Origin of the sequence: Campylobacter sp. CFSAN093226 (assembly GCF_012897595.1) — a bacterium.
Lineage (GTDB): Bacteria > Campylobacterota > Campylobacteria > Campylobacterales > Campylobacteraceae > Campylobacter_D > Campylobacter_D jejuni.
Genome location: NZ_CP040608.1, coordinates 516,075 through 573,745, shown reverse-complemented (window position 1 = coordinate 573,745; position 57,671 = coordinate 516,075). Strand labels below are relative to the sequence as shown.

The following is a 57,671-nucleotide window of genomic DNA, read 5'->3' as shown; positions in this document are numbered from 1 at the left end:
CAAGCTCTCTACTATAGGGGTTTTTGTATTTTTAATCGAAGCATATTCTTCAGCTACAAAAGAAGTAAAAGGATACACAGTCGATGAACCTGCGATTTTTAAATCTGCTGCATTTAAAGCACCACAAAGTGCAAGACTTGCCACACTTAAAGATAGAATTTTTTTCATTTTTTCTCCTTAACTTTAAAAAAGCAATGGAAGTTTAAAAAAACTTGGAAACATTTTGGAAACATTTTTTATTTTGTATTTTTCTTAAATATAATTTTTAACTATCAAAAAATTTAGCTTGTTTTTTAAAAAAATAATATATCATTATAAAACATTTTAAATTTTAATAAGGAGATAAGAATGCTTTCTAAAGAAGTTGTAAAATTACTCAATGAACAAATAAACAAAGAAATGTATGCGGCAAACTTATATCTTAGTATGAGTTCTTGGTGCTATGAAAACAGTCTTGATGGAGCTGGAGCCTTCTTGTTTGCACATGCAAGCGAAGAAAGCGATCATGCTAAAAAGCTTATCACTTATCTTAATGAAACAGATTCTCATGTAGAGCTTCAAGAAGTAAAACAGCCTGAACAAAATTTCAAATCTTTACTTGATGTTTTTGAAAAAACCTATGAACATGAGCAATTTATCACAAAATCAATCAATACTTTAGTTGAACACATGCTAACACATAAAGACTATTCTACTTTTAATTTCTTACAGTGGTATGTAAGCGAACAACACGAAGAAGAAGCACTTTTCCGCGGTATAGTTGACAAGATTAAGTTAATTGGAGAACACGGAAATGGACTTTATTTAGCTGATCAATACATCAAAAATATTGCATTAAGCAGAAAAAAATAATCTTTGCCCTACTATGGGCAAATCTCGCTTTGGATTGAAGGTATGACTTATTTTTCTCTAGAATTTAGTATTTTAATGATAGCTTTTTTTGCTATTTATTGGACTTTTAAAAATGATTACAAAATACAAAATATTTTAATTTTAATTTTCTCTTATATTATTTATATTTTAATCAATCCTTATTTCGCCTTAGTTTTATTTATATATACCTTTTTTATACACTATTTTGCCTTGCTAATTTTTGTGCGTCGCAAGCGTTATATTTTCGCTACTTGCATGGCTTTTATTATTTTAAATTTATGTTTTTTTAAATACTTTCCTAGCATCAAAGGAAGTGTTGATGAGATATTAAATTTTTTCGGTTTAGAATTTTTAAATATTGATTTAGTATTACCAATAGGAATTAGTTTTTATACCTTTACTTCTATTACTTATCTTGTAGAAGTTTATCAAAAACGCCGTTTAGAAAGTTTTTTAAATTTAGCAACCTTCTTATCATTTTTTCCAACACTACTTTCAGGGCCTATTATGCGAAGTTCTTTTTTCTTTGAACAGGCCTATCAAAAACGCGAATTTAAACATGCAAATTTAATCATCATCTTGCTTGTTTTTGGTATAGTTAAAAAAGTTTTAATAGCCAATTACCTTGGAATTTATGCTAAAAGTATTTTAGACTTTCCACAATCTTATAATTTCATACAACTTTTAAGCGCAATTTACGCCTATGCAATTCAAATATACTGCGATTTTAGCGGATATGTTGATTTAGTTTGTGCTTTTGCTTTAATGTTAGGTTTTACCCTTCCGTCTAACTTTAACATGCCTTATCTTGCAAAAAACCTAAAAGATTTTTGGGCTAGATGGCATATCAGTCTTTCAACCTTTATAAGAGATTATATCTATATACCTTTAGGGGGCAATAGAAAAGGAATGCCACGCACTATAGTTAACATACTCATCGCTTTTATACTTTCAGGTATGTGGCATGGCAATACACTTGCTTTTATTGTTTGGGGTTTATTGCATGGTATTGGCATAGTTTTTATACATTTGCTAGCTTTAAGCAAATTTAGTTTACAAAAAATTCCAGCTTTAGGAAGATTTTTAACCTTTCAATTTGTATGTTTTACTTGGATTTTCTTTTACTATAGCAAAAATCTAGAAGATGCAATAGAATATTTTAAAGCTTGTTATTATAATTTCTTCCAAATTCCATCTTATAACGATATCTATATGTTGGTTGCTTTTGGGGTTCTTTTTATGATCTATCCTTTATTTATTAATTTTAAAGAATATTGCATTAAGATTTTAAATCTTACTCCATTTTTGCTAAAACCTTTTATTATAGCTTTTATTTTACTTTTGGTTTTTGCTTTTATGCCAGATGGAATTCCTGATTTTATTTATTCGAGTTTTTAGATGAGTGTAGTTAGATTTTTCTTCATTTTGATTATAGTGCTTGGCTTGGTTGTTGTAGTTATGAATCAGAGCATTAGCTCTTATATAGAACAAAAATATCATTTTGCATTCTATCCTCATAATGATCTTTTAAAAGAAGCCAATGGCTTCAAAATTAAATTAGAACAAATTCGTGCAATTTTAAGCAACGAACCCTTGCCTCAAACCAATGAAGAAACTACAAATCAAGAAAGTAAATCAACAGATGAAAACTTAAGTAAAATAGATAAAGTTCTAAACACTTTAGAAAATGATGAAAACACTTCTCATAAAGAAACAAATCTAACCTTAATCCAAGATGCAAATATTAGTTTTATCGACAATACCAAATTAGAGCTACAAAATGGAGATGAGTTTTTATTTATCGGAGATTCTTTAATGCAAGGTGTTGCAATAGCCTTAAATAGAGATTTAAGAAATTTAAATCTTAAGGTAACCGATCTTAGTAAACAAAATACAGGCCTTTCTTATAAATCCTATTTTGACTGGTCAAAAGCCACTAATGAAGCTTTTATTAAAAACTCAAATATTAAATATCTTGTTGTTCTTCTTGGCGCTAATGATCCTTGGGATATTAAAAAAGGAGGAAATTACCATCGTTTTGGCTCCCTTTCTTGGATAGATATTTACACAAGTCGTGTAGATGAAATCATTAAAATCGCTAAAAAACATAAAGCCAAAGTTTTTTGGTTTGAAATCCCTCCTGTAAAAAAAGAAGATTTGAACAAAAAAATACAAGTGCTCAATAAAATTTACAGCGATGAAATTCTTAAAAATAAAGAAATTTTTATCAACACTAAGCTATTTTTTAGTGTCAATGATGAATACTCAGCTTATATAAAAGATGAAAACAATAGAAGTATAAAAGTAAGAACAGATGATGGGGTTCATTTTACTCCAAGTGGCGCAAGAGAAATGTCTAAACTTTTATTAGAACACATAAAACTTAAGGAAGAAAATGCTAGTAAATAAATTTAAAATTATCTTATTGTTTTTTATTATTTTTACTAGCTCTTATGCACAAAATTTAAATACAAATGACACAATAGATTCCATACTCAATCAAAACAAAAATCACTCTGCTTTAACAAGTTATGTATTAAAAAAAGATCTTAAAAATCTAGAAAAAAAATTAGAAAAAAATCAAAACATAGGAATTAGAATTTATGGAGATTCTCATATGGCGGCTGATTTCTTTCCGCGTGTCATAAGAGGATATTTAATCCGCTCTAACTCTATAGGTTTTGCCTATCCTTTACAGCCCAAATATCAACAAAATCTTAATCTTGTTTATTCTTATAAAAACTTTGAAATTTTAAACTCAAGAAATCCTGCTAATGCTGGACATAATTTTCCATTAGGTGGGATAATAGCCAAAGCAAAAATCAAAGGCGCAAAAATCAACCTTGATACAACCTTAGATAAAAAAAAATTCAAGATAGGATTTTTATTTAAAGCCAAACAAAATACCAATGCTTTTAGCATCAAAGATGCAAAAAACCAAAGCTATGAGTTAAGAACTACACAAATTAACAAATGGTCTTATAAAGAACTAGAACTTGATCTTCCTTTGCAAATTTCAGCCTTACAAAAAGATGCTGAGCTAGGAGGATATTTCATCACAAATAAAGATAATAATGTTTTCTTAGATACCATTGCAATCAATGGTGCCAAAAGTGATTTATGGCTCTCTTGGAATCAAACAGTTGTAAAAAAAGAACTAGGACTTTTACACAATGATTTAATTATTCTTGCCTATGGTTCTAATGATGCACTCTTTAAAGGGTTTGAAAAACAAAAATTTAAAAACAATTTAAAAAAATGGATTAGTATTTTAAAAACTTACAATAAAAACGCTGTTATCATGCTAATCTCTCCACCAACCGTAGTTCAAAAACAAGGTAAAAACTACAAGCTTGCTCCTGATTTTTTTACCATACGCAAAGCATTATATGAAGTTGCTAAAGAAGAAAAAACTCTTATCTTTGATATGCATCAGTTTATGCAAGATAGTGGGGGAAAAAACAAATGGATAGAACAAAAGCTTTCGCTCAATGATGTACATCTTACTATAAAAGGCTATGAGCTAATGGCTAAAAAGTTACTCGAGGATTTAAAAAATATCATCGATTATTAAATTTAATACTTAGGAAATTCTAAGTTTTTATCATTAAAACTTAAAGCTGTGATTTGATAGTAAGAATTAATGGTTTTTAAAAGATTAAATCTAGCTCTTAAAAATTCTTGCTGGGTAGAATTTAAAGTATTGTTTGCATCCAAATAATCTTTTAATTCGCTTTTTCCTAAAATATATTTTTCATAATACGCCTTAGTGATAAGCTCTTGTTTAATGTTAATATTTTGCAAATTTTGCAAGAGCAAGGTATCGCTTTGATAATCTTTATAATTCAATGCAAATTCATTCATCGCGCTTTGCAAGACTTGCTCATAAGAAATTAAAAGTTGCTCATAAGCAAATTGTGAAATTTTGATATTTTGCTTTACCCTACCATAATCTAAGAAAGGTAAAGAAATCTTAACATTACCACTTAAAATTTCAAATTTAAAACTATCATCAATTTTTTTATCACTCCCACTTAATGCTCCACCTAAAGAAATACTAGGCAAAATAGATTTTTGCATAGAAGAATAATCCTTAAAGGCTGATTTTAAGCTATTGAGTTTAGATCTCACATCTGCACGGTACGCTAAAGCTTTTAAAGGTATATTAAAATCAGGACTTAAGGTTTTAAAATCATTTAAAGATAAAGTTTTAAAATACTCTATATAAGCAAAACCTTCTTGCCTTGCCAATAAATCTTGTAAATTTTTTATGAGTAAATTACGATTTTGATCATTGCTTAATAAATTTTGTTTAGCTCTTAATAAGCTTTGTTCTATGTTTAAAAGATCTAATTCTTCTATTTTTCCAAGCTTGTATTTATAGTTATAAAGCTCTTTCATTTGTTCTAAATTTGAAAGATAAGCTCGAAGCAATTTATCTACATCGTTAAAATAAGCCAGCTCAAACACATCATTTAAAGCTGTATTGATCATACTTATTTTTAAATTTTCAAGATCATAAGCACTTGCTTTTGCACTAAATTCACTCGCACTTGCACTATCTCTTAATTTACCATAAATATCAAGCTCATAGCTTAAATTTAAAGAATTATTGAAATTTTTACTTTGTTTGCCTGAATTTAAATCTTTATCCGCACCAAAACCCAAATTTCCACTTAAAGTCGGATATAAATCATAATCAATCAAATCAGCTCTAGCCAAAGCCGAAAGCAAAGTTTTTCTAGCAATATTAATATCACTATTATTCAATAAAACAAAATTTAGAAATTCATTTAATTTTGCATTATCATAAGATCTATACCAATCATAAGTAAGATTTAAATCTTTCATTTGTTCTTGAGTTAAATCAACTTCTTTAGGCAAGCTAAGTTTTACACCACAAGCGCTCAAGAAAAATGCTAAAAAAATGCTAAGTATTATTTTCATTTTATTCCTTTGATAATGCACTAATAGGATTTAAATTTGCTGCATTTCTTGCAGGGAAAAAACCAAAAACCACACCGATAAACATAGAACTTAAAAGTCCCAAAAGCACAGAATAGGCATTTAAAATCATAGGAAAATCCGTACTTAAAGTATTAAAAGCAAAAATAACAAAAATCGATAAAATCACACCTAAAATCGCCCCTATAGTACAAATCATAACCGCTTCGATTAAAAACTGCATCATAATATCTTCTCTTCTAGCCCCTATAGCCATGCGTATGCCTATTTCTCTTGTTCTTTCACTTACAGAAACAAGCATGATATTCATCACTCCTATACCCCCAACAATCAAAGCAATCACAGCCACACAAGCGGTAAGTATGGTTGTAGTGCGTTTATTTGCTGTAATAGCTTGCTTAAAAGTGTCAGAATTAAAAGTAAAAAAATCCTTTTGTCCGCGTTTAATTTCTAAAATTCTTATAATAGCATTTTCAGCCAAAGTTGAACTCACATCATCTTTAACCTTAACTATGATTTCACGCAAATTTCTATCTCCTGTAAGCTTATTCATCAGTGTTGTATAGGGTATATAAAAACGTACTACATTATCTTCTATAGGCTTGTCTGTATCTTTTTGCAAAACTCCTATAATCTTAAAAGGTTGAGAATTAAAAAGCACCACACGACCTAAAATATTTTCACTTTTTTCATCAGGAAAAAGATTTTTTTTAGCATTAAAATCCAATACAGCAACATTGGTACTATTTTTTACATCATCATTATTTAAAATTCTTCCCGCATCTATCCTTAAACCTTCTATAGCAAAATTATTTACCCCTACTCCTTCAGCTCTTGCGCTTAAAGAAATATTGGTATAAGTTGCCACTCCTGAAGTATTTGAATGAGCATCAACTGCTTCTAAATATTCTAAAGATCTTAATGTTTCTAAATCACTAAAATTAAGCCTTGTTTTACCCGAACGCAAATCCCCAAATCCTTTTCCAGGGCGAATTTCAATAGTATTTGTCCCAAGTCTTGCAATAGACTCAAGCACTTTAGCTTGAGAGCCTAATCCTAAAGCTACAACACAAACTACAGAAGCAATACCTATGATGATTCCAAGCATAGTTAAAATAGAACGAAGTTTGTGTGCAAGTATGGAAGAATAAGCTATCTTAAAACATTCAAAGGCTTGATTTTTAAGCAAAGTAAGTGTTTTTTTCTCTTTGGGCATTGTTTTTAAAATAAGTTTTTCTTGAGCTTTTTCCTTTTTAGTATCGCTTAAAATTTCTCCATCTTTAATCTCTATAACCCTTTTAGCTTGTGCTGCAATTTTTGGATCGTGAGTTACTAAGACTATAGTATGACCTTGCTCGTTAAGTTTTTGTAAAATTTCAAGCACCATAATACCGCTTTTACTATCCAAAGCTCCCGTTGGCTCATCAGCCAAAATAAGCTCTCCGCCATTGATTAAAGCTCTTGCTATAGAAACGCGTTGTTGCTGCCCTCCGCTTAATTCGTTTGGCTTAGAATCTAACTTGTGAGCTAATTCTAAATCATTTAAGAGTTTTTTAGCATTTTGACTTCTTTCTTGTAAATTTTTTCCCGCATAAACTGCAGGTAAAGAAACATTTTCTTTAGCACTCAGCAAGCTTAAAAGATTGTATCTTTGAAATATAAAGCCTATTTTTTCACGCCTTAATCTTGCTTTTTCATCATTATTAAGTTTAGTGACTTCATACTCATCAAAAACATAAGTTCCACTACTTGGTGTATCTAATGTTCCTATGATATTCAAAAGTGAAGTTTTACCACTTCCACTTTGTCCTATAATAGCAACAAATTCACCTTTTTCTATACTTAAACTTACATTTTTTAAAATGGCATTTTCGCCTATATTTTTGCAAATATTTTTAAGAAAAATCATTAAAATCTCAACTTCATTTTAGGAGCTAAACCATCAGCACTTGAGCTTACTATCAATTCTTCATCTTCATTTACACCTTCTAAAATTTGAGTATTGATAGAATCTTTAATGCCAAGTTTGACATATTTTTTAACAGCTTTTTGATTTTCCAAAATTTCAACATAATAGCCTTTTGGATCGCTTTTAATTGCATAAGTTGGCACTGCTAAAACAGCCTTTGCACTTGCTACGACAATTTCATTTTGTATACTCATACCAATACGCAAAAAATCATCTTTATTGGCTACATAAAATTTTGCGTAATAATAAATAGCATTTGATGAGCTTGAGCTTGAAGAACTCGAACTTGATGAGCTTGAGCTTGTACTAGAATCACTCACTTCAGTATCAGCTGGATCTATACTTGCAATCTTAGCATGATAAGTTTTTTGAGGATCATTAAGCAAAGAAAAATCAAGCTCTGTTCCTACTTTTATCTTACTCACATCAGCCTCTGCTATTTCCATTCTTACTTCCATTTCGTCTAAATTAGCTATACGGACTATAGTAGGAGTGTTTTGATTAGCATTAACTGTTTGTCCTTCATCTACAGCTACATTAATCACAACACCATCCATAGGAGCAGTAATGGTTGTATAACCTAAATCTTTTTGTGCATTTTTAAGAGTGATTTCAAGCTGAACTACTTGAGCATTAAGCTCTGCAACATTGGCTTTTAAAGTATAATAATTATTTTTTTGAGTTTCTAAATTTTCAAGAGAACTTGCTTTAGCTGCATAAAGTTTTTGCTCTCTTTGATATTGCTTATTCGCAATCTCAAGGGCAACTTTTTTACTCTCTAAATTAGCCTTAGCACTTTCAAGCTGAGCTTTTGTAATATCTAAATCGTTTTGTTGTTTATCTTTATCAATTTGAGCGATCAAATCACCTTGCTTTACATGAGTTCCCACATCAACATAAAGTTTTATAATTTGTCCACTAACTTGAGCACCCACATCGACTTGATCTTTGGCATATACCTTTCCTACTGCCTCTATGGTTTGAGATATATCTTTTTTTTGTATTTTTTGAGTTAAATAGCTGATTTTTTCATCATTATTAAAAAAAATAAAATAAGCCCCAACACTTCCAAGTATTGCAATTAAAATGATTAAAACAATCTTCTTTTTCATAATAACAAATCCTAAAGAAAAATCAAGATTAAATTTTACTCATTTTTTGTGAATTTTTTGTGAATTTTTAATTCTATTTTATAAATTTAAAAATTCTAAAGCCATCATCACATCACCCTGCATTAAAACTTTTAAATTTTCATCATCCCAACAAAAAGTAGAACTATGATGCAAAGCTGGATGATTTAAATCCTTTGAAATTCCAACAAATACATAAGCCCCCATTCTTTCTCGTGTTAAAAAAGCAAAATCTTCAGCCCCCATGTCAGGTTTAGAAGAAACAATGATATTTTCTTCTCCTAAGACCTTTGCAAAAGCTTTTCTTGCTATTAAAACAGCTTTTTCATCATTAATCAATGGAGGAAATTCTTTAGTATATTTAAGCTTATAATCTCCGCCATTGGATTTTGCTGTAGCAGCAGCCACTTCTTCTAAAGAACTTTTTAAAATATCTTGCGTTTTATCATTTAAAAAGCGCACAGTTCCTTTTAAATAAGCATTTGTAGGAATAACATTATAAGTAGTTCCTGCACAAATTTGACCTACGGTAATCACCCCTGCTTCATAAGGGGCTAAACGTCTAGAAATAACACTTTGTATATTATTTACAAATTGCGTTGTCATAATTATAGGATCTATACAAGTGTGCGGATGAGCTCCATGCCCTCCTCTGCCAATAAATTCCAAATCAAAAATATCCGTTCCAGCCATCATTTCACCACTTACAATTTGAGCAGTATTTTCAAGCAAAGGCCCCCATAAATGACAACCAAAAACTGCATCAACATAAGGATTTTCCAATACACCTGATTCTATCATAGGTTTAGCTCCACCGCTTCCCTCTTCTGCGGGCTGAAACATAAATTTAATCGTGCCACAAAATTCATCTTTAAGCTCATTTAATATCAAAGCAGCTCCCAAAAGCCCTGCTGTATGTCCATCATGTCCACATGCATGCATCTTACCATCAATTTTTGAAGCATAGCTTAAATTAGTTTTTTCTTGCACAGGCAAAGCATCCATATCCGCTCTTAAAAGAACACATTTTGGTTTTTTCTGACTCTTCTTTTTTCCTTCTATAATAGCTAAAATTCCTGTTTTTGCAATATTTTTTTGATATTTAATGCCAAACTCATCTAAAATTTTACACACTAAATGGGCTGTATTTTCTTCTTCAAATTCAAGCTCAGGATGCATATGAATTTGATGTCTTAAATCAACTACTTTATCATAGTACTTTAGTGCTAAATTTTCAACCAGCTTTTGCATTCTTTTCCTTAATCTAAATCTTTTATTTTCTCATCTGCTTTTTTACTGTCAAGTTTTTCCAAATTCGCCTCCATTTTTCGTATTTCTTCTTCTCCACTACGCACTAATTTTGCATCAATTTTGGAAAAATCTCCAGTTTTTTTATTTGGATATTCTACCTTAGAAAGTATAAAACGCAATAAATTTAATCTTGCTTTTTTCTTATCATCAGAAGAAATAATAGTCCAAGGACAAGTTGGAGTATTAGATGCTAAAAGCATAGAGTATTTAGCTAAAGTATATTTATCCCATAATTCTTGCGATTTTTGATCCACAGGAGATAATTTATATTGTTTAAGTGGATCGCTTCGGCGTTTTTCAAAACGTTTTTTTGCTCGTCTTTTGATACTGAAAAATAAAATTTAAAAAAAATAATATCACTATTTGAAATCATATTTTCAAACAAAGGCACTTCTCTTAAAAAATCTTTATGTTGTTGCGGTGTACAAAAACCCATAACCGGTTCTACTCCTGCACGATTATACCAAGATCTGTCAAAAATCACAATCTCACCGGCTGAGGGCAAATGTGCTATATAACGCTGAAAATACCACTGTGTTTTTTCCACATCACTAGGTTTTTCAAGAGCCACAACGCGGCAACCACGCGGATTTAAATGCTCAATCAAACGTTTAATCGCCCCACCTTTTCCAGCCGCATCACGCCCTTCTATAAGTATAAGAACCTTTAAACCCTTGGCTTTAACATGATTTTGAAATTTCAAAAGCTCAATTTGCAAATTCTTTAAATCTTTTTCATATTCTATTGTACTTTTCTTTCTTTTAACAGAAACATAAATTTCATTCTTTTTAACAACCGCTTGCGCTTTTGGAGAATTATTTTCTTGTATTTTCAAACCTTTATAAAGTATTTAAAGTAAATTTACCATAATAAATTATAATTGAAGTTAAAAATAAAGGAAAAAATAAGTTTTTAGGAAATTTATGCGTATTTTTGGTATTATTTTATTAAGTTTTTGTTTATGTTTTGCTTCTATATTATCTTTAAATGAAGCTTTTAATGTAAAATCAAACTCTTATAATAACTCTATCTCAATTGATATTGAACTTGGAAAAGATATTTATCTTTATTCTAATAAACTTAAATTATATATAAACGAAAAAGATATAAGTTCTTTGATTAATCTACCTCAAAGTTCTACAAGAGGTAATGAAAATGTTTATTATCAAAAATTAAATTTAGCTTTGCCAAATTTATTACTAGAGCGCTTTGCAAAAAATACCACAAATTTAATCAAACTCGAATTTCAAGGCTGTTCTGAACAAGGCTTGTGTTATAATCCTCAAACTTGGTACTTTGATCTCATTTCTAAAAAAGATGCTTTTGAAATTTCAAAACCTTACAAAGCTCAAAAAACAGATAAAAAAACTAAAATTGAATCTGAAGAAAGCTCTATAGCAAATTTTTTAGCAACAGATAACTTTTTTTGGATTTTGCTAAGTTTTTTTGGCTATGGACTTTTACTCTCCTTAACACCTTGTATTTTACCTATGATTCCGATTTTATCTTCTCTTATCGTAGCAAAAAGTAATGCTAAATTTTCAAAAAAATATAGTTTTTTTCTCTCTTTTATCTATGTTTTTTTCATGTCTTTAGCCTATGCTATTGCTGGAGTTATAGCAAGTTTTCTAGGAGCAAGTATTCAAGGAATTTTACAAAAACCTATTATTTTAATTCTTTTTGCTCTAATTTTCATAGCTTTTGCTTTTGCTATGTTTGGAGCTTTTCGTTTTGAATTGCCATTAAGATTTCAAACCTTTATACATAAAAAAAGCGAAAAAGGGAAGGGAGTTGTAGGTATAGCCATCATGGGATTTTTATCTGCTTTAATAGTAGGTCCTTGCGTAGCAGCTCCTTTAGCAGGTGCTTTAATTTATATAGCCAATACAGGCAATGCTTTATTAGGTGGTAGTGCACTTTTTATCATGAGTTTTGGCATGGGTATACCTTTGCTTTTCATAGGCTTAGGATTAGGTTTTATTAAACCTGGTTTTTGGATGGAAAAAGTAAAAATTTTCTTTGGTTTTGTTATGTTGGCTATGGCTATTTGGATACTTTCTAGAATTATTGAAGAAAATTACATTTTAATTGCCTATGGAATTTTAGGTGTATTTTTTAGTGTTTTTATGGGAATTTTTGAAAAAAGTTTTACAATAATTTCTAAAATTAAAAAAAGTATTTTAATTCTTATTTTAGCTTATTCTCTAAGTATTTTCCTAGGAGGACTTTTTGGGGCTAAAAATTTCTTAAATCCTTTAAATTTCAATACTATATCTGCCTCAAAACATGCTTTAAGCTATGATTATATCAACAATTTTGAACAATTAAAGCAAGAAATACAAACAAATACAAAGCCTATAATGCTTGATTTTACTGCATCTTGGTGTGAAAATTGCAAACTTTTAGATGAATTAACCTTTAGCGATGAAAGAATCATACAAAAAATGCAAAATTACAAACTTATCAAAGTTGATGTAAGCGAAAATAATAATGAACAAATTAAAACCATGAAAGAATTTAATGTTTTTGGCCCACCTGTTTTAATTTTCTTTGAAAATGGAAAAGAAAAATTAAAAATCACGGGTTTTATCAGTGCTGATGATTTATTAAAAAAAATAGAACCATGAAAATTCAAAGTTTGCAAATAGGGAAAATTAAAAACTATAAAAATTTCCAAAGCGCATTTATTAAAGATACTTACCTAGAAGAAACACAAATTGATTTTCTAGGTGTTTTAGATGATCAAATAGCTGATAAAATTCATCATGGAGGCTACCATAAGGCTATTTTTACCAACTCTTGTCAAAACTATCCTATATGGGAAAGATTTCTTAATAAAAAGCTAAATTTTGGCTCAATGGGTGAAAATTTGAGCATCGATGGGCTTTGTGAACAAAATGTTTGCATAGGTGATATACATCAATTTTCAAATGCAATACTGCAAGTAAGCGAACCTAGAAAACCTTGTGTAAAAATTTCTAAAATTCACAATAATCCAAATTTTACACATGAAATTTTTAAAACGGGCTTGAGTGGATGGTATTATAAAGTTTTACAAGTTGGACAAATACGAAAGCATGAAAACATTAAAATTTTAGAAAAAAATTCTACTTCACTTAGTGTATTTGAACTCAATCAACTTTTTTACTCCCCGCATCAAATTCTTAAGCAAAATCCGAATTTATTAGATAAATTAGAAAAATTAAACTCTCTCATATCTCAAAATTGGCACGAAACGATACACAAACGCTTAAAAAATACTTACGATATAAGCTATATGGATAGCTTATAAGTTTTTAAAGTTATTTTTAGGTAAAATAATTCTTTTTCGAAAGGATAATCATGCAAAGACAAACATGGAGTAGCACACTAACTTATATTCTAACAGTTGCTGGAGCAACCATAGGATTTGGAGCAACTTGGCGTTTTCCCTATCTTGTAGGAGAAAATGGTGGCGGTGCTTATGTATTAGTTTTTTGTATAGCCATGATTATCATAGGCATTCCTGTTATTTTAGTTGAAAATGTCATAGGCAGAAAAGCGATGACAAATAGCGTAGATGCTTTCAAACAAAAATGGCAAAGTATTGGATATATGGGACTTTTAGGAAGCTTTGGCATAATGGCTTACTACATGGTACTTGGAGGATGGGTTTTAGTTTATATTTGGGAATTAACCCTAGGGAATTTTAGTCTTGCCAATGTAGTAAGCAAAGAATTTACTCATCAGTTTTTTAACGACAAAATAGCCTTCAATCCTTTAGGAGTTGGTATTTTTACCACTGTTTTTGTAATTATTAATTATATTATTTTAAAAAGAGGCATTATAGATGGTATAGAAAAATCCGTAAAATTTTTAATGCCTTTATTATTTATCTGTCTTATTATTGTTGTAGGACGCAATTTAACCCTTGATGGAGCTATGGCTGGAGTTAAATTTTATCTTGAACCTGATTTTAGTAAAATTTTATCACCAAAACTTTTAATCGATGTTTTAGGACAAGTCTTTTTTGCTTTATCCCTAGGTTTTGGGGTAATGATAACACTTTCATCTCATCTTAATAAAAATGAAAATATGGCAAAAACCGCTATTTATACAGGGGTTTTAAATACTATCATAGCTGTTTTGGCTGGTTTTATGATTTTTCCAGCACTTTTCTCAGCGGGACTTGCTCCAGATAGCGGGCCTTCTTTGGTTTTTGAAACTTTACCTATAGCATTTTCTCATATCCATTTTGGCACTATTGTGTGTATTTTATTTTTTGTCTTACTCTTGATTGCAGCTTTAACCACAAGCTTGCCAATTTATCAAGTTATTATTAGCGTATTAGAAGAAAAATTTAAATATTCTAAAAATCTTTCTATTAACCTAACTCTAGGGTTTATCTTCATACTTGGCAATCTTCCTTGTATTCTAACTTATGGGCCTTGGCGTGATATTGTTATCATCAAAGGAAAAAACATTTTTGATAGTTTTGATTTCATTAGTGGAAATATTTTGTTTGTTTTAACTGCATTTTTTTGCTGTATTTATGTAGGTTGGATTTTAGGCAAACAAGAAAGTCTAAAAGAACTTAGCAATAACAATACACTTAAAAGTTCATGGTTTGGAATTTGGTTTTATTATGTAAAATATATAGTACCTTTGATTATTTTAATCATTTTTATCTATGGAATTTTAAACTGATTTTTTAAATTTATATCTCTCTAACATAGTGGAATTTCCTAAAATTCCACCTTGATGTATATAAAGCAATGGTTTTTTCCACTCTTGTTTTAATGCTATACTTAATCCTAAAATATCATACAACAAGTCAAATTCTATATTGCACTTTAACTTTAAATCCATATAAAGCTCATAAAATTCTTTATACGGCTTAGCAAAGTGATATTTTTTATCACTTGTTAAAAATTCTAAATTTGAAAAATCATAGCTTGGATCTAATGTTAAAATTTGTTTTTTAAGATATTTAATATCACCTACACAAGCGCAAGTAAATACTTTAAATTTAGAATACTTTGCCAAAAAAGCTGCCGAAGTGCCTGTACCCGAAGGTAAAAAAATATCAAAATCAAGCTTTAAACTTTGACTTTGCATTTGAATTTCTTGAGCAAGTTCCATATAGCCATATTGAGCTTCTAAATTAGCTATACCTTGTTCTATAAAAACATCATCTTTTTTACACAAAGACAAAGCAAATTGCTTTAAGGATAAAGAATGGATATTTTCTACAAAATCAACACCATTTTCTAAAGCTAAAGCATAGTTTCCACAAGGATTATTCTTAAGAAAAGTAGAAATTTTTTCACAAGCAAAAACAAGCTTATATGATCTTTGTTTAGCAAAAATACTTAATGCCGCCAAAGCATTACTTTGGCTTCCTCCATAACTTACAAAAGATTGATTTTTAGGATATCTTTGATGGATATAAAAAGCAAGTTTCCTAGCTTTATTTCCATTAATTTCCCCTAATAAATCATCTCTTTTAATATAAAATTCAAATCCGTTAAAATTGATTTTTTGTATAGGACTAATTGTTTTAATGAAATTCAAAGAATTTTTCTACATCCTTTAAAGCATTATCATTTTTAATGCTAAATTTTATTTCTATGCGACGACTCTTATCCTTATCTTCAACTCCGTTGACAAACACAGGATCTGAAAAAGAACGTCCACTTGCCATTAAAAGCTTTTGAAGCTTATCACTCTTATAAAAAGTATAGATAAAATTCATCACCTCATAAGCTCTTTTTTGCGACAAATCTAAATTATAAATATAAGATCCATCACTATCAGTATGTCCTTCAATAATGATATTTTCAATGTTAGAAAAAATTTTTGGATCTTCAAGAATAGCATCAAAATATTCGCTTAAGATTTTTCTCAAACTTGCCTTTGCCTCATTTTTTAACACATAAGAATCTTTATCAAAAAGTACTTCAGCAGGCAAAGAAATAGATCCTATCTTTTCATCTATAGTGATATTATTATCAAGCTTACTTTGTAATTCCTTGCTTAAATTTTCACGAATCAAACCAAGATTTTGCACCTTTTCTTTAGCTTTTTGAAAATCTTCTTGTAAATTTTTAAGCTCTTCATCTTTTTTCTCTAGTTGACCTAGTAAAATCAAAATTTGCTTATCTTTATTATCTAAAGTTGAGTTTAAATCTTTACTTAACTGCTTGTAATTTGTAATATTAGCCTCTAATTCTGCTTTTTGAGAATTAGCAAGATTTAAAGCACTAGAAGCATTGTTTAAATCAGAACTTAGTTTAAACACTATGGCTTCTTTATTTCTAAGCTCTTCTTTACTCTCCTCTAAGCGTGCCTCTTGTTTATTGAGATTATCTTTGATTTCTTTTAAATCACTTTGAGTTAAAACATATTTTACAACAATAGCACCTATTAGCAAAATAAAAACAAACAGCAATCCTGCCATTAAATCAGCATAAGCTATCCAAAAATTGCTATCTTCTTTTGACTCATTTTTCATTTATTTTCTTTATCTTCATTTTTTAGCTCATCATTGCTTTCTTGCTTAGATATTTCTGCTTGAATTTCATCTTGATTTTCTTCAGTCTTAGACTCTGAAAAATCTTCTATTTGTTTGGTTTCATTTTCTTTATTCTGATTTTCATCCCCAGAAAGCTTGCTCATCATTTGACTTGTTTCTTCATCAAGTGCTTTCATTTCTTTTTTAAGCTCATCCATCATTTTGATTTTAGCATCAATACTTTTTTCTTCTTCATATACTTCTTTAAATTTATGCATACCTTCAAACAAGCTTGCTTTAAATCCCTCAAAAACCTTTTCTTGACTTTCCAACATTGCTTTTTCATAAAGTTCAAAATTTTTACCAAAACGCTCTATTTTTTCATCGAATGCACTTAGTGTCTTATCAAGATGATGAATTTTATCACTACTGATATCAAGCAAGCGATTATATTGTTCTGACATTCTTGTATTGATTTCTTTTAAATTTTGATTGAGCAAACCTATACCATTTAACATTTCACTATAAAGCTTTCCAAGATCGCGTTGATCTCTTTGTGCTTTACTAAGCTCACCCATGGTTTGTTTGATATGTTCACTACTTAATCTAATAGCCTTTTCTTCTACATTTAGCATATCTTGGAAAATACCAAACTTTCTATCAATAGCATGATCAAGCTCTGCAAAAAAATCATCATTACTAACTTGTTTAAAAATTGCTCCAATTTTTTCAAAATGTTGCAAACTTTCAGTTAAATATCTTTGATCAAGCTCTTCTTTTGTCCAAAAAAATCCACTTGTAGCGTTTTTTTGACGATTTAGCAAACGATCTATTTTGCTTTTACCATATTTTTCAAAAAACATCCACCATAATGCAAGAAAAATTCCATAAATTGAAACATAAAAAGCAGTTCCCACTCCACTTAACAAATCTGCAATTTCTTGTTCTAAAGCGGCTGTATCACTAGAACTAAAATTTGGCATTGAAAAAGCTATACTGATAAAAGTTCCTAAAATTCCCATCATTGGAAAAATTGCCGAACCTATACTAGCAAAATTCTCATTTCTTGCACCCTTAATATATGTATAAGCAAAGTCATCAAAATTGGCATTTGATTTCGTGTCTTTCCCTATGGCAAGAAAATGCCTCATAATATGTCTTTTTAAAGCCTGTTTAAATTCATCTTTTTGTTGTTCAAAAATACTATACGCATACTCAGCACTATGTCTAGCAAAAATCAATGCTGTAAAAAAAATCACACCTGTCATAATAACCGTATGTAATTCGACCTTAAAGTCAATTACATTAAAATAACCCAATAAAATCAAAATATAAAGAAAAGCTGGAATAAAAATAATTTTAAAATAAACCAAAGAACCTCTTGCATCTTTGCCTTCAGGCAAAACAAGTTCTGAAATTTCATCTGATTTAATATCCATGAAACCAATACCTCATTAAAAATTTTATTTTAAAGATTGCTACTTAATTTGATAAAAATTTTTAAAACAAAATAAAACTAAGCTTTTAAAATGCTTAGTTTTTGTTTATACAGTTTAAATCTTCAAAAGCGATTTCAAGACGTTTTATCATGCTTTCTTCACCGCTTCTTAACCAAACACGCGGATCATAGTATTTTTTATTTGGCTTGTCATCACCTTCTGGATTTCCAATTTGTCCTTGCAAATAAGCCCTATTTTTAAGTTCATATTCACGCACCCCATCCCAAAAAGCCCATTGAGTATCTGTGTCAATATTCATCTTAATTACGCCATAGCTTACTGCATTTTTAATATCTTTTAGCTCACTACCGCTACCGCCATGAAATACAAAATTTATAGGCTTATCGCTATTTAAAGCAAATTTATCTTTTACAAATTTTTGCGAATTTTTTAAAATTTCAGGTTGCAAGCTAACATTTCCTGGCTTGTAAACTCCATGTACATTTCCAAAGCTTGCTGCGATTGAAAATTTATCACTAATTTTTCCAAGTCTTTCATATGCAAGAGCTACATCTTCTGGTTGGGTATAAAGCTTGGAATTATCAATACCTGTATTATCCACTCCATCTTCTTCGCCACCTGTACAACCTAATTCTATTTCAAGCGCGACACCTAAAGCATCAAGTTTTTGAAGATAAACTTCACAAGTGCTAAGATTTTCTTCTAAACTTTCTTCGCTAAGATCAAGCATATGAGAACTAAATAAAGCTTGTCCATGGGTTTTTTTATATTGTGCATTTGCCTCAATAAGCCCATCAATCCAAGGCAAAAGTTTTCTTGCAGCATGATCAGTGTGTAAAATCACAGGCACACCATAAGCTTTAGCAAGTAAATGTACATGTTTAGCCCCACTAATTGCACCCAAAACTTCTCCATTAGGACAATTTTTCCCTGCATAAAATTTTGCCCCACCATTTGAAAACTGGATAATAACTGGAGAATTAACTTTTTTTGCAGCTTCTAAAACTGCATTAATAGAATCAGTTCCTACAACATTAACAGCAGGGATAGCAAAACCCTCTGCTTTAGCATAGTCATAAATTTTATTAAGCTCATCTCCGCTAATCACCCCTGCTTTTACAATGTCTAAAACACCCATTATTTATATTCCACTTTAGCACTATTTAAGAGATCTTGGCCTTTTTGATTGATAACTTTTTTAAATTCTTCAAATTTAAGTCCGTTTTCAATACCTTGTTTTACTTCATCAAATTTGATTTGACCTTTAGCTTGCGAATTTTCTTTTAAGATTACATGATAACCAAAATTCGTTTTTACCGGAGTTGTAGTAATAGTACCATTTTTAAGCGCGAAAGCAGCATCTGTAAAAGGCTTTACCATAGTTGATTGATCAAACCAACCAAGCTCACCACCTTGGTTTTTTGAACCTGGATCAATTGATTTCTCTTTAGCAAGCTCGCTAAATTTAGCATCTAGTTCTTTACCTTTTAAACCTTTAAGTTCGTTAATAATATCCTTAGCTTCTTTTTCTGTCGCTACTAAGATATGTTTTGCTTGCACTCTTGCAGGTTTTACATATTTGTCTTTATTTTGATCATAAAAAGCTTTAACTTTAGCCGCATCAATTTTAATAGTATTTAAAATTTTCTCTTGATAAACATTAACAAGTATTGCATCTTTTGCACGATCAAGTTCTTTTGTGTATAAAGGGTCTTTTTCTAAATTTTGTTTTTTAGCATCTTGCAAAATTAAATCTTGCATAATATATTGCTGAATAAGAGCTTTTTTTTGATTATCTGGCAAAGTTTTAAAATCCTGTCCTCTAAGCATAGGGGCAAAAAATTCACTTACTTCTGTATCGCTAATGCTCTTGCCATTAACAGTAGCTACTGTAGCTGCATTTACATTTAAAACTACACCTGCAATCAAAGTTGCTGCGACTAAAGAAAATTTTTTCATTAGGTTTCCTTTTTAATAAAATGTATATAAAATCAATTATATCTAAACTTGGTTTAAAGCTAATTAACTAAAATTAAAAAATGAAAAGAAATTTAGAAATCAAAGAACTTTTTTTAAAACATTTTGACAAGCCTGTAACAGAGCTTAAATTTTCAAATTTATATGAGCTTTTAGTCTGCGTAATGCTTTCAGCCCAATGCACTGATAAAAGAGTTAATCTCATCACTCCTGATCTTTTTAAAGCTTATCCTGATATTAAATCCCTTGCAAATGCAAATTTATCAAGTCTTAAAACCTATATACAAACTTGTTCATTTTTTAATAATAAAGCACAAAATCTTATAAAAATGGCAAAAGCAGTTTGTGAAAATTTTGACGGAGAAATTCCTCTTGATGAACAAAATTTAAAATCCTTAGCAGGCGTAGGACAAAAAACCGCTCATGTAGTTTTAATAGAATGGTGCGGAGCAAATTTCATGGCTGTAGATACTCATGTTTTTAGAGTTTCTCACCGCTTAGGACTTAGCAAAGCAAAAACTCCAGAAGCTACAGAAGAAGATTTAACACGCACATTTAAAGATAATCTTAACTATCTTCATCAAGCCATGGTTCTTTTTGGACGTTACACCTGTAAAGCTAAAAAACCTTTATGTAAAGAATGCTTTTTAAATCATCTTTGCAAAAGTAAAGATAAGGAACTTAAATGAAAATTTTCATCTTTTTACTCACTATATCTCTTAATATTTTTGCCTTAGAACCTTACAAGCCTAGTGCTGATTTTTCTTCTTATTTTAACAATATAAATTGCTCGCAAATCTTAGATAAGTTTTTTTATCTAAATTGCTATGATTATAAACTCAAAGGCACAAAAGCTGTTGCTTATAAGGTAGAAGCTTCAAATTTGAAAGATAGACAAATCAAAAAACGCCCTCGCTTTGAAGATGATACAAATATTCCTAAAAAATACCGCACTACTTGGAGTAATTATAAAAACAGTGGTTACACACGAGGACACACTGCACCCAATGCTTCTTTTAGCTTTAGTAAAGCTGCTCAAAATTCAGTATTTTTAATGAGTAATATTACCCCACAAAATGCACAAATAAATAATAAAATTTGGAATGAAATCGAACAAAGAGAAAGAAATTTAGCTTTAGAATTTCAAAGTATCGAAGTTTTAAATTTAGTACTTTACGATAAAGAACCACAATACATTAAAAACCGTATTGCTATACCAAGTTTTTATGTGAAAATTATTAAAACTCCGAAATTTAAAGAATGCTATCAAGCACCAAACCACGAAGTAAATGATGAAAATATTAAACAGTATCAAATAAATTGTGATAAATTTTAAGGTATAAATTATGGAGATAAATGCTCTTACGATAACCACTCTTTATATCATAGGTATTTCCGCAGAAGGAATGACAGGAGCTTTAGCTGCAGGACGCCACAAAATGGATCTTTTTGGAGTTATTTTTATTGCTCTCGTAACAGCAATTGGAGGCGGAAGCATACGAGATGTGCTTTTAGGACATTATCCTTTAACTTGGGTTAAACATCCTGAATATATTATTTTAATCTGTTTTTGCGCCCTTGTAGCCACAAAAATTCCGCGCGTAGTAACCAAACTTGAAACTTTATTTCTAACTCTTGATGCTATAGGACTTGTTGTTTTTAGCATACTTGGAGCTCAAATAGCTATAGATCAAAACCATGGCTTTATCATAGCCGTTGCTGCCGCTGTAATTACCGGTGTTTTTGGTGGAATTTTAAGAGATATTTTATGTATGAGAATCCCCTTGGTGTTTCAAAAAGAAATTTATGCAGGAATTGCCATAATTGCAGGAGCAATCTATTATTCTCTAATAATTTGGCTTGAGCTTAATGCCCTAGTTTGCACACTTTTAACTCTTTTTATAGGAGTTTTTGCAAGGCTTTTAGCTATCAAATATCAATGGTCTTTACCTATTTTTTCTTACAATGAAGAAAAATAATTTATCGTTGCTTTATACAAGTTTGCTAAGATATTAAAAATTTTAGGAGATTGATAAATGCGAAGACTAAGTATTTTACTTGCAATTTTAATAGTTATTAATATAACAGCTTGTGATAGTAAAACAGAAAATTACTACAAAAATCTTCCTAGCGAAGCAAAAGAAAAAGCGAAAGAATGCAAAGAAAGCGGAACTCTTAGCGAAGATTGTATTAATGCATTAAAAGTTGGTGTTAAACCAACAAATGAAGAGGGTAAATACAGTCCAAACACACCGAAAAAATCTGATAATCAAATATTAGAAGCTTTAAAACAAAATGATTTAAAAAAAGAAAAAACCACAAAAGATATTAACCAAAGTTCAGAAAATAATGAAAGTATTATAATACCACCTATAGCAGAAACACCTTCTGAAATTTATCCTTCCAAAACAACAGAAAACAATCAAAGTTCTATCTTTAGCGATGATGTTAATATGACACAGGAAAAATGACCATGAAAATAACTCTTTTTTTAAGCCTTATTGGTATATTTTTTGCAGCATGCGAACAAACCAAAAGTGTAGAATATTATCAAAATCACCCCGAGGAAGCAAAAAAAAGAAGTTTAGAATGCAGACACAAAGCTATCATTAGTCAAGATTGTGTTAATGCATATAAGATAGGTTTTCCAAAAGATGAATGGGAAGATGAAAATATTTCTAATCCTTAAAAGCTATGAAAGTTTCAAAATTTGCCCATTTAAAAATACTTTCTATTTTCTTAAAACCTGCCTTTTCTAGCATATTTAAATTTTCTTTTTGACTATAAGGAATTAAAACATTTTCCAAAGCTTCTCTTTTAGCTGCGATTTCAAACTTAGAATAGCCTTGTTTTTCTTTATAATCAGCATAAAGTTCTATGATATTTTTAGACAAAAAAGCATCTTCATAAAGGATTTTTTCACTCATAATCAAAATGCCTTTAGAGTTTAAATTTTTATAAATTTGATCAAGCAATTCTTGTCTTTTAGGAGGACGAATAAACTGCATGGTATAATTTGCTACAAAAACATCGCAAGTAAAAAAATCAAATTCGCATAAATTAGCTTCAAAAAAACTTATATCAAGCCCATAAGCTTTAGCTTTTGATTTTGCAACTTCAAGCATGGAAGCAGAATTATCCACGCCAAAAAGTTTAAAATCCTTTCTTAGATTTGCCAAAAAAATCAAAAAATTAGCACTTGAGCAGCCCAAATCGCAAACACTTGCATTTGTAGGTAAAATTTTAGCCAATAAATTGCCACAAAGTTCTAAATTTTCTCTATAAAATGGTACAGAACGATTGATCATATCATCAAAAACACTAGCCACGCTTTTATCAAATTCAAATTGTTTTTTAGGGCTTTGTTTAAAAAGTTCATCTTTCATCATTTTTCCTTAATAATTCTCTAGCTTGCTCTATGTCTTTAGCAATTTGATTTTTAAGTTTTTTTAGATCTTGAAATTTTTGATTCTCTCTTAGAAAAGATATAAACTCGAGTTCAAAAAACTCTCCTTGCGTGAAATTTTCACCCAATTCTTCTAAAATATGACTTTCTATAGCAAAATTTTCATCGCTTGATCTTACACCTAAAAAACTCACACTTTTATAAGTTTTTCTTTGACTTTTTAACAAAGTAACATAAACACCATTTTGAGGTAAAAAATAACCTTCACAATCTAAATTTATAGTCGCAAAAAGTTCTTTAGAGCCCAAACCTTGTCCTTTAATCATCTTCCCTTTGATACTATAATCTCTTCCTAAAAATTCTTTTGCTTTTTGCAAATTTGCTTTTGATAAAAAATCCTTAATTAAACTTGCATGAACACCTATTCCGTCTATGCTAAATTCATCAACTATTATAGTTTTTATCCCACTTAAAGACTCAATATCTTTAGCATTATAAGCTCTATTTTTCCCAAAAGAAAAATCATATCCCACCACTATAAATTTTAAATTGACAAATTCTTTTTTCAAAAAGCTTAAAAAATCTCTACCATCTAAAGATTTTATACTTTCAAAATCCACTTCTATAACTTTTTTTCCTGAAATTTCTTCTTTTTGACGATTTGAACAAAGAAATTGACCCTTAAATTTATTAATAACTAATAAAGCCCCATTCTCATCTAAACATTTTACAAGTTTTAGATGTCCTAAATGCATACCATCAAAACAACCTATGGCTAAAGAGGTAATATTAATTTTTGATATAGTAGTAAAAATATTCAACATTACCTTCCTTTCCTTTAATGCTTGATTTTTGCGTATTTTTTAAAAGCCAACCCAATTTAGCACATGCTTTTTCAAAATCCATTCTTGCCTTTAAGATTGCCTTATCATCTTTTAAAACACCTTTTTTATCTCTTTTGATATTTTTTCCCACTTCAAACTGAGGTTTAAAAAGTAAAATAATTTCCTTTAAAGCTAAATTATCAATATAATAAAGTAAATTAATAAGAGAAATAAAACTCACATCACAAGTAACAAGTTCAAATTTTTCTTCACTTTTAAAGGCTCTAAGATCTGTATTTTCATGCAAGATAATTTTTTCATTTACTCTTAAACTTGGATGGAGTTGATTACTACCCACATCAAGAGCAGTGATTTTTAAAGCCTGATTTTCAAGTAAAATTTGAACAAAACCGCCCGTACTAGATCCTATATCAAGACAATTTTTATGTTTTATTTCAATATCATTTTCTTCTAAAAATTTTTTTAATTTCAAAGCTGCTCTTGAAACATAAATTTCACTTAAAAGATCCAATTTTAACTCATTGGCTAAAAGTATATCTTCAGGATTTAAATCTTGCGTTTTTTTTAAATTTTCTAAAAAATTTTTCACATCAAAAGAAGCTTTAAAACTCTTACCATTAAGTAAAATCTCTTCATTTTCTATAAGCTCTAAGGCTTTATTTCTACTGATATTTAAACGCTTTGAAACAAAAAAATCAAATCTCATTTTAAACTCTCATTTATTCTTTTTTCTAAGTCTTCTTTTTCTTTAGAAAACCACCAAATACCTATTTCAAAAGCATTTTTTTTAAAAATTTCTCTAAGATCTTTAAGATCTTTTTCAAAAAGATCTTTTTCTTTTTGAATTAAACTTAAGTTATTATCTTTTAAAAAATTAAAATTATTCATCCATAAAAGTATTTGCTCTTGTTCGGATTTTAAGGCATTATTTCTTTGCTCTTTTAAAAAATAATTTCCTAAAACCATGATAAAACATAAAAATAAAACAATTATTTTTATCTTTATTTTCAAAACAAAATTAAAAACAAAAGCCAAAAGAGAACAAAACATAAAAAAATTAAAAAAATCAAAAATAAAATTTAAAGCCCTAAACCCCAAATATCCAAAATAAGAAAAAATAAAAAATTTTAAATTTGAAACAAAATGTAAAAATTCAGATAAAAAATCAAAATAAACAAAAGAAGCACTCTTATAGGCAATGATTTTCCTAGAAAAAAGTTCTAAATTTAAAAGTTCATTGTAAGTAAAAAAAAGCCCATAAAATGCATAAAATAAAGCAGTAAAAAAACTAGCGATAACAACTATTCTAAAATCATTATAAGCATTATCTACAAATTGCAAATGCAATTCTTTTTTTAAAAATATCATCAATAAAGGTAAAATTATAAATATAAAAACAAAATCAATTTTTTCAAGATTTAAAAAATTTAAAAATAAAGAAACAAGTCCAAAAATCGCCAAGAAAAAACTAAAAATATAAAGATAAAAATCCCCCATACTAACACGATAAAACAAACTTCCCTTAATCAAAGTAGCTTCTTTTATAATATTTTTTCTAAGCTTTAAAAATAAAAAGAATTCCCAAAAAAGTGTTAAAAAAATAGAAATTAAAAAAAATAAAGAAAAAGCACTCCTTTGCCAAGTTAGCAAAAAGCCAAAAAGGCTTAAAAGCGTTAAAATATAAGAACTATTCTTTAACAAGCTCATTAAAAGCACTTTCATCTATACATTTTACTTCAAGCTCTTTAGCCTTACTAAGCTTAGAACCTGCCTCTTCTCCAAAAAGCACATAGTCAGTCTTTTTAGAAACCGAGCCGCTTACCTTACCCCCAAGCTTTTCTATCAAAGCCTTAAACTCATCTCTTGGGCGTGAAAGAGTGCCTGTAATCACAAAAGTTTTACCAAAAATCACACCATCGCTTTTGATTTCAAGTTTTTCTATTTTCAAATTTAAAAGCTTGTAAAACTCATCAATTCTTGTGCGATTAACACGCGTAAATTCGCAAAGACTTAAAGCCATTTGCTCTCCAAAACCTTCTAAATTGGCATAAGCTTCAAAGCTTTGCTTGTACCACTCTTTACCAAAACTTAAACTTAATTTTTTAGCCGCAACCTCGCCAATATGCTCTATTCCTAAAGCTGTGATAAAACGAAAAAGCTCACATTCTCTTGCTTGTTCTATGGCATTTAAAAGATTGTTAATTTTCTTTTCTTTAAAGCCTTCCAAACCTTCAAAATCATTAAATTTTAAATGAAAAATACTCTCAAGCGTAGTGATTTTTTTGTGCTTGTATAAAAGTTCTACTATATTTTCTCCCAGTCCGTCGATATTAAGACATTTTTTAGAAACAAAATGAATGATAGAATTTACAAGTCTATCTTCACAATCTATATTTTGACATTTTATTAAAGTTCCTTCATCCAAAAGCTCACTTTGGCAAGTAGGACAAAGCTTAGGGCGTGAAATTTCCATCTCTAAACCTTCTCTACGCTCTTTAAAAACCTTAGTGATTTTAGGGATAACATCGCCACTTCTTATCACGCTTACAAAATCATTGATTTTAACATCAAGTCTTGCAATTTCATCAAAATTATGAAGGGTGGCTGATTTTACTACAACCCCATCTAAATTTACAGGTTCTAAAACTGCCACAGGAGTGATCACTCCACTTCTTCCTACTTGTAAATTTACCCCTATTAAACGCGTGGTTTTTTCAAGCGCAGGAAATTTAAAAGCTGCCATAAATTTTGGAAATTTTACCGTATAGCCTAATTCTTCACAAAGTGCAAGATCATCAACTCTTACCACCATTCCATCCATCATCATAGGTTTTTTTTCTCTTAGAGCTAAAAGCTCATCATAAGCTTTCAAAACTTCGTCTAAATTAGCGCAAAGTCTTACAAAATCATCCTTTAAAAAACCAAGCTCTCTGATAAATTGCATCACCTCGCTGTGTTTGGTGAAATTTAAGGTATTTTCCCCTACTCCCCAAGGATAAAATTTCAAATTTCTTTCTTTAGTGATGCTTGTATCAAGCTGCCTTAAACTCCCACTTGCAGCATTGCGTGGATTGGCAAATAAACTTTGATTTAAAAGGGCTCTTTTTTCGTTGATTTTCTCAAAATCATCTTTTAAAATCACCACTTCTCCACGAATTTCTATCCTTTCTTTATAGGCTATATTTTTAGGTATATTTTCTATCTCAAAAACATTAAGCGTTATATCCTCACCCACTTCGCCATCGCCCCTAGTGGCGCCGCTTACTAATTTACCATTTTCATAAAGCAAATTTAAACTCGCTCCATCAAATTTAGGCTCTATAAAAAAGTTTTTTTCACATTTTGCGCGTTTTGCCCAAGCTCTAAGCTCACTCTCATCAAACACATCTTCCATCGACCACATACGCTTTAAATGAGCTATTTTTTTAAACTCACTTTGTATAGTAGGAGCTATTTTTTGCGTTGGAGAGTCTTTTGAAATTTCATCTTTATTTTGTTCTTCAAAAACTCTTAATTCTCTGATTAAAGCATCGTATTCTTCATCGCTAGCCAAGGGTTCATCTTTTTCATAATATGCCCTCATCCACAAATTAGCTAAAGCAACTTTTTCTAAATACTCTTCTTTTTTCATCTAAACTCCTATATTATCCATTGCCTGCGCTAAAGCAAAAAGTTGTTTATGCTCATATAAATCATGCACTCTTATAATACTAGCACCATTTTCAAAAGCCTTTAAATGCAAATATAAAGTTCCCGCTAAACGATCTTTAATCTCGCTTTGAAAATACGCATTAATCACACTTTTACGACTCGCACCTATAAGTAAAGGTTTATTAAATTGCAAAAAATGTTCTAAGTGTTTGATTAAAATCATATTATGCCCCGCACTCTTTCCAAAACCAATACCTACATCTAAAATACTTTCTTTTACTCCAAAACTTTCTAAAAGCTCAAGTTTTTCTTTAAAAAACAAAGTCATCTCATCAAGCAAATCTTCATAAAAAGGATTATCTTGCATGTTATTTGGATTGTTTTGCATGTGCATTAAGCAATATTTTGCCCCATATTTACTTGCAAGTTTGGCTAGATTAAGATTTCTTAAACTTGTAATATCATTAATGAGTTTAAAACCCTTATTTAAAGCATATTCTAGACAATATTCATCAAAACTATCTAAACTAAAAATTGCTTGTTCGTAATAATTTTTCTCATAAATTAAGTCAAGTACTTTTTTCAGTCTTTTAAATTCCTCTTCCTTGCCACAATACTCACTCCCAGGTCTTGAGCTTACCGCACCTATATCGATATATTCAGGCTTTAAAGCAAGAAAGTCATTAAGCCTTTTTTCAAAGTCTTCTTCACTCACACGACTTTTTGCATTAAAACTGTCTTCATTGACATTAATCACTGCCATAAGCTCGGCTTTTTTCGGTTTTAAAAAATCTTTTTGCAAAAAAAGAGCCAAATTTTTAAGTCCAAAATCTTGAAGTTTTTCTTTGACAACAAGCTTTTGAATTTGCTCTTTACTTGCCATTAAAAGCGCATTTGAATGAGTGATTTTTGCAGTAATTACTTCTTTATGAGTAATAAGTTCAGCTCCTACTCTTAAAGCATCTTGTTTTAAAATATTTGCCGCAGGAGTAGAAATATCTTTGATAAAAATAAAATGAATTTTTGTTTTTTCACTCATGATCTTTTGTCCCATTTTATGAGGGTTTATGAAAGAACAAAGCAAATTAAAATCGGTGTTTGGATTGATTTTAAAAAATTTCATTTTATTTCTTTGTATAGTAATTTAATAAAAGAGTAGCTAAAAGCACCCCGCTTTTAGAATTTAATTTTGCAAGCTCATAACTTTCATAAAAAAACTCTAATTCTTCAGCGTTAAAATCTTTATATTTCACACATTCTTTAGCAAGCAATGCGATTTGATCCATAAGTTCATTTTTATCCAAATTTTCATTTTTTTGCAAAAAATCAAAAAGCATTCTTAAATCCATTCTTTTAAGATCTAAATCAAGTTTTTTAACTTCCTTTTCAACTTTTCTTTTTTCACAAATAAGACGTGATTTTATAGTAGGTAAAAGTAAATTTTTAGAAGGTATCACAATAAGAAATTTAATATTTTTTGGAGGTTCTTCAAGGAGTTTAAGTAAAAAATTTTGCGCTTCTATCCTATAAGAATCCGCCATTAAAACAATAATTTTTTCTTCAGTTTCTGCGATATAGCTTTCTTTTTCAACCGCTCTTGCATCATCAAGTAAAAATTCATTTTGTGGTATAAAAAATCTTAATTTTTTAATACCAAAATTATTAATCATTTCTTCCTTAATACCTAAAAAATCTTCACTGATAATAATCTTACTAATAAACAAAATATTTATCCTAATTGCACCTTGGAAAATAATATTGCATCCAAACTTACATCAAAAAGTTGATATAAACTAATAAGCTTGATATCCAAGTCTTTATCTTTAGAATTTAAATAAAAACTATCTTGTAACTGCTCATCAAAAAGCCACAATAAACTATCATCTCTTGATTTAGCGATTAAAGATTTATTATCAGAAGCACTTCCTATATAAAAATATACATAACCATTAGGAAAAGAAATGTCAAGCAAGTCATTAAGTAAAGCTATATCTTCTGAACTTTGTACTTTCTTCTTACATAAAGAATTTAACGACACAAAAGGGAGCATGGGACGAGTGGCTTTTGAATTTATATTTTTTAAAAAATACTCTTCATACCAAGATCTTTGTTCATCACACATTAATACAAAAGTGCGTCCTTCTAAAAGATATTTAAGTCTTGCAGCCATCAAAGGAGCCCATTCTAAACGACGCGACTCCAACCATGCCATAAAAGCTCCGCCATTGCGAATATTTTCAAGAGTAAAACTTAAAAAATCACTCATTTATTTATCAAGTCCGTAGCACTCATGTAGTGCTCTAACTGCAAGTTCTCCGTATTTTTCATGAACTATCATTGAAATTTTTATTTCACTAGTAGAAATCATACCGATATTAATCCCCTCATCAGCTAAAGCTTTAAAAGCTTTACTTGCCACTCCTGAATGTGATTTCATACCTACGCCGACTATAGAAACTTTTACTACAGCACTATCACTTTCTATAGTTGTTTTTGAGCTTAAAATTTTTTGCATAGCATTTTTGGCTAATTCAAGTTCATTTTGAGGAACCGTAAAACCCAAATTTGTAGCACCATCAACTCCAACATTTTGTATAATCATATCTACATTAATATTTTCATTTGCTAAAACAGAAAAAATTTCAGCTGCGATTCCAGGCTTATCTTCTATATTTCTTAAAGTCACTCTTGCTTGATTTTTATCCAAAGCAATACCACTTACTAAAGCTTGTTCCATTCCATCTTCCTTTGTTATCATTGTTCCTTCGTTATTGTTAAAACTACTTCTAGTTACTAAATTAACATTTAATTTTTTTGCAAGTTCTACAGAGCGATTTTGCAAAACTTTTGCACCTAAACTTGCAAGTTCAAGCATTTCTTCATAAGAAATTTTATCCAATTTCTTTGCCTTTGGTTCAATTCTTGGATCTGTTGTATAAACCCCATCAACATCGGTATAAATTTCACACAAATCCGCATTTAAGGCACCTGCCACCGCCACAGCACTTAAGTCGCTTCCACCACGCCCTAAGGTAGTTACATTACCTTCCTCATCTACACCTTGAAAACCTGCTATAACAACTATTTTACCATTTTGAAGTTCTGATTTTATCGCTTTTGTATCAATATGATGAATTCTTGCCTTTGTAAAAACACTATCTGTAATAATTCCTGCTTTTCTCCCAGAAAACGATATAGCGGGACAACCCTTTTCATTTAAAGCAATAGAAAGTAAAGCGCTTGTTACACGCTCTCCGCTGCTTAAAAGCATATCCATATCTTTACCATTAGGAGTTTTACTAAAATATTCAGCTTGCTCGATAAGAGTATTTGTCACCCCACTCATTGCAGATACTACAACAACAAGTTGATTACCCTGTTGCGCACTTTGGATAACCCTATTGGCTACTGCTTCGATACGCTCAAGTGTTCCAACGCTTGTTCCACCATATTTTTGAACTATAAGCATTTTAGATATAACCTTTCTCTTCAAAATATTTGATCACTCTAACATAAATATTTTTTTTGAAATGATTAATCATTTCAAAAATTTGTTTAACACTCACAAATTGATAATCATCAAATTCAGGATGCTTAGTATTGATATTGATTGTAGCACCGTGCTTTAAACGCACTAAAAAATATTTTTGAATCTGCCCATCATAAGGATACATTTTTTTAACAATTTTACTCGGAAAATCATAACTCAACCATTCTGGATACTCAGCAATGATTTCAACCTCATCAGTGCCTATTTCTTCTTTTAGTTCTCTAAATAAAGCGTTTTTGACACTTTCACCTTTATCAATACCTCCTTGTGGAAATTGCCAAATATTATCCATATCACTTCTTCTAGCTATAAAAATCTTACACTCAAAAGGATAAGAACTTGATAAAACAATAGCTGCAACATTTGGTCTATAATTTTTCTCGTTTTCCACAATATTGTTCCTTAAATCTCAAGGATATAATTTTAACCTAAATCAAATCAAATTTTTATTAAAATACATTAAAAAATTTAATAAAATATTTTAGGGTTTTTATGCATTTTTATATCCATATTCCATTTTGTGAAAGCAAATGTAATTATTGCGCTTTTACAAGTTTGAAAAAAAATGATTATGAAAAAGCCTATTTTAAGGCTTTAAAAGAAGATATTGTTTTTCAATTAAAACAATTTAACATTCAATCAAATCAAATTAAAACCTTATTCATAGGCGGAGGAACACCAAGTTGTGTTAATGCGTATAATTATGAAGATATTTTTAAAATTTTATATCCCTTACTAGATAAAAATGTAGAAATTTCATGCGAAGCTAATCCCAACTCAGCAACATTAAATTGGCTTAAAAATATGAAAAATCTAGGAGTTAATCGCATTTCTTTTGGAGTTCAAAGTTTTCATCCTAAAAAACTTCACTTTCTTGGAAGAATTCACAATCAAGAAATGATTATCAAAACATTAGAAAACGCAAATAAAGTAGGTTTTAAAAATATCAATTTAGATCTTATTTATGATACGAAATTAGACAATAAAAAAATGCTTGAATTTGAACTCTTACACTTAAAACAAATCAAGGATTTAATCACACACCTTAGTGCTTATAATTTAACCATAGAATCAAACACAGCCTTTGCTAAAAAAGAACATTTCAAAAAAAATGCTCCTAATTTAATGAAATTTTTCATCAAACAACTTCTAGAGCTTGACTTTTTTCAATATGAAATCAGTAATTTTTCAAAAACCAAAGCCCAAATTTGCAAACATAATCTTGCTTATTGGCAAGGAAAAAACTACCTAGCTTGTGGATTAAGTGCAGTAGGATTTTATGAAAATAAGCGTTTTTATACAGCAAAAAATTTAAAAAATTACATAGAAAATCCTACTTTTAGATCTATAGAGCAACTAAGTTCCAAAGACTTGAATTTAGAGCACCTATTTTTAGGACTTAGAAGTATAGTAGGGATTGATGAAACAAAACTCAATCAATGGCAAAAAGACAAAATAAATATATTATTAAAAGAAAAAAAACTTTTTTACAAAAATAAAAGATATTTTAATCCTAATTTTCTCATTAGCGATGAACTTGCTTTATATCTCTCATCTTAAATTTAAGTTTTTTAAGTAAAATATTTATTAAAATATCAAATCAAAGAGTAATGATTAATGAGTTTTGGTGAAATTATAGTTATTTTAGTTGTAGCGATTTTAGTCTTAGGACCTGATAAACTTCCAGAAGCTATAGTACAAATAGCAAAAATTCTAAAGGCTGTAAAACGCAACATAGATGATGCAAAATCAAGCATAGAAAAAGAAATACGCATCAATGACTTAAAAGAAGAAGCTAAGAAATACAAAGATGAATTTTCAAGCACTAATGAAAATATACGCAAAAAACTCAGCTTTGAAGAATTTGATGACCTTAAGAGAGATATTTTAGATAAAACAAAGGTAGATTTAACCTTTGATAGCAGAGATGATAAAGTAAAAAATAACCTTAGCGGACAAAATTTAAATACAGAAGAAAAACCAAATCTTAGCAAATTAGAAACACAAGATAAAAACGGAAAAATAAATGTTTGAAGAATTAAGACCTCATTTAATAGAACTTAGAAAACGCCTTTTTATAAGCGTTGCTTGCATTGTAGTTATGTTTATTGTATGTTTTGCTCTACGAAGCTATATCTTAGATATTCTAAAAGCTCCACTTATAGCTGTTTTACCCGAAGTAGCCAAACATGTGAATGTAATTGAAGTACAAGAAGCCTTATTTACCGCAATGAAGGTTAGTTTTTTTGCAGCCTTTATCTTTTCTCTACCTGTAATTTTTTGGCAATTTTGGAAATTTGTAGCTCCAGGACTTTATGATAATGAAAAACGCCTTGTAGTGCCTTTTGTTAGCTTTGCAAGCATTATGTTTGCCTTTGGGGCTTGTTTTTGCTATTTTGTTGTAGTGCCTTTGGCTTTTAAATTTTTGATTAATTTTGGTTTAAATGAAGATTTTAATCCTGTGATTACCATAGGAACTTATGTAGATTTTTTTACCAAAGTTGTTGTGGCTTTTGGCTTAGCTTTTGAAATGCCTGTAATTGCCTTTTTCTTTGCTAAAATCGGACTTATAGATGATAGTTTTTTAAAACGCCATTTTCGCATAGCTGTTTTAGTTATTTTTGTTTTTTCAGCCTTTATGACTCCACCTGATGTTTTATCTCAATTTTTAATGGCAGGACCACTTTGCGGACTTTATGGACTTTCTATTTTAATTGTTCAAAAGGTAAATCCTGCTCCAAAAGATAAAGAAAGTGATGAATAAAGACTTACTTCTTTCAAGCTATGATTACACTCTAGCTAATGAACTCATAGCCAACTATCCTACAAATCCAAAAGAAGATGCTAGGCTTTTGGTTTTTGATCGCAAAAACAAAGAAATTTTTCATACTACTTTTAAAAATTTACAAGACTTTTTACCCAACTGCGCGATTTTTTTCAATGATACCAAAGTTATTAAAGCAAGAATTTATGGCAATAAAGCAAGCGGAGGAAAAATAGAGCTTTTCTTGCATCAACCTTTTTTAAATTCTCACAATCCGCTTTTTCTAGCTCAAATTAAAGGGCGCATTAAAAAAGATGAAATCTTATATTTTAAAGAGGATTTAAAAGTACGCGTTGTAGAACTTTTAAATGATGGTCTTCGAAAAGTTCAATTTTTTCAAAATGATAAAACCTTAGACACCTCAAATCTTTACAACCTGCTTGACAAGATAGGACATATACCCTTGCCTCCTTATATTAAAAGGGAGGATGAAAAAAGTGATTTGAAAGATTATCAAAGTATCTTTGCAAAAAATTTAGGCGCAGTGGCTGCTCCGACTGCAAGTTTACATTTTAGTGAGACTATGCTTGAAAATTTAAGAAAAAAACACGAAATTTATCATTTAACCTTGCATGTAGGAGCTGGAACCTTTAAAAGCGTGGAATGTGAAAATATACAAGAGCATAAAATGCATAGCGAATTTTTTAATATTCCGCAGCAAGCATGTGAAATTATAGATTCTAAACAAGCTATTTTAGGCGTAGGAACAACGGTAACAAGAACCATAGAATATTATACAAGAACTAAAACAAAAAATGGTTTTTGTGATCTTTTTTTACACCCGCAAAATCCACCTATAAGACAAAATCATCTTTTAACCAATTTTCATTTACCAAAATCTACTCTTATCATGCTAGTTTCAGCTTTTATCGGTAGAGAACAGTGTTTAAAACTTTATGAACTCGCCATAAAAGAAAAATATCGCTTTTACTCTTATGGCGATGCGATGCTAATCTTGTGATTTTTCTTTAAAATTTATTGCTATTTTAGCTTGAAGTTTTAGCCAATCTTTTTGAAGCATGATAGGAAAACCTCCATAAACACGCCCGCCTTCTAAATTTTTACTCACACCGCCTCTTGCAGCTATAGTGCTAAAATCGCCTATTTTTAAATGTCCACTCGTTGCACTTTGACCACCCATAATAACATTGCGTCCTAACTCACTTGAACCTGAAATTCCAGTTTGTGCCACAATGATACAATTTTGACCTATATTGCAATTATGTCCGATTTGAACTAGATTATCTACCTTAGTACCTGCTTTGATAATAGTACTATCAAAAACTGCTCTATCTATAGTTGTACAAGCCCCCACTTCTACAAAATCTTCTAAAACCACGTTGCCATTATGATAAATTTTATAATGTTCGCCGTTTTTATTGTGCGCATAACCAAAACCGTCACTTCCTATTACACAATTAGCAAGCAGATGACATTTTTTACCGATTTTAGTATCATTATAAATCACTACATTAGGATGAATAATACTCTCATCACCAATGCTGACATTATCGCCTATATAAGCTCCTGCCATAATGATTACATTTTCACCGATATTTACATTATCACCTATATAAACATTAGGCATGATTCTTGCGCTTTTTGCGATATTTTGTACTTTTTCTTTAGCTGTGCTTATCAAAGGTTTAGCAAAAAGCTTGCTTAAAAAAGCAAAACTCAAATGTGGACTTTGAGTAATCAAAGCTTTAGTATCTTTAGGTACTAAATTTTCATATTCTTTAGATACTAAAATAGCAGCAGCTCCTGTGTGAGGTATATCTTTGGTATTTTTCTCACCATCACAATAAGTAAGCTCTGTAAAATTTGCTTTCAATAAAGAATTTAAAGCACTGATTTCTATATCCTCGCCTTTATATTCCAAGCTTAAAAATTCTGCTATTTCACTTAATTTCATTTAATCTCCATCAAAACAGATCCACTGCGAACTATATCACTAGGATTGTATTTTTTAATTGTTTTTAAAAAATTATCAATGCGATTTGCATCATCAGCAACCATTAAAAACAAAAAATTCTCATTGCTATTTGCAATAGTACCATTATAAGCTTTCAAAACGGCATCAAGTCCACCTAAATTTTCATTTAAAGGAATTTTCACTAAAGCCATTTCTTTGTCAATAAATTCTTCACTTTCTATCACTTTATAAGTAGGAATGAGCTTATGAAGTTGTTTGACTATCTGCTCAAAAGTTCTTTCATTTCCTGAAGTGACTATATTAATACGAGAAAATTCTTTATTTTCCAAAGGTGCTACTGTAAGCGAGTCAATATTATAACCTCTTCCTGAAAAAAGTCCTACTATACGAGATAAAACCCCATGCTCATTTAAAACAATTACCGATAAAACCCTTCTCATTGTCTATCCTTTGCCTTTGGTAAAATCATATTATAAATCGCACCTCCTGCAGGCACCATAGGTAAAACATCTTCAAAGCGATCAATTTTTACATTTAAAAGAGAGGTTTTATCACTTTTTAAAGCTTGGCTAAAAGCTTGAATGAATTCTTCTTTGTTTGAAATTTCATAACCTTCACAACCAAAACCTTGAGCTATTTTGATAAAATCAGGCTGAGTGCTTAAATCAGTTTGTGAAAAATGCTCTTTATAAAACATACTTTGCCATTGTCTTACCATACCTAAAAAGGCATTATTTAAAATAATATTTATAGCTTTTATACCATACTCATAAGCAGTCATAAGCTCTTGGATATTCATTAAAACCGATCCATCACCTACGAAATTAATCACCACTTCTTCACCCACAGCAAGCTTTGCACCCAAAGCAGCAGGTAAAGAATATCCCATAGTTCCTTGCCCTCCACTTGTTGCAAGTTGTCTTGGATAATTAAAAGGATAAAACTGCGCTACCCACATTTGATGCTGACCCACATCGGTAATAATCCTTGCATCTGGAGCCATTTTCGCACATTCTTCAATCACCCATTGCGGTTTTAAAATCTCATTGCTATCTTCATAAGAAAGCGGATAAAGTTCATTATAACGCTTTAAAGTTTCATGCCATTCTTTAAAAGTTGTGTTGAAATTTTCCTTTTTAAGCTCTTCTAAAAGCTCTTTAAGAACTTCTTTAATATCTCCTACTATAGGATAATGCGCATTGATAATCTTTGAAATAGAACTAGGATCAATATCAACATGAACTATAGTCGCATGTTTAGCAAATTCACTTGTTTTTCCTGTAATCCTATCATCAAATCTCGCTCCTACACTCACAAGCAAATCACACTCACTTAAAGCCATATTAGCAGCATAGCTTCCATGCATGCCTGCCATTTTAAGATTAAAAACATCATCACTTCTTAAAGTTCCAAGCGCCATCAAAGTTTCAACTGCTGGAATTTTTGTAAATTTTATAAGCTCTCTGATTTGCTCGCTTGCATTAGAACTGATGCAACCTCCACCTAAGTAAAACAAAGGTCTTTTTGCTTCTTTTAAAAGCTCTGCAAATTTTTTAATTTGCTTTGAGTTACCCTTATAAACGGGCTTATAAGTCTTCATGGAAATTTCTTTAGAGTATTCCCAAAGTCCCAAAGTTGCACTTACGTCTTTTGGCACATCTATATGCACAGGCCCAGGTCTACCACTTCTTGCTATATAAAAAGCCTCTTTTAAAATGCGTGGAAACTCTTCTATACAAGTAACTAAATAATTATGCTTTACACAAGGTCTTGAAATGCCTACTGCATCAATTTCTTGAAAAGCATCTGTACCAATAAGAGAATTTGCCACCTGCCCTGAAATCAACACCAAAGGGATAGAATCGCTATAAGCCGTAGCTAGACCTGTAATAGTATTTGTAAAACCTGGTCCGCTTGTAACTATAGCTACGCCCACTTCTCCGCTCATTCTTGCGTAAGCATCAGCAGCATGCAAAGCCGCTTGTTCATGACGCACTAAAATATGTTTAAAATACTTTTGATTGTAAATTTCATCATAAATATTAAGCGCAGCGCCTCCAGGATAACCAAAAACAATTTTAACATTTTCTTCTTTTAAAGCCTCGCAAATCATTGCCGAACCGCTTAACTCTTTCATAATAACACTCCAAAAAATTATTGTAAAAGCTCTTTAAGTGCTAAATTAAGTCTTTTGCCATCAACACTCGCACCTAATTTTATTTTAGCTTCTTTCATTACCAAACCTTGTTCTTTTAGTGAACTTACGCCCAATTCTTCTATAAGTTGTTTTAAGGCTAAAGTTAACTCCTCATCACTTAGTTGTTTAGGCAGATAAATTTCAAAAAGACTTATTTCATTTTGTTCTTTTTGTGCTAAATCTTCACGATTTGCCTTAAGATAAAGTTCGATTACGTCTTTGCGTTTTTTGATTTCACTTGCAATGATTTTATAAATTCTTTCATTATCCAACTCTATTCTTTCATCCACTTCTATTTGCTTAAAAGCTGCATTTAGAGTTCTTAAACTATCTCTTTTAAAATCATCTTTTTGTTTCATTGCCTCTTTGATATCGTTTAAAATTTGTTCTTTTAAAGTCATTTTTTTCCTTTTTAGTTAAAATTACAAGCTTTAAGATTTAAACCAAAACCTTCTAAACCTATATAGTCTTTATCACAACTTTGAGATAAAAGTTTAATTTCTTCTATACCAAAATATCTTAAAATCTGTGCTCCTATACCATAGTTTTTGTATTGAGTAGTACTGGATTTTTCTCCTTGCATGAAAACTATAACGCCACCATTTTCACTAAGAAATTTGATTTGCTCTAAAAGTTTTGAAAATTTATCTGAAGTTAAAAGCTCAAAATCACTACCACTGATATGAAATTTAACATTTTCACATTTTTTGATATCTTTAAAGCAAAAAGCTATGTGTTGGGTTTGATTATGATCACTAAAGATAAATTTTTCTGCTTTAAAGCCTGCTAAAACACTTTGACTTTTTTCTTCAAGCTTAATAAGGCTTTCATGTTTTAGGCGATATTCTATAAGATCGCTTACGGCTATCATATTTAAATCATGTTTTTGGCAAAAAATTTCTAGATCTTCTCTTCTTGCCATATCTCCATTATCTTTTACAATTTCACAAATCACACAAGCACCTTTTAATCCTGCTAATTTACAAAGATCAACCGTGCCTTCTGTATGACCTGTGCGTTCTAAAACCCCACCTTTTTTTGCGATTAAAGGATTGATATGTCCTGGTCTTACAAAATCACTCGCTTTAGCATTATCATCGGCAAAAATTTGTATAGTCATATTTCTTTCATAGGCGCTAACTCCCGTTGTAGCATCTTTTGCATCTACGGTTATAGTAAAAGCAGTTTCGTGGTTTGAAGTATTTTTAGGCACCATTAAAGGAAGTTCAAATTTTTTTGCCAAAGTTTCATCTAAGGCTACACAAACCACACCACGAGCTTCTTTTATCATGAAATTTACTTTTTCTTGAGTGCTAAATTGCGCAGGAAAGATTAAATCGCCTTCATTTTCTCTATCTTCTGCATCTACCATAACAAGCATTTTTCCTGCTTGTAAATCCTTAATCGCTTGTTCTACGCTAACAAATTTCATTTTTATTTCCTTAAAATTTTTAAAATTATAACTTAAATTGCTTGACAAATAAATTAAAATTCATTATAATCACACTTTTAAAAAATATTTATTGGGGTATCGCCAAGCGGTAAGGCAACAGGTTTTGGTCCTGTCATTCAGGGGTTCGAATCCCTTTACCCCATCCACTTCTTATTTTATATTTCAAAGATCTTATATGCCGCGAAGTAGAGCAGTGGTTAGCTCGTCGGGCTCATAACCCGAAGGTCGGGAGTTCAAATCTCCCCTTCGCAACCAGTTAAGGATTTAAAATAAATTTTATTTAGATAGATTGTTTAAATAACTTTTTAAAATATCTTCTAGCCGTATTTTCAGTTCTATAGGAGCTAGAATTTTTATATAAGGAATCCACTGTTTAACCAAATGTAAAATTTCATCTTCATAGGAAACTTGAGTGCTTAAAGTATAGCTTGTTTCATCTTTATCAATGATTTGATAATTGCTTAGTATTTCTTTTCTAAAAAAATATTCCTTAGCATTTTTATCAAGTTTTAAAATCACTTCTTTGCTTTCTCCAAGCCAGATATTAGGATCATTTTGGATTTGTTCCTCAAGTTTTTCATTGGGAATAAAATTTTCATTTTTAGTGCGAAGTTTTGAAATTTTATCTAAATTAAAATGTTTTAATTTATCGTTTTCATCCCCTAAAAGATACCAAATTCCCTTGTAATTTACGAGTTTGTAAGGTTTGATTTGGCGTTCTTTTTCCTTATAGAAAAAATTTAATACATTGTGTTTGAGTATAGCCACACTAAGATCTTTAAAAAGCTCATAATCCACCTTTTGAAAACCTTCATTTTTTACCATCAAAACTTTATTTACCCTATGGCTTAAAAGATCAACTATAAAGCCTTGATCGAGTTTTGGATAAAGCTCAGCAATGCCACTTAAGGTGGCGAAATTCTGTATATCTTTAAAGCTTAATTTTCCCAAAGCAAAGCTTTCTAAAACATATCTTCCATTTTCTTTTTTAATAGGCATAAAAGTAAGTCTTTCGTTAAGATCCCTTTGTATGGTTCTTGTATCGACATTAAACTCTTGTGCAAGCTCTTGGGCGCTTAGACTTTCCCCATTGTTAAATTTTGATAAAATCTGCACCAAGCGTATGCTTAATTTGTCGTATTCTTTCATGAAATTTCCTTGTGGGTTAAAATTCTTTTTAACAAACTTACGCCTTCTATGCCTAAAATTTCATTTCTAAGTTTTTTGACTTCATTTAAACTTGGGGCTTTCGCATGAACGGCTTCATTACGGATTTCTTGAATGATAGTAAGACTTTTTGAAAAAGGATAATTGATAAATTGAGTTAAACTTTTTCCTAAATGACATTGGATATTTTCATGTCTGAGTAGAAATTTAATACTTCCAAGATTGGGTTTTTGGGTAAAAAAATCTTTAAGTATAAAAGATTTGCCTTGGACATTATAAGCTAAATCATAAAGGCTAGGATCTTTCATACAAGCTTTTAAAAGAACTTTTTTGGCAAAAGCGTAAATTTCATATTCTAAGGTTTTAGAGTATTTGACTATAATACTTGTAAAATCATTTAAAAGATCGTTTTCGCTTTGCAAAAGCTCTAATTCTGCATGAATGATATTGCTTATGCTATCAGAGTGTAAGAGATAAAAAATCCTTTTGCCAAAAACAAAGCGTATGAAATTTTCTTGCATGGCTAGGTATTCTTTGCTTTTATACACACTTAGATAATGCTTTTCATCTCCTAAAAAATAAGAACACTCTTCTTTTAATCTCACAGGCAAAGGATAGGTGTAATGATTGCCATAGATAGCATAGGTGTGATCGTTTGGTGTGATGAAATTGGCTAAAAATTTATCTCTTAAACGACTAAAATCTTCCCTGACCAATTCTCTTAAATCACTAATAATAAAAAAGTCTTCCACTTCTAAATTTTTTTCTTTATAATAACTAGGAATCAAACTTTCATCAACATTTTTAGAAATTTTTACCACCTTAGCGACAAATAAATTAGCATAATCGCTTAAAAAGAGTTGCAAGAAATTTTCTTCATTTGTACTTTGGTAAATTTCTTCTAAGGAATTTTGCTTTTCTTGATCGTTGAGTTTTGATTTGATTTTGCCAAAGGCAACTTGGGATTTCTCTTGTAAAATGCTTAAATGTTGCTTGATGACATCTTCTTGATAGTAGGGATTATAAAGGATTAAAAGGTGGTTCATGCTTTGCCTTATTTTAGGATTTCTTTAAAAGGCTTAGATTTATTATGAGCTTCAATTAATAAAATTTTACAAGTGTCATCTAGATATTTTTCTAATTTTTTATTATCTATTTTTCCATTATTATATAATATATAAATTTCTTTAAGAATTAAAGTGCTAAATCTTATAACATTAATTAAATTGATTTCAGAAAGGAAAACTACCGGATTTGTTATAGGATTTTTACTTTTTATCCATGCACCACCAGTATCAATTAATAAAAAAGTACCAGATCCTATTAAAAGCATTTTATTTAATTCAGGTATGTTATCTTTTGGTATACATTCTTTCCATTCTTTTTTGTGGTAAAATTTAGCTTTTATTATATACATAAAACGAATTAGCATTTTATTAATCATAACAGGAATAGACATAGTAACTCCATGCCTAAGATCATATCCTTGTTCAAAAACTTGGGTTGCAATTTGTGCTAGTGTTTGTCTATGTTGTCCAAAATTTCCAAAATCACAAAGTAAAAATAAATTATAAAAAGGCATAGGAATGCCTGCACCTCTTTCCTTGCCTCCACTAGATCCACACCAATCAGATGCTAAATGTCCAAACCAATTAAAAAATCCACAAAATATTTTAGCAATAAAATTTCCCCCTTGTAATTCAAAAGTATTTGTATCTATGGTTATGATTTTTCCGTTGCTGACAAAAGTTGAAGTATTGGTAAATTGATTTACTATAGATACAAATAACCCGAAAATATCTGGAGAGTGACCTATGCTTTTTAAATGATGATTTTTCATACTTAAATTATCTACTTTTCCATTTGTTCCATTTCTTCCATTTGTAGTAGTTTGATCATAATTAATTTTAAATTTGTTTTCCAAAAACGCTATACACTTTTAGTTAAATCTTTGTTTTTGTCTAATGCTTTTTGCTTATCCCAACCACATAATTGTGCAAATTTTTGAGTCATTTTTTCTACCGTCTTATCTACCTTTTTTCCTAGATAGCTATCTTTAGGATTTCCAACTAAAAAAATGTCCATAATGCCAGCTATTGCTCCACATGTTATTGCTATTAAATAATCATACTTATCGCACTCTGCATTTCTATGGGTAAATTCATCTTCAATTCTTTTTTTAACATCTGATAAATTTGAATAAGTGATCAAAAATTTTAAAGAATCTTCATTTGAGTTTATTTTTTTAAGTTTAAATATTTTTCAATTTTTTGACAATATGTTTCCCAATTGCTATAAGTGTTAAAAAAAATTTTCCAATGAATCGATTGATTGATTTTCCTTATATTCTATATTGCTCAAATTTTGATTTTTTTCTGTGATACTATTTTGAATCTGTTCTATGGTTAAACATTATTCTTTGATATTTTTTTCAATTTCGGATAATTTATTTTGTATTAAAAAGATTTGTTGTTTTTCGGCTAATATAGCCTTTTCTATTTTGGTGTTTTCTTGTATTTTATCCATAAAATTATCCTTATAGATTTTTTAATTTAAAAAAATTTGAAAGTTTTTCTAAATCCGACGAAGAAAGATTGTCATTGCGCTCATACTTATGAGTATTTTGATTATAGGTATAGTATTGTTCTATAAATTGAATATCATCTTCTTTTAGATGATTATTTATTGTTATCAATGAAAGCGTTTCTGGGCAATATAAAAGTTTTTCCCTTTCTTTAAAAGTTTCATTATTTTTTGAAGCCAATTTTAATAATTTTATTAATTCTTGTAAATTTTGTGTATTTGTATTACATTGCTCAATTAAATTATTGATGATATCAATAATTTGGGTAATTGTTTTTTGATTTTCTTTGAGAATTTCTTGAATAATAAAAAGACGTAATTGTTGTTTGTTTTTATTGTGATATTTTTTTGAAGAATCAATTAGTGGTAATTTTATTAATTCCCCAAATCCTAGTAACTCCATAATTGATACAGACATGCCAATTGTCATTCCTGAAAGATGTAAACCGTTTAATGATATATTATTTTTTGTAGCTGTTTCGGATATAAAGTTAAAAATTTGCTGAATTTCTTTATTATCGTCTAATATTATTTGATATTCTTTTTTAATGATTTCTTTTACCCAATAGATTTCTTTAAGGTCTTTGATTTTAAAAATGTCTTTGTTTTCATACAAAAAATTATAAATTTTATTATCTTCAAAATCTATATCAATTAAGTCTTTTATTAGCGAAATTAAAATATATTTGAATTGCATAAATCTAGATTCTTGTTTTATGATGTTTAGCAAATCTTCAAAACTAGAATGTTTATTATGTAAAAAATCTTGTATTTTATACCTTGTTTCTGAAGCAACATTAATTTTATTCATTAGAGCAAAAATTTTGATTGATCTTTTTTCATCTAAAAAACCGTATTGATCTAATATTATTTTAATGATAACTTTTATATAGTTTTCTTTAATACTTTCGTTTGTTTTTTCTAAGGCTTGTGGAAACATACTTTCATTTTTAAAACTTTCTATGTTATTTTTTGAAGTTAAGATGTGTAAAAAATTTATTATAAGCTCATCATTTTCTTCTATGTAGTTTTTCTTTTTGAAATCATCAAATGAAAGATAAGATGTTCCAAGATTATGAAAAGATATGGGAAATTTGATGTCTTGAAGAGTTGTTGTTTTTTCAGGTAAGGATTTATTTGCCTCTTTGAAATCTTCATAGTTGATTTTCATTAAAACTTCATCTTCTTTTCTTTTAAAGATAACTTCTTTGCCAGTAAAACATATTCCGGTAGTTTTGCTAAAATAATTAAAGGATGTTGAGGTATCATAAAAAGCAATAATGTGTTCCGAAGATACCTTAAATATCTTCGAAATTGTTGTAATTTCTTGCTCTTGCATATTGAAAACAAGTTTTATTTTTTTTGTATTTAATGAATTTTTATCAATATTTTCTATGATAAATTGGCAAATATTTTCCATTAATGCATTTCCTTGTGTTTAGTTTTTTGTATTGTGTTTTAGTCTTAAAATTATAATTTGAAGTACTGCTGGTATAGTAACCCTATAGGCTGGGCTAGCTAAATCCAATGCAGTCCATGTGGTCATAATTGTCCAACCTACCGGACCAGAAAAAAGACTTAAAGCTCTTGTAAGTGTTGCATTTGCCGCAAGAGATAAACCTCTTCCTAGTAAAACTTTCATAACTTGATTTGCAACTATTACTGCAATTTGATAGCTTTTAAATCCACCTATTTTAATAAGAGATTGCAATCCCATTACAACTGTTTGTTTATTAATATTAGAAATGCCAAGTTCGAAAATATTTACAAGTTCTCTTAATGTATTTTCATCTTGAGAATTTTTTAACTCTTCTTCTATTAATTTGCATAAAAGTGATGTTTCTATGGAGTTTGTGCTTTCATTTTCATCAAATTTTACATCAAATTTTTTTGCAACATCGCGTAGAATTTCATTATATAAACTCCACCACCTCGAAATATATTAAGAATACTATTTCCTCCAAATTTTTGAAATTCTTCTAAAATGAGTTCGATATATTCTTTATGATCTGGATAATGTTTTTTATAAAGATCATTATTGGTTAACTCTTCAGTAAAACGAACTTTCCCGTCTTTATCATGGGTTAAAATTTTTACAAGCTAATCGAGTTCTGGACTGCTTAATTCTTTTAAGAATTCTAAATCTTTATCATATCTGTAGGCCATATTTTCTCCTTGTTTTTAAAATTTTTAACTTTGTATTTTATCAAATCCCCCCCCCCAGTCAAGGGGGAAGTGAAATTTTTAAGTTTTACGCCATAGCACTAGCGCTAAAATTGTGATTAAATATATAGCACAAAATATTATATTATAAGGATAAGGTTGCATAGAAAGAAAAATAAGTATCGCTATGCCAACAAAAACCATAAACGCTATAAAATACAAACCACACATCAACACTATGGCAACAAAGCCAGCTATAAGGCTTAAAATTCCAAGTATTATTCCCATTGTTTATCCCACATAGGAGAACTCCACACAGAAGGAAAAATATACTGAGGAAAAGTTTGAAATTTTGTTTGCAGATAAAATCTCTGTGTTTTTCTCTCCATACTTTCACTTATCATTTTTACAACCGCTAAGTCATTTTTTTCGCTTTGTGTTTCCAAAAAAGCACTCAAGCATTTAAATTTTTTAGCATAGTCGATCACTTTTATCATTTGATCTTTATAAGACGACAAAAGAAATTCTGTTTTGTGATTATTTTTAGAGGTAAAATTTTGCTCAAATTCTAAAAATTCCTTAGAATTAAAATATTTTGAAAAGCCGCTATAACACTCCATGCATTCGCAAAGAAATTCTTGAATTTGATTTTTCTTTTGTTCGATTTCAAGCTCTCTTTTGAGTTTGTATTCTTCGGTATTGATTACATCCTTACAGCTTGGAACAATAGCATGTGTATCAAATTTTCTTTCTGGCTTGGATAATTTTTCGTATAATTTTTTTATGCCATATCCTGTAGCTGTAAGAGCTATACTACCAAATGCGATTTGTTTTAACATTTTCTCTCCTTGTTTTAAAATAACAAAGAAAGTATAAAACACCCTTGCGACAGGTTGTGTCGTAAAAAATAACTTTAAAATATTAAAAACTTATTTTATTAAAGCTAGCCTGTAAATTCAGTAGTTTCATAGCCTATAGGTTTATCTACAAAACAAGATTTTTCTTTTAAAAATACAACTTCTATAGTTCCAACAGGTCCATTTCTATTTTTTCCAACAATAATTTCAGCATTTTCTTGCATAGGATTTGGTATAAAAAGCCTTTGATAAGCTTTGCCTTCAGCTTTAGCTTTATTCTCTCTTTCTTTTTCTTCTTGTTCTCTATAAACCTCATCGCGATATACAAACAAAATAGCATCCGCATCTTGCTCTATAGCTCCACTTTCTCGCAAATCACTCATCAAAGGACGCTTATTTGCCCTTTGCTCTAAGCCACGATTAAGTTGTGAAAGTGCGATAATAGGCATATCAAGCTCCCTAGCCAAAAGCTTAAGTCCTCTTGAAATTTCACTAACTTGCAAATGTCTATCATTAAAATTTGAATTACTCATCATAAGCCCTATATAGTCAATCACACAAAGTCCTATACTTTCATCTTGAGATTTTAAACGCCTTAAAATAGCCCTTACATCAGCAATAGTTGCATAACCACTATCGTAAATATATAATTTCTTTTGACTATAATCATTGCAAGCATCTCCTAAACGCTCCCATTCATCATCGTTTAAATCTGCAGTTAAAATTTTTTGCAAAGGAATAGAAGTTTTAGAAGATAGCATTCTTTGCATGATTTGAGTTGCAGGCATTTCAAGAGAAAATAAAGCCACGCCTTTTTTTTGTCTTAAAACCTTATCAATGAAATTTAAACAAAGAGTTGTCTTTCCCATACCTGGACGCGCGGCGATTATTATAAGTTCACCCCCTTTAAAGCCTTTTGTCATTTTATTTAGACCTTCAAAACCTGTATCAAGCCCTATAATACCTTTATTTTCTAAAGTTTTTTGCTTTTTAAATTCTTCAAAAAGTTCTGATATTACCATATCAACATCTTTAATATCTCTAGAATTCACACGATTTGTAATGCTAAAAATTTCTTTACCAATTTCATCTGCGATTTCACTTACAGCACGATCTTCATTGATACGAGTTGGCAAAAGATGTGCAAAACTCAAGAGTTGTCTTTTTACGGACTTTTCGTGAAGTTCATTTACATAAGCAGGCAAATCTATCATAGAAGGAGTGGCAAGAATTTCTGCTAAAATTTGCTCATCTATTTTTTTATGTTTTCTTAAAAAACTTACAGAAATGGGCTCTTTGTTATTACTACAAGCTATAACCGCTTTAAAAATATCTTGGTGAGCTTTAAGACTAAAATCTTTTGGGCTAATATCACCTGCTATACTAGCATAAGCTTCTTCACTCATGATACAACTGCTTAAAATAGCTCGTTCTAAATCCAAGTCATAATACTCTTGCTGCACTAAATTTCCTTATAAATATAAATTAATTCTAAAAATTCTATCTAAAAAAACTTAAATTATAAAACTTAATTTTTTTATAAATATTTAATGTAATATTAGTTACAATTATAAATGTAATTTAATTACAAACAACAAACATTTCAAGGAGAACATTTGAAAAAATATTTATTTTCCTGTGTTTTAGCCTCCATTTTAACCCAATCAGCTACGGCTGTAGAATTTCAAGAAGGTTTTAGTGGAAATTTAAGCATAGGTGTGGGTGCAAGGGATATTAAAAGTAATATTTCAACCTTGGCAAACAGTGATTATCTAAGCAGTCACAATGCTGATAATTCAGACTCCTCTTTCATTCCTTTTATCGGTGCAGAACTTTACTATGGTAATCTTATAGATAATGATAGAATTTTTATTAAAAACTACAATGGAAGAGATATCAGCGGTATAGCTTTAGGCTACGAAAGAGCTTATTTAGAGCGTTTTAGCACTTCTTTTTCTGTAATTTCCTCTTTAAGAGAAAAAGCTTATGCAAATCCTTATGCAATAGGAAATAGAGAAGAAACTGATGTTGATAGATATGGTTTTAAAATCTCTCAACTTTATGAAAGTGATTTTGGGAAATTTACCACTTCATATTTATTTAGCAAAAACAAATATGATAAAGACACTATCGCACAAAGCTCTTTAAAAAGGGAGGGATATTATCACGAAATTGAATTAAACTATAATTATAGCTTATTAAACCTAGGGTTAAATTATGATTACAATGATGCAGACGGAAAAGCTCAAAGCTATTCAAGATATGGTTTTAGTATAGGAACAAATTTGGCTTTTGCTAATGATTACATCTTCACTCCAAATTTAAATCTTAGCAAATATGAAGCAGTAGGAACTGATCCTATCTTCCACAAAAAACAAGATGGTAATATAGTTAAGCTTAATTTAAAAGTTGTTAAAAATCAATTTTTGGGTTATAACGGACTTTATGGTTTTGCAAATTATGGCATAGAAAAAAGAAATAGCGATATAGGATTTTATGATGAAACCTATCAAATTGTCCTAACTGGTATAGGATATAAATTCTAAAAATTACAAAAAAGCTCCTTTGATAAAATTTAAAAAAGATCTATCTCCTATAAAGATAGATCTTTAAAAATTCTTTTAAGAAAAATCCAAGCTAAAATCAAAACACAAAATTCAGCAAAAAATGGACTTAGCCATACTCCATTTAAACCCATAAAACAAGATAAAAACAAAAGAAAAAACAAAGGTATAAATAAATTTTGCGCCAAACTTAAAACCAAAGAAAAGCTTGCCTTATTAAAAGCTGTCAAAAAAGAACCACTTAGAACATTAAACCATGCAAAAAAATAATTAAAAGCAAAAAGCATCAAAGCTGTATAAGCAAAAGTTTTAAATTCTTGATTGTTTTCTTTTGTAAAAAGCGTGATTAAATTTTCTCCAAATATCAATATAAGCACTATAGAGAATAAAGATAAAAATCCCCCTGCAAAAAATACCACTTTTATAATAGCTTTGATTCTTGAAAAATCTTTTTTAGCATAGTTGTAACTAAGCGCAGGCTGCATTGCATCACCTATAGCAATAATAAGCATTATAATAAAACTATCAATATATAAAACTATAGAAAAGGCTGCCACGGCTTGAGTATCAGAAATTTTTAATAAAACAAAATTTGCAAAAATACTATACAAAGATCCTGAAATATTGCCAAAAAACTCACTGCTTCCGTTATAAAGAATATTTTTAAAAATTTTTAAATTCATATATAGGCTCGAAATTTTAAGCTCTAAATTTTGAAACAAGAAAGGAAAAATTCCAAAAATACCACCTAAAACAAGTCCCAAACAAGTTGCAAGAGCAGCTGAAAATAAGCCCCAACCCAACTCGACTATAAAAATATAATCAAGCACTATATTGCTTAATGCTATAATCACATTCATTACCATACTATAAGCAGTTTTTCCGCAAATTCTTAAATAATTATCCAAAGCAAAAGAAAGCATAGTAAAGGGTGCAAACAAAGCAAAAACAAACATACATTCTTTAGTCATCGTTTTAATCTCATCGCTAACATTTAAACAATCAATCAAAACAAGTCCTAAAAAATACTCCAAAATTCCGATAAAACAAGAGATTATAAAGATAATCAACATACTTGAGCTAAATATCTTTCTAGCTAAATTCTTCTTGCCTAAACCTAAATGCATAGAAATTTGCACTGCTGATCCTATAGCTATCATATCAGCCAAAGCAAAAGACATCATGATAAAGGGAATAATCAAGGCTAGTGCCGCTAAAGCATCACTTCCTAGATATTTTCCAACAAAAATTCCATCAACTATATAATAAAAAGAAATAAAAGCCATGCTTATAACATTTGGCACGGCATATTTTACAAAAAGCCTAAAAGGGCTTAAGGTGCTAAAAATACTTGACATAATAATCCTTAAAATATTTAAAATTAAAAATATTTTAAACCGCTAATAAAATGCCAAAAGTCCTAGTATGTAAGAATTTAAATAAAGTAATTTCGCAATAAGTTTATTAATATTTATTTTATTTTGCATATGAATTTTCTAGATTAAACTAAAATAAAAATTTAGCCCAAAGGCTAAATTTTAAAGCACAGAAAGAATTTTCACAGCGTCATTTAACCCTGTAACTATACTTGCTCCATTTTTAGTAGCAATATCTCCTGCTACAAAGATGCCTTTAACATTGCTTTGTTTGTTTTCATCCATTAAAGGCACGCCTTTATCATCAACATTAATCCCACATTTTTGTAAAAAATCAAGTGGAGTAGAACCACCAATAGCATAAATGATTCTATCATAAATATCGCTTGTACCATCGGTAAAATTTACTTTAGCTTTGCCATTATCATCTTCTACTTCATTAATGTCAATTCCTAGTTTTAACTCTACCTTACCCGAATTTCCAGCTTCGTGAATATCTTTAAGATTTATATCATTTAATCTTGTAAATTCTTTTTTACGATAACAAAGGCTAACTTGATTTGAATTTGCCAAATCCACAGCGTATTCTGCTGCTGAATTTCCGCCACCTACAACAAGAATTTTTTCATTTCCCAAAACTGAATTGGCATTAAAATTAATGATTTTTGTTAAAGTCATAGGAAGTTTGTAATCAGGTTTATTAGGTTTACCCATTCTACCTATAGCAACAATAATGTTTTTACACTCATAAACACCTTTAGCTGTACTTACTAAAAAAACTCCATTTTCATTTTTAACGCTCTCAACTTCAGAACCAAATTCAACTTCTATATTGTGCTCTTTTAAAGCGTTTTGAAAAGTTTCTATAGTGCTTTCTTTGGTGCCATCTTCAAAAGGAACATGTCCGTGATTGGTTCCTTCGCATCCCTTATAAGCTTTATCTACTCTTTTGCCATCCTTATAAAATTGCATTAAAGTTTGACAAATGTTATTTGATTTTTCTAGTATCAAAACTTCTTTGTTTTTAAGCTTGGCTTCAACTGCACAGCCTATCCCTGTTGGACCTGCACCTACTACAATTAAATCTATTTTTTTCATTTATATTTACCTTTCAATTCTAAATTTTTTTGTATAATTTATCAAGTTTTTTGTAAATAAAGGATTAAAAATGCGAAATTTGCTTGAAAATATTAAGAAAAATTCTCAAAAACTACTTAACTTAACACCCAAAGATAAAGAAAAAATTATTCTAAAATTAGCTCAAATTTTAAGAGAAAATTTCAAAATTATCCTAGAAGCAAATAAAAAAGATATGGCAAATTTCACAAAAAGCGGAGCAATGAAAGATAGGCTTTTGTTAGATGAAAAACGTATTTTAGCTCTTTGCGAAGGCCTAGAAAAAATCGCTTACATCGAAGATCCTATAGGCAAAATTTCTAAAGGCTGGAAAAATTATGCGGGTTTGAGCATACAAAAGATGAGTATTCCTTTAGGACTCATTTGTGTTATTTACGAAGCAAGGCCTAGTCTTAGCGCTGAAATCGCAGCTTTAATGATAAAAAGTTCCAATGCTTGTGTATTTAAAGGCGGAAGTGAAGCAAAATTTACAAATGAGGCTATATTTACTCTTGTTAATAAAGTACTTAAGGAATTTGATTTGCAAGATTGTTTTGCTATGTTTACCCAAAGAGATGAAATCTTGCAAATTCTAGCCTTTGATGATTTAATCGATGTGATCATACCTCGCGGAAGTTCAAATATGATACAAGAAATTGCAAACAATACCAAAATTCCTCTCATTAAGCAAAATAAAGGCTTGTGTCATGCTTTTGTAGATCAAAGTGCTAACTTAGATATGGCTTTAAAAATAATCCTTAATGCAAAGTGTCAAAGAGTAAGTGTTTGTAACGCTTTAGAAACGCTTTTAATCCATGAAAAAATTGCTAAAAATTTTATAAGTCTTTTAATACCTGAATTTGAAAAATTTAAGGTAAAAATTCACGCCCATGAAAATGCTTTGGCTTATTTTAACAACTCAAATTTAAAAATTTTTAAAGCAAATGAAAATACCTTTGATACAGAATGGCTTGATTTTGCTTTAAGTGTAAAATTAGTAAAAGATTGCGATGAAGCTATAGAGCATATCAATAAACACAGCTCCTTGCATTCTGAAACCATTATCTCAAATGATGCTTCAAATATCGCTAAATTTCAACGCCTTATAAACTCATCTTGTATTTATGCTAATGCTTCAACGCGTTTTAGCGATGGAGGAGAATTTGGCTTTGGTGGAGAAGTTGGAATTTCAACCAGCAAATTGCATGCAAGAGGTCCTATGGGGATTGAAGATATTTGCACTTATAAATATATAATCAATGGGGAAGGACAAATTCGAGAGTGAATAAAATAGAAATACTAAAGCAACACTTTAAAGAAATTGCTAAATTAAATTCAAGCGAACAAGTTTGGCAAATGCCTTTTTTTGCGGCTTTAGGCGTAGGTATAGTTTTAGGGCTTAGTGTATTTTTTGGAAAATTAAACTATGGACTCATTGCCATGATAGGAGCTTTGTCTTTTTTATATGTTCCAAGCACTCCTTTATATCATAGAATGGCTGTTGTGATGTGCTGTTCTTTTGGCATAGTTTCTAGTTTTTTCTTAGGAATTTTAACTCATTTTTTGCCTGCAATTTTTGCCTTCATCCCTATAGGAATTATGGCCATGGGAAGTTCTATTTTAATTAGATACTATAACATTGGTGCACCTGGATATTTTTTCTTTGTATTTTCTTGTGTTTTAGGAGCCTATTCTCCTTTTGAAGCTAAGGATTTTATCTTTTTAGTAGGTCTTGTTTTTCTTGGAGCAATGGTAGCTAATTTAATGGCTTTGTTATATTCTATCGTTGTGATTTATGGATTTAAAAATGCTTTACCTAGCGAAATTCCACCTAGAGAATACATAGGTTTTGATGCAGTTTTTGTGGATTCTTTGATCATGGGTTCTTTTGTGGCTTTTTCTATATTTATAGGAACTTTTTTAGAACTTGAAAGAAGTTATTGGATAGCCATTTCTTGCACAGCTATTATGCAAGGTGTAACTTTAAATTCTATATGGATTAAACAAATTCAACGCATCATAGGAACGGCCTTAGGAGTATGTTTTGCATGGTGGCTTTTATCTAAACAATTTCACGATATAGAGCTTATTTTACTTATGATGTCTTTGTTTTTTATAGGACAATTTTTAGTCAATCGAAACTATGCTTTAGCTATGATTTTCTTTACTCCTTATGCTACTTATCTTTCGGAAGCAGCTAATTTTATGAGTGAAAATGCAGATAAATTAATACTCGCTCGTTTAATTGATGTTGTAATAGGAAGCATTTTAGGGCTTTTAGGTGGTTTTGTGATTTACAAACCTTATCTAAGAGTGCATTTTGAACGCATTGCAAAATACATCTTTAGGATAAAACAAAAAGCTTAAAAGCCAAATAAAGCACAAGCATTATCCCCTAAAATTTGCTCTTGTTCTTTTTTAGATACGACAACTTCATTAAAAGCCACTAGAGCCGATGAAAAATTAATATTTGCTTCAAAATTTGTATGTGGCCAATCGCTTCCAAAAACAAAATTGCTAAGTGGAAAATGTTCTTTTAAAATTTCATATATTTTCTTTGCAAATTTTACAGCTTGTTCATTATTAGCATAGTCTATTTTTGCTCTATAAAAACCGCTAATTTTAAAAAATATTCTAGAGTTTTTTAAGCAAATTAAATCCTCTAAATTTGTTAAGTTTGCATTAGCTCTTGCTAAATGATCGATAACAATATTACAACCATAAGGAATTAAATTTTCAACAATATCAACAAGATTATTATCTAAATCTCTTTGAATTTCTATTTGCATTTTAAGCTTACTTAAATTTTCAAAAAATTGAGTCCAAACCATACTTTTAAAATTTGGTAATTCTTTGCCAATTAAATTTAATCTAACTCCACAAGCTTTTCTTTCTTTTAGTTTTTTAAGCTCATCAAATTTAATATTTTCATCAACCACAACTATAGCTTTTATATTTTCATCTTTTTCTATACTCTGAAGCAAAAATTCATTATCAATACCTAAAAAACTTGGCTGAACTAAAACCCCTTTATTAAAATCATAATGATCTAAATTTGCTTTATAATCTTTAAAACTAGCGTCATAATCAGGCTTATATCTTGCATTTGCAACCGTATTTAACTTTTTCAAAAATATATGTGCGTGAGTATCAATCTTCATTAAATTATCCTTATAAAATAAAACTCATTATAATAGTAGCTAAAATCGCCGCTATAAATCCTATAGGCACAGCTTTAATAAGTAAATCTTTAAATAATTTTTCCTTATATTTATCAGGGCAAGATCCTAAAATTAGACTTCCTCCAGAAGAAAAAGGAGAAATAGCAGAAGCTTGAGCCCCTACAACAATACAAGAAAAAAGCAATGCCTCGCTTAATCCACTGCTTGCAGCAATGCTTGGAACTATAGGAAAAAGCGCTGGAGTAACCACACCCAAAGTACTTGAAAAAAGCGACATAAAAGCTGCAATAGCACACATTATTAACGGAATAAAAATCACATTGATCTCATTTTCTACAAGATCTGAAAATAATTTTATAGCCCCTGCTTCAACTGCTATGCTAATTAACATCCCTACTCCACAAATCATTATCAAGGTTCCCCAAGGAATTAAAGCAACAACTTGTTTCTCATCGGCCAATTTTAAAAATAAAGCAATGGCAACAAAAATCATGGCTATCATGGCTATATCTATTTTTTTATTAAAATAACTAATTGTCTCATTATGTGGAAAAATAATATTTAGCACAGGAAAGATTAAAACAACAACAATCATCATAAACATGAGAATTAAAGTAGTTTTTTGTTTATAATCAAATGGATCAGGTTTTGAAATAACACTAATTTTTATATTATTTTTAAAAGCATTAAACACAAAAAAAGATAATACCACAATAGGCAAGATTATAGTAAAAGCAAAAATAATACTAGAATTTGCAAAAGCTTCATTTGCTTCAATGCCTGAATTTTCCATCAATCCTCGAAAAATAATCCCGCTTTGAGAAGTTATAAAATTTGCTCCTCCCAAAGCACCATAATTTATAGCCATAGCTCCAGCAATTTTGCTTAAACCGATTTTATCGCAAAGTAAAAAAGTAAGTGGTGCCATAAAAGCTAAAACTGTATAAAAACCTGCTCCTAAAGCAGCTATAATAGCACTAACCACAAAAATAACAAAAGGAAGCAAATAAGGATGATTAGCAAAACGATACATCAAATGTCCAGCTAATTTTTCAAGAGTTCCATTTACGGTTGCAAAATTATAAAACAATGAGACAGCAAAAATAACAAAAAATATAGAAATAGGCCAAAAAGCTATGATTTTTTTAGGAGCTAAATCCATAAAAAAAGCTCCTATAATATAAGCAAAAATCATAGCAAAAATTCCAACATTATGTCTAGTAATATAGCCCAAAATAATAGCCACTATAATACTAGAGATGATTAAAAAAACCATTATCATCCTTTAAAATATTATAGGGCTTATAATATCAAAAAATATATTTTTCAAAGCATAAAAACAAAATCTAAATTTAAAAAATATCTATTTAGCAACAAATTTACTCATCTTATGAAATTTTTTATAAAATATCCACATCCAGAGCAAGCAAAGCAAAGCTTCCTAGCCAATGCGACCCAAGATAATCATCTTCTATATGAGCTATAGCTTTATCAAAATGCTCTGTAGCATTGTTTCTTAAAAGAATTTTTAAATTTTCATCGCAAAAATTTGAAAGTATTTTAAAACACCAAGCACGACTTAAATTTAACCCATCTAAATGTGCTATTTTACCATCGCTCCTATCACTCACACTCACAGGGGTAAATAAAGTTGCAGGCTCTTTTGCTTCTAAATTTGGCAAATATGCTTTAAAAAATTTTACAAAATCATTTTTATGTAAAACAGCACTTAAAAGCACCGCTTCCATCAAAACAGGAGATAAAAACTCATCTCCACAAGGCTCTAAAGCTTGCATATTTTTATCATTTAAAAACCACTTTTTAGCACTTTGGATGATGCAATACTCCAATTCTTGATCTTTTTTAAATCTTGCATATTCTAAAGCAAAATACAAAGCAAAAGAGCTATTAAAATGGGTTCCAACTCGTATAGGATAATCCATCTTAGGTAAAAACTCCTTAAATTCTTTAACAAAGAAATCAGCTATGCCTTCTAAATTTTTAGCCCAAATTTCAGCTTTGTCATTTTCTTTAGCAAGTAAATTTATCTCCAAAGTCAGTTTTAAAAACCATCCCCATCCATAAGGTCTTTCAAAACCTTTGTGTGCAGGGTTTTGAAGATATTTAAGCTCTCCTTCTGCTTTTTCTTTGCTAAATTGAGAATCTAGAGCTTTGATGATTTCATCCTTTGGAGCAAAATGAGAAAAATCTTTTAAAATTTTCACCAAAAGCCAGTGAGAATGCACGCTAGAATGCCAATCATAAGAACCATAAAATATAGGATACATAAGTTTTGGCGGTTTAATATCATTGATATCATTAAAAGAATGTGTAATTTTATTTGGCAATTCTCTAAAAATATTTTCTAGTGCAATAAAGCTAAATTGTTTTATAAATTTTTCCATTGTTTCTCCTTAAAATCTAAAAGCTAAAAAATACATTAAAAAGATATTAGCCACAAGCAAAACAAGTCCTGACATAAACTGGGCTTTAATTACGCCATTTTTATCATCCAAATTTAAAAGTGCCGCAGGAACTATATTAAAATTTGCAGCCATAGGCGTCATTAAAGTTCCGCAAAATCCACTAAGCATTCCAATCGCTCCTATAATAGCAGGATTTG

At 29.8% G+C, this 57,671-nt stretch carries 60 protein-coding genes, 2 tRNA genes and 1 pseudogene (2 of these 63 cut by a window edge); 21 read left to right on the top strand and 42 right to left on the bottom strand.

All coding sequences use genetic code 11. The features are described from left to right. Positions 1-168, bottom strand: the beginning of a protein-coding gene (locus FBF02_RS03055; protein ID WP_002858592.1) for a substrate-binding domain-containing protein. Its footprint begins 828 nt before the window's first position; only the first 168 of its 996 coding nucleotides appear in the window; it begins with the start codon at positions 166-168; its stop codon lies beyond the left edge, outside the window. 180 nt (positions 169-348) lie between these two features. Here FBF02_RS03055 and ctf point away from each other — a divergent pair, with 180 nt between their 5' ends. Genes ctf through FBF02_RS03035 form a run of 4 tightly spaced genes read left to right on the top strand, consistent with a single transcriptional unit; the run spans position 349 to position 4,447 of the window. Next, positions 349-852: a non-heme ferritin gene (gene ctf, locus FBF02_RS03050; RefSeq protein ID WP_002852256.1), complete on the top strand. Its 504-nt coding sequence runs from the start codon at positions 349-351 to the stop codon at positions 850-852. 42 nt (positions 853-894) lie between these two features. Next, the gene (locus FBF02_RS03045) at positions 895-2,271 is read left to right on the top strand and encodes an MBOAT family protein (protein WP_002858515.1); all 1,377 of its coding nucleotides are present in this window, start codon (positions 895-897) and stop codon (positions 2,269-2,271) included. Then, positions 2,272-3,282, top strand: a complete 1,011-nt coding sequence (locus FBF02_RS03040; RefSeq protein ID WP_002858637.1) for a DUF459 domain-containing protein — start codon at positions 2,272-2,274, stop codon at positions 3,280-3,282. It abuts the gene before it with no gap. Further along, a complete protein-coding gene (locus tag FBF02_RS03035) occupies positions 3,269-4,447 on the top strand; it encodes an SGNH/GDSL hydrolase family protein (protein WP_002858547.1) in 1,179 nt (392 codons plus the stop codon). Before FBF02_RS03040 ends, FBF02_RS03035 begins: the two co-directional genes overlap by 14 nt. Before the next feature lie 2 nt (positions 4,448-4,449). On the opposite strand, the gene FBF02_RS03030 is transcribed toward FBF02_RS03035, so the two are convergent. The 5 genes and pseudogenes from FBF02_RS03030 to ppk2 form a co-directional block, all read right to left on the bottom strand. Continuing rightward, entirely contained in the window at positions 4,450-5,820 is a 1,371-nt protein-coding gene (locus FBF02_RS03030) for a TolC family protein (protein WP_002858594.1), read from the bottom strand. A 1-nt stretch (position 5,821) separates the two neighbouring features. Next, entirely contained in the window at positions 5,822-7,747 is a 1,926-nt protein-coding gene (locus FBF02_RS03025; RefSeq protein ID WP_002858539.1) for an ABC transporter permease, read from the bottom strand. Next, a complete protein-coding gene (locus tag FBF02_RS03020; protein WP_002852311.1) occupies positions 7,747-8,919 on the bottom strand; it encodes an efflux RND transporter periplasmic adaptor subunit in 1,173 nt (390 codons plus the stop codon). The genes FBF02_RS03025 and FBF02_RS03020 overlap by 1 nt, the downstream gene beginning before the upstream one ends. 78 nt (positions 8,920-8,997) lie before the next feature. Next, entirely contained in the window at positions 8,998-10,188 is a 1,191-nt protein-coding gene (locus FBF02_RS03015) for a M20 family metallopeptidase (protein WP_002852326.1), read from the bottom strand. A gap of 8 nt (positions 10,189-10,196) precedes the next feature. Then, a pseudogene (ppk2, locus tag FBF02_RS03010) lies at positions 10,197-11,077 on the bottom strand (polyphosphate kinase 2). Between the two features lie 94 nt (positions 11,078-11,171). Between ppk2 and FBF02_RS03005 the strand changes: the two are divergent. Genes FBF02_RS03005 through FBF02_RS02995 form a run of 3 tightly spaced genes read left to right on the top strand, consistent with a single transcriptional unit; the run spans position 11,172 to position 14,934 of the window. Then, positions 11,172-12,875, top strand: a complete 1,704-nt coding sequence (locus FBF02_RS03005; RefSeq protein ID WP_002852245.1) for a protein-disulfide reductase DsbD — start codon at positions 11,172-11,174, stop codon at positions 12,873-12,875. After that, on the top strand, positions 12,872-13,540 hold the full coding sequence (locus FBF02_RS03000) for an MOSC domain-containing protein (RefSeq protein WP_002858510.1): 669 nt from the start codon (positions 12,872-12,874) through the stop codon (positions 13,538-13,540). The genes FBF02_RS03005 and FBF02_RS03000 overlap by 4 nt, the downstream gene beginning before the upstream one ends. Before the next feature lie 50 nt (positions 13,541-13,590). Beyond that, on the top strand, positions 13,591-14,934 hold the full coding sequence (locus FBF02_RS02995) for a sodium-dependent transporter (protein ID WP_002852070.1): 1,344 nt from the start codon (positions 13,591-13,593) through the stop codon (positions 14,932-14,934). Here FBF02_RS02995 and FBF02_RS02990 read toward each other — a convergent pair. The 5 genes from FBF02_RS02990 to peb4 all read right to left on the bottom strand — a co-directional run bounded on the left by FBF02_RS02990 (position 14,926) and on the right by peb4 (position 20,160). Further along, positions 14,926-15,801: a 1-aminocyclopropane-1-carboxylate deaminase/D-cysteine desulfhydrase gene (locus FBF02_RS02990; RefSeq protein ID WP_002852217.1), complete on the bottom strand. Its 876-nt coding sequence runs from the start codon at positions 15,799-15,801 to the stop codon at positions 14,926-14,928. The two genes, FBF02_RS02995 and FBF02_RS02990, sit on opposite strands and share 9 nt — an antisense overlap. Next, positions 15,788-16,741, bottom strand: coding sequence for an OmpA family protein (locus tag FBF02_RS02985; RefSeq protein ID WP_002858561.1), 954 nt, complete (start codon positions 16,739-16,741; stop codon positions 15,788-15,790). The genes FBF02_RS02990 and FBF02_RS02985 overlap by 14 nt, the downstream gene beginning before the upstream one ends. After that, positions 16,738-18,180 carry a MotA/TolQ/ExbB proton channel family protein gene (locus FBF02_RS02980; RefSeq protein WP_002852205.1) on the bottom strand — a complete coding sequence of 481 codons (1,443 nt, stop codon included), beginning with the start codon at positions 18,178-18,180 and terminating at the stop codon, positions 16,738-16,740. Before FBF02_RS02980 ends, FBF02_RS02985 begins: the two co-directional genes overlap by 4 nt. Positions 18,181-18,274: 94 nt before the next feature. Next, positions 18,275-19,339 (bottom strand): class II fructose-bisphosphate aldolase, encoded by a 1,065-nt coding sequence (fbaA, locus tag FBF02_RS02975; RefSeq protein WP_002852272.1) that lies wholly within the window; start codon positions 19,337-19,339, stop codon positions 18,275-18,277. After that, positions 19,339-20,160, bottom strand: coding sequence for a peptidylprolyl isomerase PEB4 (gene peb4 / locus FBF02_RS02970; protein WP_002852119.1), 822 nt, complete (start codon positions 20,158-20,160; stop codon positions 19,339-19,341). Before peb4 ends, fbaA begins: the two co-directional genes overlap by 1 nt. A gap of 80 nt (positions 20,161-20,240) precedes the next feature. On the opposite strand from peb4, the gene nth reads away from it, so the two are divergent. The 5 genes from nth to FBF02_RS02945 are packed head-to-tail and all read left to right on the top strand — an operon-like array spanning position 20,241 to position 22,867. Then, positions 20,241-20,867 (top strand): endonuclease III, encoded by a 627-nt coding sequence (gene nth, locus FBF02_RS02965; protein WP_002852225.1) that lies wholly within the window; start codon positions 20,241-20,243, stop codon positions 20,865-20,867. Then, positions 20,864-21,514, top strand: a complete 651-nt coding sequence (locus tag FBF02_RS02960; RefSeq protein ID WP_002852117.1) for a DNA/RNA non-specific endonuclease — start codon at positions 20,864-20,866, stop codon at positions 21,512-21,514. The genes nth and FBF02_RS02960 overlap by 4 nt, the downstream gene beginning before the upstream one ends. A 10-nt stretch (positions 21,515-21,524) precedes the next feature. Further along, complete coding sequence (locus FBF02_RS02955) at positions 21,525-22,157, top strand: trimeric intracellular cation channel family protein (RefSeq protein ID WP_002852232.1); 633 nt, start codon at positions 21,525-21,527, stop codon at positions 22,155-22,157. Between the two features lie 57 nt (positions 22,158-22,214). Then, positions 22,215-22,649 (top strand): EexN family lipoprotein, encoded by a 435-nt coding sequence (locus FBF02_RS02950; RefSeq protein ID WP_002855128.1) that lies wholly within the window; start codon positions 22,215-22,217, stop codon positions 22,647-22,649. Beyond that, complete coding sequence (locus FBF02_RS02945; protein ID WP_002859102.1) at positions 22,646-22,867, top strand: EexN family lipoprotein; 222 nt, start codon at positions 22,646-22,648, stop codon at positions 22,865-22,867. The genes FBF02_RS02950 and FBF02_RS02945 overlap by 4 nt, the downstream gene beginning before the upstream one ends. Here the strand turns inward: FBF02_RS02945 and cmoA are convergent. From cmoA to FBF02_RS02895, 10 genes are read right to left on the bottom strand one after another with little or no spacing between them, the layout of a single operon-like run. Beyond that, positions 22,857-23,567, bottom strand: coding sequence for a carboxy-S-adenosyl-L-methionine synthase CmoA (gene cmoA, locus FBF02_RS02940; protein WP_002859101.1), 711 nt, complete (start codon positions 23,565-23,567; stop codon positions 22,857-22,859). The genes FBF02_RS02945 and cmoA overlap by 11 nt on opposite strands. Continuing rightward, on the bottom strand, positions 23,554-24,408 hold the full coding sequence (locus FBF02_RS02935; protein WP_002852206.1) for a bifunctional riboflavin kinase/FAD synthetase: 855 nt from the start codon (positions 24,406-24,408) through the stop codon (positions 23,554-23,556). Before FBF02_RS02935 ends, cmoA begins: the two co-directional genes overlap by 14 nt. After that, entirely contained in the window at positions 24,374-25,135 is a 762-nt protein-coding gene (locus FBF02_RS02930; protein ID WP_002852328.1) for a TlyA family RNA methyltransferase, read from the bottom strand. Before FBF02_RS02930 ends, FBF02_RS02935 begins: the two co-directional genes overlap by 35 nt. Continuing rightward, positions 25,132-26,136, bottom strand: a complete 1,005-nt coding sequence (locus tag FBF02_RS02925) for a membrane protein (RefSeq protein WP_002852264.1) — start codon at positions 26,134-26,136, stop codon at positions 25,132-25,134. The genes FBF02_RS02930 and FBF02_RS02925 overlap by 4 nt, the downstream gene beginning before the upstream one ends. Further along, entirely contained in the window at positions 26,117-28,060 is a 1,944-nt protein-coding gene (ligA, locus tag FBF02_RS02920; RefSeq protein WP_002852062.1) for an NAD-dependent DNA ligase LigA, read from the bottom strand. Before ligA ends, FBF02_RS02925 begins: the two co-directional genes overlap by 20 nt. Then, positions 28,061-29,203 carry a dihydropteroate synthase gene (gene folP / locus FBF02_RS02915; RefSeq protein WP_002858587.1) on the bottom strand — a complete coding sequence of 381 codons (1,143 nt, stop codon included), beginning with the start codon at positions 29,201-29,203 and terminating at the stop codon, positions 28,061-28,063. It abuts the gene before it with no gap. Position 29,204: 1 nt separating this feature from the next. After that, positions 29,205-29,804, bottom strand: a complete 600-nt coding sequence (locus FBF02_RS02910; protein WP_002852167.1) for a DNA polymerase III subunit delta' — start codon at positions 29,802-29,804, stop codon at positions 29,205-29,207. A 5-nt stretch (positions 29,805-29,809) separates the two neighbouring features. Continuing rightward, on the bottom strand, positions 29,810-30,346 hold the full coding sequence (locus FBF02_RS02905; RefSeq protein ID WP_002852154.1) for a HobA family DNA replication regulator: 537 nt from the start codon (positions 30,344-30,346) through the stop codon (positions 29,810-29,812). Further along, a complete protein-coding gene (locus FBF02_RS02900; RefSeq protein WP_002852266.1) occupies positions 30,347-31,549 on the bottom strand; it encodes an aspartate kinase in 1,203 nt (400 codons plus the stop codon). Position 31,550: 1 nt separating this feature from the next. Next, positions 31,551-32,021: an RNA pyrophosphohydrolase gene (locus tag FBF02_RS02895; RefSeq protein WP_002852091.1), complete on the bottom strand. Its 471-nt coding sequence runs from the start codon at positions 32,019-32,021 to the stop codon at positions 31,551-31,553. 101 nt (positions 32,022-32,122) lie between these two features. Here FBF02_RS02895 and hemW point away from each other — a divergent pair, with 101 nt between their 5' ends. From hemW to queA, 4 genes are read left to right on the top strand one after another with little or no spacing between them, the layout of a single operon-like run. Then, entirely contained in the window at positions 32,123-33,190 is a 1,068-nt protein-coding gene (gene hemW, locus FBF02_RS02890) for a radical SAM family heme chaperone HemW (protein ID WP_002852262.1), read from the top strand. Between the two features lie 57 nt (positions 33,191-33,247). After that, positions 33,248-33,664, top strand: a complete 417-nt coding sequence (gene tatB / locus FBF02_RS02885; RefSeq protein ID WP_002852097.1) for a Sec-independent protein translocase protein TatB — start codon at positions 33,248-33,250, stop codon at positions 33,662-33,664. Next, a complete protein-coding gene (tatC, locus tag FBF02_RS02880; protein WP_002852171.1) occupies positions 33,657-34,394 on the top strand; it encodes a twin-arginine translocase subunit TatC in 738 nt (245 codons plus the stop codon). Before tatB ends, tatC begins: the two co-directional genes overlap by 8 nt. After that, entirely contained in the window at positions 34,387-35,415 is a 1,029-nt protein-coding gene (queA, locus tag FBF02_RS02875) for a tRNA preQ1(34) S-adenosylmethionine ribosyltransferase-isomerase QueA (RefSeq protein WP_002852279.1), read from the top strand. Before tatC ends, queA begins: the two co-directional genes overlap by 8 nt. Here queA and lpxD read toward each other — a convergent pair. From lpxD to FBF02_RS02850, 5 genes are read right to left on the bottom strand one after another with little or no spacing between them, the layout of a single operon-like run. Then, on the bottom strand, positions 35,404-36,369 hold the full coding sequence (gene lpxD, locus FBF02_RS02870; RefSeq protein WP_002852180.1) for a UDP-3-O-(3-hydroxymyristoyl)glucosamine N-acyltransferase: 966 nt from the start codon (positions 36,367-36,369) through the stop codon (positions 35,404-35,406). The two genes, queA and lpxD, sit on opposite strands and share 12 nt — an antisense overlap. Next, positions 36,366-36,830, bottom strand: coding sequence for an acetolactate synthase small subunit (gene ilvN / locus FBF02_RS02865; protein ID WP_002852211.1), 465 nt, complete (start codon positions 36,828-36,830; stop codon positions 36,366-36,368). The genes lpxD and ilvN overlap by 4 nt, the downstream gene beginning before the upstream one ends. Next, entirely contained in the window at positions 36,827-38,527 is a 1,701-nt protein-coding gene (locus FBF02_RS02860) for an acetolactate synthase large subunit (RefSeq protein ID WP_002852093.1), read from the bottom strand. The genes ilvN and FBF02_RS02860 overlap by 4 nt, the downstream gene beginning before the upstream one ends. A gap of 17 nt (positions 38,528-38,544) precedes the next feature. Further along, the gene (locus tag FBF02_RS02855; protein WP_002858625.1) at positions 38,545-38,988 is read right to left on the bottom strand and encodes a GatB/YqeY domain-containing protein; all 444 of its coding nucleotides are present in this window, start codon (positions 38,986-38,988) and stop codon (positions 38,545-38,547) included. A gap of 11 nt (positions 38,989-38,999) precedes the next feature. Then, positions 39,000-40,019, bottom strand: a complete 1,020-nt coding sequence (locus tag FBF02_RS02850; RefSeq protein ID WP_002852104.1) for a bifunctional 3,4-dihydroxy-2-butanone 4-phosphate synthase/GTP cyclohydrolase II — start codon at positions 40,017-40,019, stop codon at positions 39,000-39,002. Positions 40,020-40,111: 92 nt separating this feature from the next. Between FBF02_RS02850 and FBF02_RS02845 the strand changes: the two genes are divergently transcribed. Continuing rightward, positions 40,112-40,186: transfer RNA gene (locus tag FBF02_RS02845), tRNA-Gln, on the top strand. Between the two features lie 33 nt (positions 40,187-40,219). Further along, a tRNA-Met gene (locus tag FBF02_RS02840) sits at positions 40,220-40,295 on the top strand. A 21-nt stretch (positions 40,296-40,316) separates the two neighbouring features. Here the strand turns inward: FBF02_RS02840 and FBF02_RS02835 are convergent. From FBF02_RS02835 to FBF02_RS02785, 10 genes are all read right to left on the bottom strand, one after another. Further along, positions 40,317-41,189, bottom strand: a complete 873-nt coding sequence (locus tag FBF02_RS02835; RefSeq protein WP_002852073.1) for a YafY family protein — start codon at positions 41,187-41,189, stop codon at positions 40,317-40,319. Then, complete coding sequence (locus FBF02_RS02830) at positions 41,186-42,253, bottom strand: HP0729 family protein (protein ID WP_002852192.1); 1,068 nt, start codon at positions 42,251-42,253, stop codon at positions 41,186-41,188. The genes FBF02_RS02835 and FBF02_RS02830 overlap by 4 nt, the downstream gene beginning before the upstream one ends. A gap of 8 nt (positions 42,254-42,261) precedes the next feature. Continuing rightward, positions 42,262-43,131: a hypothetical protein gene (locus FBF02_RS02825; protein WP_002858485.1), complete on the bottom strand. Its 870-nt coding sequence runs from the start codon at positions 43,129-43,131 to the stop codon at positions 42,262-42,264. A 5-nt stretch (positions 43,132-43,136) separates the two neighbouring features. Continuing rightward, positions 43,137-43,418, bottom strand: coding sequence for a hypothetical protein (locus FBF02_RS02820; protein ID WP_002865392.1), 282 nt, complete (start codon positions 43,416-43,418; stop codon positions 43,137-43,139). Between the two features lie 325 nt (positions 43,419-43,743). Then, positions 43,744-45,210, bottom strand: a complete 1,467-nt coding sequence (locus FBF02_RS08985; RefSeq protein WP_002851118.1) for a hypothetical protein — start codon at positions 45,208-45,210, stop codon at positions 43,744-43,746. 18 nt (positions 45,211-45,228) lie between these two features. Then, positions 45,229-45,507: a ubiquinol-cytochrome C chaperone family protein gene (locus FBF02_RS09045; protein WP_002858615.1), complete on the bottom strand. Its 279-nt coding sequence runs from the start codon at positions 45,505-45,507 to the stop codon at positions 45,229-45,231. A 383-nt stretch (positions 45,508-45,890) separates the two neighbouring features. Next, positions 45,891-45,956 (bottom strand): DUF3944 domain-containing protein, encoded by a 66-nt coding sequence (locus tag FBF02_RS02800; protein ID WP_100221710.1) that lies wholly within the window; start codon positions 45,954-45,956, stop codon positions 45,891-45,893. A gap of 78 nt (positions 45,957-46,034) precedes the next feature. Then, on the bottom strand, positions 46,035-46,241 hold the full coding sequence (locus tag FBF02_RS02795) for a membrane protein (RefSeq protein ID WP_002858584.1): 207 nt from the start codon (positions 46,239-46,241) through the stop codon (positions 46,035-46,037). Then, positions 46,232-46,834: a hypothetical protein gene (locus tag FBF02_RS02790; RefSeq protein WP_002864511.1), complete on the bottom strand. Its 603-nt coding sequence runs from the start codon at positions 46,832-46,834 to the stop codon at positions 46,232-46,234. The genes FBF02_RS02795 and FBF02_RS02790 overlap by 10 nt, the downstream gene beginning before the upstream one ends. 62 nt (positions 46,835-46,896) lie before the next feature. Then, a complete protein-coding gene (locus FBF02_RS02785) occupies positions 46,897-48,273 on the bottom strand; it encodes a replicative DNA helicase (protein WP_002858532.1) in 1,377 nt (458 codons plus the stop codon). 153 nt (positions 48,274-48,426) lie between these two features. Between FBF02_RS02785 and FBF02_RS02780 the strand changes: the two genes are divergently transcribed. After that, positions 48,427-49,356, top strand: coding sequence for a DUF2860 family protein (locus FBF02_RS02780; protein WP_002868074.1), 930 nt, complete (start codon positions 48,427-48,429; stop codon positions 49,354-49,356). A 47-nt stretch (positions 49,357-49,403) separates the two neighbouring features. On the opposite strand, the gene FBF02_RS02775 is transcribed toward FBF02_RS02780, so the two are convergent. Together FBF02_RS02775 and FBF02_RS02770 are read right to left on the bottom strand one after the other, a co-directional pair. After that, positions 49,404-50,732 carry an MATE family efflux transporter gene (locus tag FBF02_RS02775; RefSeq protein WP_021034200.1) on the bottom strand — a complete coding sequence of 443 codons (1,329 nt, stop codon included), beginning with the start codon at positions 50,730-50,732 and terminating at the stop codon, positions 49,404-49,406. A gap of 180 nt (positions 50,733-50,912) precedes the next feature. After that, entirely contained in the window at positions 50,913-51,848 is a 936-nt protein-coding gene (locus tag FBF02_RS02770) for an NAD(P)-binding domain-containing protein (RefSeq protein ID WP_002856867.1), read from the bottom strand. A 70-nt stretch (positions 51,849-51,918) separates the two neighbouring features. Between FBF02_RS02770 and FBF02_RS02765 the strand changes: the two genes are divergently transcribed. Together FBF02_RS02765 and FBF02_RS02760 are read left to right on the top strand one after the other, a co-directional pair. Then, positions 51,919-53,151, top strand: coding sequence for a glutamate-5-semialdehyde dehydrogenase (locus FBF02_RS02765; RefSeq protein ID WP_002858629.1), 1,233 nt, complete (start codon positions 51,919-51,921; stop codon positions 53,149-53,151). Beyond that, the gene (locus FBF02_RS02760; protein WP_002864506.1) at positions 53,148-54,233 is read left to right on the top strand and encodes an FUSC family protein; all 1,086 of its coding nucleotides are present in this window, start codon (positions 53,148-53,150) and stop codon (positions 54,231-54,233) included. The genes FBF02_RS02765 and FBF02_RS02760 overlap by 4 nt, the downstream gene beginning before the upstream one ends. Here the strand turns inward: FBF02_RS02760 and FBF02_RS02755 are convergent. From FBF02_RS02755 to FBF02_RS02740, 4 genes are all read right to left on the bottom strand, one after another. Then, entirely contained in the window at positions 54,230-55,027 is a 798-nt protein-coding gene (locus FBF02_RS02755; RefSeq protein WP_002825067.1) for an amidohydrolase, read from the bottom strand. The genes FBF02_RS02760 and FBF02_RS02755 overlap by 4 nt on opposite strands. Before the next feature lie 10 nt (positions 55,028-55,037). Next, the gene (locus FBF02_RS02750; RefSeq protein WP_010891864.1) at positions 55,038-56,330 is read right to left on the bottom strand and encodes an SLC13 family permease; all 1,293 of its coding nucleotides are present in this window, start codon (positions 56,328-56,330) and stop codon (positions 55,038-55,040) included. A 118-nt stretch (positions 56,331-56,448) separates the two neighbouring features. Next, positions 56,449-57,453 (bottom strand): DUF2891 domain-containing protein, encoded by a 1,005-nt coding sequence (locus FBF02_RS02745; RefSeq protein ID WP_002858603.1) that lies wholly within the window; start codon positions 57,451-57,453, stop codon positions 56,449-56,451. Between the two features lie 9 nt (positions 57,454-57,462). After that, positions 57,463-57,671: the final stretch of a DUF979 domain-containing protein gene (locus FBF02_RS02740; RefSeq protein WP_002858607.1), read on the bottom strand. 745 nt of this gene lie beyond the right edge of the window; the window shows 209 of its 954 coding nt (coding positions 746-954); its start codon lies off the right edge, out of view — the gene reads right to left on this strand; its stop codon occupies positions 57,463-57,465.

What these genes read in the sequence shown, in the direction of transcription:
- ctf (WP_002852256.1), top strand. Translation starts at nt 349, where the DNA reads ATGCTTTCTAAAGAAGTTGTAAAATTACTCAATGAACAAATAAACAAA.
- FBF02_RS03045 (WP_002858515.1), top strand. Translation starts at nt 895, where the DNA reads ATGACTTATTTTTCTCTAGAATTTAGTATTTTAATGATAGCTTTTTTT.
- FBF02_RS03040 (WP_002858637.1), top strand. Translation starts at nt 2,272, where the DNA reads ATGAGTGTAGTTAGATTTTTCTTCATTTTGATTATAGTGCTTGGCTTG.
- FBF02_RS03035 (WP_002858547.1), top strand. Translation starts at nt 3,269, where the DNA reads ATGCTAGTAAATAAATTTAAAATTATCTTATTGTTTTTTATTATTTTT.
- FBF02_RS03030 (WP_002858594.1), bottom strand. Translation starts at nt 5,820, where the DNA reads ATGAAAATAATACTTAGCATTTTTTTAGCATTTTTCTTGAGCGCTTGT.
- FBF02_RS03025 (WP_002858539.1), bottom strand. Translation starts at nt 7,747, where the DNA reads ATGATTTTTCTTAAAAATATTTGCAAAAATATAGGCGAAAATGCCATT.
- FBF02_RS03020 (WP_002852311.1), bottom strand. Translation starts at nt 8,919, where the DNA reads ATGAAAAAGAAGATTGTTTTAATCATTTTAATTGCAATACTTGGAAGT.
- FBF02_RS03015 (WP_002852326.1), bottom strand. Translation starts at nt 10,188, where the DNA reads ATGCAAAAGCTGGTTGAAAATTTAGCACTAAAGTACTATGATAAAGTA.
- FBF02_RS03005 (WP_002852245.1), top strand. Translation starts at nt 11,172, where the DNA reads ATGCGTATTTTTGGTATTATTTTATTAAGTTTTTGTTTATGTTTTGCT.
- FBF02_RS03000 (WP_002858510.1), top strand. Translation starts at nt 12,872, where the DNA reads ATGAAAATTCAAAGTTTGCAAATAGGGAAAATTAAAAACTATAAAAAT.
- FBF02_RS02995 (WP_002852070.1), top strand. Translation starts at nt 13,591, where the DNA reads ATGCAAAGACAAACATGGAGTAGCACACTAACTTATATTCTAACAGTT.
- FBF02_RS02985 (WP_002858561.1), bottom strand. Translation starts at nt 16,741, where the DNA reads ATGAAAAATGAGTCAAAAGAAGATAGCAATTTTTGGATAGCTTATGCT.
- FBF02_RS02980 (WP_002852205.1), bottom strand. Translation starts at nt 18,180, where the DNA reads ATGGATATTAAATCAGATGAAATTTCAGAACTTGTTTTGCCTGAAGGC.
- fbaA (WP_002852272.1), bottom strand. Translation starts at nt 19,339, where the DNA reads ATGGGTGTTTTAGACATTGTAAAAGCAGGGGTGATTAGCGGAGATGAG.
- peb4 (WP_002852119.1), bottom strand. Translation starts at nt 20,160, where the DNA reads ATGAAAAAATTTTCTTTAGTCGCAGCAACTTTGATTGCAGGTGTAGTT.
- nth (WP_002852225.1), top strand. Translation starts at nt 20,241, where the DNA reads ATGAAAAGAAATTTAGAAATCAAAGAACTTTTTTTAAAACATTTTGAC.
- FBF02_RS02960 (WP_002852117.1), top strand. Translation starts at nt 20,864, where the DNA reads ATGAAAATTTTCATCTTTTTACTCACTATATCTCTTAATATTTTTGCC.
- FBF02_RS02955 (WP_002852232.1), top strand. Translation starts at nt 21,525, where the DNA reads ATGGAGATAAATGCTCTTACGATAACCACTCTTTATATCATAGGTATT.
- FBF02_RS02950 (WP_002855128.1), top strand. Translation starts at nt 22,215, where the DNA reads ATGCGAAGACTAAGTATTTTACTTGCAATTTTAATAGTTATTAATATA.
- FBF02_RS02945 (WP_002859102.1), top strand. Translation starts at nt 22,646, where the DNA reads ATGACCATGAAAATAACTCTTTTTTTAAGCCTTATTGGTATATTTTTT.
- cmoA (WP_002859101.1), bottom strand. Translation starts at nt 23,567, where the DNA reads ATGATGAAAGATGAACTTTTTAAACAAAGCCCTAAAAAACAATTTGAA.
- FBF02_RS02935 (WP_002852206.1), bottom strand. Translation starts at nt 24,408, where the DNA reads ATGTTGAATATTTTTACTACTATATCAAAAATTAATATTACCTCTTTA.
- FBF02_RS02930 (WP_002852328.1), bottom strand. Translation starts at nt 25,135, where the DNA reads ATGAGATTTGATTTTTTTGTTTCAAAGCGTTTAAATATCAGTAGAAAT.
- FBF02_RS02925 (WP_002852264.1), bottom strand. Translation starts at nt 26,136, where the DNA reads ATGAGCTTGTTAAAGAATAGTTCTTATATTTTAACGCTTTTAAGCCTT.
- ligA (WP_002852062.1), bottom strand. Translation starts at nt 28,060, where the DNA reads ATGAAAAAAGAAGAGTATTTAGAAAAAGTTGCTTTAGCTAATTTGTGG.
- folP (WP_002858587.1), bottom strand. Translation starts at nt 29,203, where the DNA reads ATGAAATTTTTTAAAATCAATCCAAACACCGATTTTAATTTGCTTTGT.
- FBF02_RS02905 (WP_002852154.1), bottom strand. Translation starts at nt 30,346, where the DNA reads ATGAGTGATTTTTTAAGTTTTACTCTTGAAAATATTCGCAATGGCGGA.
- FBF02_RS02900 (WP_002852266.1), bottom strand. Translation starts at nt 31,549, where the DNA reads ATGCTTATAGTTCAAAAATATGGTGGAACAAGCGTTGGAACACTTGAG.
- hemW (WP_002852262.1), top strand. Translation starts at nt 32,123, where the DNA reads ATGCATTTTTATATCCATATTCCATTTTGTGAAAGCAAATGTAATTAT.
- tatB (WP_002852097.1), top strand. Translation starts at nt 33,248, where the DNA reads ATGAGTTTTGGTGAAATTATAGTTATTTTAGTTGTAGCGATTTTAGTC.
- tatC (WP_002852171.1), top strand. Translation starts at nt 33,657, where the DNA reads ATGTTTGAAGAATTAAGACCTCATTTAATAGAACTTAGAAAACGCCTT.
- queA (WP_002852279.1), top strand. Translation starts at nt 34,387, where the DNA reads ATGAATAAAGACTTACTTCTTTCAAGCTATGATTACACTCTAGCTAAT.
- lpxD (WP_002852180.1), bottom strand. Translation starts at nt 36,369, where the DNA reads ATGAAATTAAGTGAAATAGCAGAATTTTTAAGCTTGGAATATAAAGGC.
- ilvN (WP_002852211.1), bottom strand. Translation starts at nt 36,830, where the DNA reads ATGAGAAGGGTTTTATCGGTAATTGTTTTAAATGAGCATGGGGTTTTA.
- FBF02_RS02860 (WP_002852093.1), bottom strand. Translation starts at nt 38,527, where the DNA reads ATGAAAGAGTTAAGCGGTTCGGCAATGATTTGCGAGGCTTTAAAAGAA.
- FBF02_RS02855 (WP_002858625.1), bottom strand. Translation starts at nt 38,988, where the DNA reads ATGACTTTAAAAGAACAAATTTTAAACGATATCAAAGAGGCAATGAAA.
- FBF02_RS02850 (WP_002852104.1), bottom strand. Translation starts at nt 40,019, where the DNA reads ATGAAATTTGTTAGCGTAGAACAAGCGATTAAGGATTTACAAGCAGGA.
- FBF02_RS02835 (WP_002852073.1), bottom strand. Translation starts at nt 41,189, where the DNA reads ATGAAAGAATACGACAAATTAAGCATACGCTTGGTGCAGATTTTATCA.
- FBF02_RS02830 (WP_002852192.1), bottom strand. Translation starts at nt 42,253, where the DNA reads ATGAACCACCTTTTAATCCTTTATAATCCCTACTATCAAGAAGATGTC.
- FBF02_RS08985 (WP_002851118.1), bottom strand. Translation starts at nt 45,210, where the DNA reads ATGGAAAATATTTGCCAATTTATCATAGAAAATATTGATAAAAATTCA.
- FBF02_RS09045 (WP_002858615.1), bottom strand. Translation starts at nt 45,507, where the DNA reads ATGGGATTGCAATCTCTTATTAAAATAGGTGGATTTAAAAGCTATCAA.
- FBF02_RS02795 (WP_002858584.1), bottom strand. Translation starts at nt 46,241, where the DNA reads ATGGGAATAATACTTGGAATTTTAAGCCTTATAGCTGGCTTTGTTGCC.
- FBF02_RS02775 (WP_021034200.1), bottom strand. Translation starts at nt 50,732, where the DNA reads ATGTCAAGTATTTTTAGCACCTTAAGCCCTTTTAGGCTTTTTGTAAAA.
- FBF02_RS02770 (WP_002856867.1), bottom strand. Translation starts at nt 51,848, where the DNA reads ATGAAAAAAATAGATTTAATTGTAGTAGGTGCAGGTCCAACAGGGATA.
- FBF02_RS02765 (WP_002858629.1), top strand. Translation starts at nt 51,919, where the DNA reads ATGCGAAATTTGCTTGAAAATATTAAGAAAAATTCTCAAAAACTACTT.
- FBF02_RS02755 (WP_002825067.1), bottom strand. Translation starts at nt 55,027, where the DNA reads ATGAAGATTGATACTCACGCACATATATTTTTGAAAAAGTTAAATACG.
- FBF02_RS02750 (WP_010891864.1), bottom strand. Translation starts at nt 56,330, where the DNA reads ATGATAATGGTTTTTTTAATCATCTCTAGTATTATAGTGGCTATTATT.
- FBF02_RS02745 (WP_002858603.1), bottom strand. Translation starts at nt 57,453, where the DNA reads ATGGAAAAATTTATAAAACAATTTAGCTTTATTGCACTAGAAAATATT.